The sequence below is a fragment of the Microbacterium thalli genome, from assembly GCF_028737325.1.
Lineage (GTDB): Bacteria > Actinomycetota > Actinomycetes > Actinomycetales > Microbacteriaceae > Microbacterium > Microbacterium thalli.
The window spans coordinates 57672-114098 of the sequence record NZ_JAQZCH010000002.1 but is presented as its reverse complement, the minus strand read 5'-3'; the positions used below and the strand labels follow the sequence as shown (position 1 = coordinate 114098).

Annotated in this window: 53 protein-coding genes, 2 tRNA genes and 1 pseudogene (2 of these 56 running past the window's edge); 20 read left to right on the top strand and 36 right to left on the bottom strand. The window is 70.9% G+C overall.

Annotated features, from left to right (window positions below; all coding sequences use genetic code 11):
* The 5 genes in view from PUW82_RS08375 to PUW82_RS08355 are tightly spaced (at most 29 nt apart) and all read left to right on the top strand, a layout consistent with a single transcriptional unit that may run on beyond the window.
* Positions 1-288, top strand: partial view of a DUF4245 family protein gene (locus tag PUW82_RS08375; RefSeq protein WP_274221853.1) — the 3' end only. Its footprint begins 354 nt before the window's first position; 288 of the gene's 642 nt are visible here — the last part of the coding sequence; its start codon lies off the left edge, out of view; its stop codon occupies positions 286-288.
* Positions 285-962, top strand: a complete 678-nt coding sequence (locus tag PUW82_RS08370) for a carbonic anhydrase (protein ID WP_274221852.1) — start codon at positions 285-287, stop codon at positions 960-962. Before PUW82_RS08375 ends, PUW82_RS08370 begins: the two co-directional genes overlap by 4 nt.
* A 29-nt stretch (positions 963-991) precedes the next feature.
* Positions 992-2386 (top strand): class II fumarate hydratase, encoded by a 1395-nt coding sequence (locus PUW82_RS08365; RefSeq protein ID WP_274221851.1) that lies wholly within the window; start codon positions 992-994, stop codon positions 2384-2386.
* A gap of 10 nt (positions 2387-2396) precedes the next feature.
* Positions 2397-3371: a sensor histidine kinase gene (locus tag PUW82_RS08360; RefSeq protein WP_274221850.1), complete on the top strand. Its 975-nt coding sequence runs from the start codon at positions 2397-2399 to the stop codon at positions 3369-3371.
* The gene (locus tag PUW82_RS08355; protein WP_274221849.1) at positions 3368-4024 is read left to right on the top strand and encodes a response regulator transcription factor; all 657 of its coding nucleotides are present in this window, start codon (positions 3368-3370) and stop codon (positions 4022-4024) included. Before PUW82_RS08360 ends, PUW82_RS08355 begins: the two co-directional genes overlap by 4 nt.
* A gap of 45 nt (positions 4025-4069) precedes the next feature.
* On the opposite strand, the gene phoH2 is transcribed toward PUW82_RS08355, so the two are convergent.
* Both phoH2 and PUW82_RS08345 read right to left on the bottom strand, forming a co-directional pair.
* Positions 4070-5425: an RNA 5'-3' helicase PhoH2 gene (gene phoH2 / locus PUW82_RS08350; protein ID WP_420792739.1), complete on the bottom strand. Its 1356-nt coding sequence runs from the start codon at positions 5423-5425 to the stop codon at positions 4070-4072.
* A gap of 176 nt (positions 5426-5601) precedes the next feature.
* The gene (locus PUW82_RS08345; protein ID WP_274221848.1) at positions 5602-6378 is read right to left on the bottom strand and encodes an isoprenyl transferase; all 777 of its coding nucleotides are present in this window, start codon (positions 6376-6378) and stop codon (positions 5602-5604) included.
* 96 nt (positions 6379-6474) lie between these two features.
* Between PUW82_RS08345 and trhA the strand changes: the two genes are divergently transcribed.
* Positions 6475-7167: a PAQR family membrane homeostasis protein TrhA gene (gene trhA, locus PUW82_RS08340; protein WP_274222931.1), complete on the top strand. Its 693-nt coding sequence runs from the start codon at positions 6475-6477 to the stop codon at positions 7165-7167.
* Here trhA and PUW82_RS08335 read toward each other — a convergent pair whose 3' ends face one another.
* Positions 7168-7413 (bottom strand): hypothetical protein, encoded by a 246-nt coding sequence (locus tag PUW82_RS08335; protein WP_274221847.1) that lies wholly within the window; start codon positions 7411-7413, stop codon positions 7168-7170.
* Between the two features lie 81 nt (positions 7414-7494).
* Between PUW82_RS08335 and PUW82_RS08330 the strand changes: the two genes are divergently transcribed.
* Together PUW82_RS08330 and greA are read left to right on the top strand one after the other, a co-directional pair.
* A complete protein-coding gene (locus PUW82_RS08330; RefSeq protein ID WP_274221846.1) occupies positions 7495-7890 on the top strand; it encodes a DUF4307 domain-containing protein in 396 nt (131 codons plus the stop codon).
* Positions 7891-7973: 83 nt separating this feature from the next.
* On the top strand, positions 7974-8465 hold the full coding sequence (gene greA, locus PUW82_RS08325; RefSeq protein WP_210004072.1) for a transcription elongation factor GreA: 492 nt from the start codon (positions 7974-7976) through the stop codon (positions 8463-8465).
* Positions 8466-8489: 24 nt separating this feature from the next.
* Here greA and ilvA read toward each other — a convergent pair whose 3' ends face one another.
* The 4 genes from ilvA to PUW82_RS08305 form a co-directional block, all read right to left on the bottom strand.
* Positions 8490-9716, bottom strand: coding sequence for a threonine ammonia-lyase (gene ilvA, locus PUW82_RS08320; RefSeq protein WP_274221845.1), 1227 nt, complete (start codon positions 9714-9716; stop codon positions 8490-8492).
* A complete protein-coding gene (locus PUW82_RS08315; protein ID WP_274221844.1) occupies positions 9713-10894 on the bottom strand; it encodes an AI-2E family transporter in 1182 nt (393 codons plus the stop codon). The genes ilvA and PUW82_RS08315 overlap by 4 nt, the downstream gene beginning before the upstream one ends.
* A 63-nt stretch (positions 10895-10957) precedes the next feature.
* Positions 10958-11524: a LemA family protein gene (locus PUW82_RS08310; protein ID WP_274221843.1), complete on the bottom strand. Its 567-nt coding sequence runs from the start codon at positions 11522-11524 to the stop codon at positions 10958-10960.
* A gap of 128 nt (positions 11525-11652) precedes the next feature.
* On the bottom strand, positions 11653-12156 hold the full coding sequence (locus tag PUW82_RS08305; protein ID WP_274221842.1) for a MarR family winged helix-turn-helix transcriptional regulator: 504 nt from the start codon (positions 12154-12156) through the stop codon (positions 11653-11655).
* 42 nt (positions 12157-12198) lie between these two features.
* Between PUW82_RS08305 and PUW82_RS08300 the strand changes: the two genes are divergently transcribed.
* Positions 12199-13107: an EamA family transporter gene (locus tag PUW82_RS08300; RefSeq protein WP_274221841.1), complete on the top strand. Its 909-nt coding sequence runs from the start codon at positions 12199-12201 to the stop codon at positions 13105-13107.
* Here the strand turns inward: PUW82_RS08300 and PUW82_RS08295 are convergent.
* From PUW82_RS08295 to PUW82_RS08250, 10 genes and pseudogenes are all read right to left on the bottom strand, one after another.
* A tRNA-Leu gene (locus PUW82_RS08295) sits at positions 13078-13150 on the bottom strand. The two genes, PUW82_RS08300 and PUW82_RS08295, sit on opposite strands and share 30 nt — an antisense overlap.
* A gap of 107 nt (positions 13151-13257) precedes the next feature.
* Complete coding sequence (locus PUW82_RS08290; RefSeq protein ID WP_274222930.1) at positions 13258-14697, bottom strand: NAD(P)/FAD-dependent oxidoreductase; 1440 nt, start codon at positions 14695-14697, stop codon at positions 13258-13260.
* A 42-nt stretch (positions 14698-14739) separates the two neighbouring features.
* Positions 14740-16008, bottom strand: coding sequence for a S8 family serine peptidase (locus PUW82_RS08285; protein WP_274221840.1), 1269 nt, complete (start codon positions 16006-16008; stop codon positions 14740-14742).
* Positions 16005-16475 carry a DUF501 domain-containing protein gene (locus PUW82_RS08280; RefSeq protein ID WP_274222929.1) on the bottom strand — a complete coding sequence of 157 codons (471 nt, stop codon included), beginning with the start codon at positions 16473-16475 and terminating at the stop codon, positions 16005-16007. The genes PUW82_RS08285 and PUW82_RS08280 overlap by 4 nt, the downstream gene beginning before the upstream one ends.
* Before the next feature lie 82 nt (positions 16476-16557).
* Positions 16558-17025 carry an FtsB family cell division protein gene (locus PUW82_RS08275; RefSeq protein WP_274221839.1) on the bottom strand — a complete coding sequence of 156 codons (468 nt, stop codon included), beginning with the start codon at positions 17023-17025 and terminating at the stop codon, positions 16558-16560.
* Positions 17026-17056: 31 nt separating this feature from the next.
* The gene (gene eno / locus PUW82_RS08270) at positions 17057-18337 is read right to left on the bottom strand and encodes a phosphopyruvate hydratase (protein ID WP_274221838.1); all 1281 of its coding nucleotides are present in this window, start codon (positions 18335-18337) and stop codon (positions 17057-17059) included.
* A gap of 98 nt (positions 18338-18435) precedes the next feature.
* Entirely contained in the window at positions 18436-19113 is a 678-nt protein-coding gene (locus tag PUW82_RS08265; RefSeq protein ID WP_274222928.1) for an O-methyltransferase, read from the bottom strand.
* A 96-nt stretch (positions 19114-19209) separates the two neighbouring features.
* Positions 19210-19749, bottom strand: a pseudogene (locus PUW82_RS08260) (SGNH/GDSL hydrolase family protein); the annotation flags it as partial.
* A 279-nt stretch (positions 19750-20028) separates the two neighbouring features.
* Positions 20029-21285 carry a histidine--tRNA ligase gene (gene hisS, locus PUW82_RS08255; protein ID WP_274222927.1) on the bottom strand — a complete coding sequence of 419 codons (1257 nt, stop codon included), beginning with the start codon at positions 21283-21285 and terminating at the stop codon, positions 20029-20031.
* 31 nt (positions 21286-21316) lie between these two features.
* Positions 21317-21973, bottom strand: a complete 657-nt coding sequence (locus tag PUW82_RS08250) for a nucleoside triphosphate pyrophosphohydrolase (RefSeq protein ID WP_274221837.1) — start codon at positions 21971-21973, stop codon at positions 21317-21319.
* A gap of 113 nt (positions 21974-22086) precedes the next feature.
* Here PUW82_RS08250 and PUW82_RS08245 point away from each other — a divergent pair, with 113 nt between their 5' ends.
* Together PUW82_RS08245 and PUW82_RS08240 are read left to right on the top strand one after the other, a co-directional pair.
* The gene (locus tag PUW82_RS08245; RefSeq protein ID WP_274221836.1) at positions 22087-24759 is read left to right on the top strand and encodes a phosphoenolpyruvate carboxylase; all 2673 of its coding nucleotides are present in this window, start codon (positions 22087-22089) and stop codon (positions 24757-24759) included.
* Between the two features lie 109 nt (positions 24760-24868).
* Entirely contained in the window at positions 24869-26260 is a 1392-nt protein-coding gene (locus tag PUW82_RS08240; protein ID WP_420792763.1) for a basic amino acid/polyamine antiporter, read from the top strand.
* Between the two features lie 52 nt (positions 26261-26312).
* Here the strand turns inward: PUW82_RS08240 and mfd are convergent, their stop codons facing one another.
* A complete protein-coding gene (gene mfd / locus PUW82_RS08235; RefSeq protein WP_274221834.1) occupies positions 26313-29936 on the bottom strand; it encodes a transcription-repair coupling factor in 3624 nt (1207 codons plus the stop codon).
* Positions 29937-30039: 103 nt separating this feature from the next.
* On the opposite strand from mfd, the gene PUW82_RS08230 reads away from it, so the two are divergent.
* Positions 30040-30492: a hypothetical protein gene (locus PUW82_RS08230; protein ID WP_274221833.1), complete on the top strand. Its 453-nt coding sequence runs from the start codon at positions 30040-30042 to the stop codon at positions 30490-30492.
* A 40-nt stretch (positions 30493-30532) separates the two neighbouring features.
* Here PUW82_RS08230 and pth read toward each other — a convergent pair whose 3' ends face one another.
* A complete protein-coding gene (gene pth, locus PUW82_RS08225; RefSeq protein ID WP_274221832.1) occupies positions 30533-31114 on the bottom strand; it encodes an aminoacyl-tRNA hydrolase in 582 nt (193 codons plus the stop codon).
* A gap of 67 nt (positions 31115-31181) precedes the next feature.
* Positions 31182-31820, bottom strand: coding sequence for a 50S ribosomal protein L25/general stress protein Ctc (locus PUW82_RS08220; RefSeq protein WP_274221831.1), 639 nt, complete (start codon positions 31818-31820; stop codon positions 31182-31184).
* A gap of 218 nt (positions 31821-32038) precedes the next feature.
* On the opposite strand from PUW82_RS08220, the gene PUW82_RS08215 reads away from it, so the two are divergent.
* Positions 32039-32161 carry a hypothetical protein gene (locus PUW82_RS08215; RefSeq protein ID WP_274221830.1) on the top strand — a complete coding sequence of 41 codons (123 nt, stop codon included), beginning with the start codon at positions 32039-32041 and terminating at the stop codon, positions 32159-32161.
* 15 nt (positions 32162-32176) lie between these two features.
* Here PUW82_RS08215 and PUW82_RS08210 read toward each other — a convergent pair whose 3' ends face one another.
* Positions 32177-32881, bottom strand: coding sequence for a FadR/GntR family transcriptional regulator (locus PUW82_RS08210; RefSeq protein WP_274221829.1), 705 nt, complete (start codon positions 32879-32881; stop codon positions 32177-32179).
* A gap of 127 nt (positions 32882-33008) precedes the next feature.
* Between PUW82_RS08210 and PUW82_RS08205 the strand changes: the two genes are divergently transcribed.
* The 3 genes from PUW82_RS08205 (at position 33009) to gnd (ending at position 36637) form a co-directional block, all read left to right on the top strand.
* Positions 33009-34412: a GntP family permease gene (locus PUW82_RS08205; RefSeq protein WP_274221828.1), complete on the top strand. Its 1404-nt coding sequence runs from the start codon at positions 33009-33011 to the stop codon at positions 34410-34412.
* 20 nt (positions 34413-34432) lie between these two features.
* Positions 34433-34951, top strand: a complete 519-nt coding sequence (locus PUW82_RS08200) for a gluconokinase (RefSeq protein WP_274221827.1) — start codon at positions 34433-34435, stop codon at positions 34949-34951.
* A gap of 93 nt (positions 34952-35044) precedes the next feature.
* Complete coding sequence (gnd, locus tag PUW82_RS08195) at positions 35045-36637, top strand: NADP-dependent phosphogluconate dehydrogenase (RefSeq protein WP_274221826.1); 1593 nt, start codon at positions 35045-35047, stop codon at positions 36635-36637.
* Between the two features lie 86 nt (positions 36638-36723).
* Here the strand turns inward: gnd and PUW82_RS08190 are convergent, their stop codons facing one another.
* Positions 36724-37731, bottom strand: a complete 1008-nt coding sequence (locus PUW82_RS08190) for a magnesium and cobalt transport protein CorA (protein ID WP_274221825.1) — start codon at positions 37729-37731, stop codon at positions 36724-36726.
* Between the two features lie 87 nt (positions 37732-37818).
* Here PUW82_RS08190 and PUW82_RS08185 point away from each other — a divergent pair, with 87 nt between their 5' ends.
* Positions 37819-38550: a response regulator transcription factor gene (locus PUW82_RS08185; RefSeq protein WP_274221824.1), complete on the top strand. Its 732-nt coding sequence runs from the start codon at positions 37819-37821 to the stop codon at positions 38548-38550.
* Positions 38547-40106 carry a sensor histidine kinase gene (locus PUW82_RS08180; protein WP_337994549.1) on the top strand — a complete coding sequence of 520 codons (1560 nt, stop codon included), beginning with the start codon at positions 38547-38549 and terminating at the stop codon, positions 40104-40106. Before PUW82_RS08185 ends, PUW82_RS08180 begins: the two co-directional genes overlap by 4 nt.
* Before the next feature lie 43 nt (positions 40107-40149).
* Here the strand turns inward: PUW82_RS08180 and PUW82_RS08175 are convergent, their stop codons facing one another.
* From PUW82_RS08175 to PUW82_RS08145, 7 genes are all read right to left on the bottom strand, one after another.
* Complete coding sequence (locus tag PUW82_RS08175; protein WP_274221823.1) at positions 40150-41697, bottom strand: FAD-dependent oxidoreductase; 1548 nt, start codon at positions 41695-41697, stop codon at positions 40150-40152.
* Positions 41694-42566, bottom strand: coding sequence for an FAD:protein FMN transferase (locus tag PUW82_RS08170; RefSeq protein WP_274221822.1), 873 nt, complete (start codon positions 42564-42566; stop codon positions 41694-41696). The genes PUW82_RS08175 and PUW82_RS08170 overlap by 4 nt, the downstream gene beginning before the upstream one ends.
* Positions 42563-43048 (bottom strand): FMN-binding protein, encoded by a 486-nt coding sequence (locus PUW82_RS08165; RefSeq protein ID WP_274221821.1) that lies wholly within the window; start codon positions 43046-43048, stop codon positions 42563-42565. The genes PUW82_RS08170 and PUW82_RS08165 overlap by 4 nt, the downstream gene beginning before the upstream one ends.
* A gap of 75 nt (positions 43049-43123) precedes the next feature.
* Complete coding sequence (locus PUW82_RS08160; RefSeq protein ID WP_274221820.1) at positions 43124-45835, bottom strand: cation-transporting P-type ATPase; 2712 nt, start codon at positions 45833-45835, stop codon at positions 43124-43126.
* Between the two features lie 81 nt (positions 45836-45916).
* A complete protein-coding gene (locus PUW82_RS08155) occupies positions 45917-46951 on the bottom strand; it encodes a ribose-phosphate diphosphokinase (RefSeq protein ID WP_274221819.1) in 1035 nt (344 codons plus the stop codon).
* Complete coding sequence (gene glmU, locus PUW82_RS08150) at positions 46926-48398, bottom strand: bifunctional UDP-N-acetylglucosamine diphosphorylase/glucosamine-1-phosphate N-acetyltransferase GlmU (RefSeq protein ID WP_274221818.1); 1473 nt, start codon at positions 48396-48398, stop codon at positions 46926-46928. The genes PUW82_RS08155 and glmU overlap by 26 nt, the downstream gene beginning before the upstream one ends.
* A 1-nt stretch (position 48399) precedes the next feature.
* Positions 48400-48471: transfer RNA gene (locus PUW82_RS08145), tRNA-Gln, on the bottom strand.
* Positions 48472-48559: 88 nt separating this feature from the next.
* Between PUW82_RS08145 and PUW82_RS08140 the strand changes: the two genes are divergently transcribed.
* Together PUW82_RS08140 and PUW82_RS08135 are read left to right on the top strand one after the other, a co-directional pair.
* On the top strand, positions 48560-49057 hold the full coding sequence (locus PUW82_RS08140) for a MarR family winged helix-turn-helix transcriptional regulator (protein ID WP_210004016.1): 498 nt from the start codon (positions 48560-48562) through the stop codon (positions 49055-49057).
* A 65-nt stretch (positions 49058-49122) separates the two neighbouring features.
* Positions 49123-50919 carry an ABC-F family ATP-binding cassette domain-containing protein gene (locus PUW82_RS08135; RefSeq protein ID WP_274221817.1) on the top strand — a complete coding sequence of 599 codons (1797 nt, stop codon included), beginning with the start codon at positions 49123-49125 and terminating at the stop codon, positions 50917-50919.
* Between the two features lie 118 nt (positions 50920-51037).
* Here PUW82_RS08135 and PUW82_RS08130 read toward each other — a convergent pair whose 3' ends face one another.
* The 7 genes from PUW82_RS08130 to PUW82_RS08100 all read right to left on the bottom strand — a co-directional run.
* Positions 51038-51955, bottom strand: coding sequence for an ABC transporter substrate-binding protein (locus tag PUW82_RS08130; protein ID WP_274221816.1), 918 nt, complete (start codon positions 51953-51955; stop codon positions 51038-51040).
* A 69-nt stretch (positions 51956-52024) separates the two neighbouring features.
* On the bottom strand, positions 52025-52738 hold the full coding sequence (locus tag PUW82_RS08125) for an ABC transporter permease (RefSeq protein ID WP_274221815.1): 714 nt from the start codon (positions 52736-52738) through the stop codon (positions 52025-52027).
* A complete protein-coding gene (locus PUW82_RS08120; RefSeq protein WP_274222925.1) occupies positions 52735-53418 on the bottom strand; it encodes an ABC transporter permease in 684 nt (227 codons plus the stop codon). The genes PUW82_RS08125 and PUW82_RS08120 overlap by 4 nt, the downstream gene beginning before the upstream one ends.
* A gap of 1 nt (position 53419) precedes the next feature.
* Positions 53420-54241 (bottom strand): ABC transporter ATP-binding protein, encoded by an 822-nt coding sequence (locus PUW82_RS08115; RefSeq protein WP_274221814.1) that lies wholly within the window; start codon positions 54239-54241, stop codon positions 53420-53422.
* A gap of 6 nt (positions 54242-54247) precedes the next feature.
* The gene (locus PUW82_RS08110) at positions 54248-54538 is read right to left on the bottom strand and encodes a DUF427 domain-containing protein (RefSeq protein ID WP_274221813.1); all 291 of its coding nucleotides are present in this window, start codon (positions 54536-54538) and stop codon (positions 54248-54250) included.
* Positions 54539-54653: 115 nt separating this feature from the next.
* Positions 54654-55964, bottom strand: a complete 1311-nt coding sequence (locus tag PUW82_RS08105) for a GNAT family N-acetyltransferase (protein WP_274221812.1) — start codon at positions 55962-55964, stop codon at positions 54654-54656.
* On the bottom strand, positions 55961-56427 hold the 3' end of the coding sequence (locus tag PUW82_RS08100) for a 4-(cytidine 5'-diphospho)-2-C-methyl-D-erythritol kinase (RefSeq protein ID WP_274221811.1). The gene runs 475 nt beyond the window's last position; the window shows 467 of its 942 coding nt (coding positions 476-942); the start codon falls outside the window, past its right edge — the gene reads right to left on this strand; the stop codon is at positions 55961-55963. Before PUW82_RS08100 ends, PUW82_RS08105 begins: the two co-directional genes overlap by 4 nt.

Genomic DNA, 56427 nt, shown 5'->3' with positions numbered 1-56427 from the left:
GGCTACGTCAACGTGCAGCAGGGCTTCGACGCCGACGCCGGGTGGGCATCGCGTCAGATCAGCGGCGCCCGGGCGACGACGGTCGAGCGGCTCGGCGACGTCGATTGGGACGTCTTCGAGATCACGGACCCCTCGCGGTACGGGAACATCTCGTACGCACTGTCGACGACCGCCGGAACCGACACGATCCTCGTGTATGGCGGCGGCGCCGTCGACGCCGACACCGTGCGCGAGGCAGCGCGCGGCCTCGCACCGCAGATAGCCGACCTGCAGAAGGAGACACGATGACCTCTACGGCCGACAGCACCGCGGTTCCCACTCCCCAGGAGGCGTGGGACGAGATGCGGGCGGGCAACACCCGCTTCGTCGACGGCAGCCCCCGGCACCCCCGCCAGGACGTCGAGCGCCGCCACGAGATCGCCGGTCTGCAGACTCCCCGCGCCGCCCTGTTCGGCTGCTCCGACTCGCGCCTGGCGGCGGAGATCATTTTCGACGAGGGTCTCGGCGACCTGTTCGTCATCCGCAACGCCGGTCAGGTGATCTCCGACTCCGTGGTCGGCAGCCTCGAATACGCCGTCGCGGTGCTCAACGTCCCGCTCATCGTCGTGCTGGGCCACGACGCGTGCGGCGCCGTCCGTGCCGCGATCGACAGCACCGGCGTCGACGCTCCCCCGCTCCCGCCGCTCATCTGGCGCCAGATCGCGCCCATCGTCCCTGCCGTGCGCCGCGTTCTCCGCGCCGGCGCCGCCGACGGGGTGACCGCCGAGACCGTCGACGCCGAGACCGTGGGACGCGAGCACCTGCGCGAGACGGTCGGGCAGCTCCTGCACGCTTCCGAGCTGATCAGCACCGCCGTCGCCGAGGGCCGCGTCGCGATCGTCGGCGCCAACTACCGGCTGGCCGAGGGCGCCGCGGTGCCCGACATCATCCTCGGCGACGTCCACGACGCCGCGGCATCCTGACCCCGAATAACCGAAAGAGGAACGACGACGTGACCGACATCGAGTACCGCATCGAACACGACACCATGGGAGAGGTTCGGGTCCCCAAGGACGCCCTCTACGCGGCGCAGACCCAGCGGGCCGTGGAGAACTTCCCGATCTCGGGCTCGGGTCTGGAATCGTCGCAGATCGCCGCGCTGGCGCGCATCAAGAAGGCCGCCGCCCTCGCGAACAAAGAGCTCGGCACGCTCGACGCCGGGATCGCCGACGCGATCGCCGCCGCGGCCGACGAGGTCGTCACGGGTCGCCACGACGCGCACTTCCCCGTCGACACCTACCAGACCGGCTCGGGCACGTCGTCGAACATGAACATGAACGAGGTGCTCGCGACCCTTGCGACGCGCACCCTCGGTTCCCCCGTGCACCCCAACGACCACGTCAACGCCTCGCAGTCGTCGAACGACGTCTTCCCGACGTCGGTGCACATCGCCGTGACCCAGGCCCTGATCGACGACCTCATCCCCTCCCTCGACCACCTCGCGGTGGCGTTCGAGGAGAAGGCGGAGCTGTGGAAGGACGTCGTGAAGTCCGGCCGCACACACCTCATGGATGCCACCCCCGTCACGCTGGGTCAGGAGTTCGGCGGCTACGCGCGGCAGATGCGCCTGGGCATCGAGCGCGTCCAGTCGGTGCTCCCCCGCGTCGGCGAGGTGCCCCTCGGCGGCACCGCCGTCGGCACCGGCATCAACACCCCGCAGGGCTTCCCGCAGAAGGTCATCGAGCTGCTCGCCGCCGAGACCGAGCTGCCGATCACCGAGGCGAAGGACCACTTCGAGGCGCAGGCGAACCGTGACGGCCTCGTCGAGGCATCCGGCGCGCTGCGCACCATCGCGGTGTCGCTGACCAAGATCAACAACGACATCCGCTGGATGGGCTCGGGACCGAACACCGGTCTCGGCGAGCTGCACATCCCCGACCTGCAGCCGGGATCCTCCATCATGCCGGGCAAGGTCAACCCGGTCGTCCCGGAGGCCGTGCTCATGGTGTCGGCGCGCGTCATCGGCAACGACGCGACCGTCGCGTGGGCGGGCGCGTCCGGCTCGTTCGAGCTCAACGTCGCGATCCCCGTGATGGGCACCGCGCTGCTCGAGTCGATCCGTCTGCTCTCCAACGCCGTGCGCGTCCTCGCTGACAAGACCGTCGCGGGTCTCGAAGCGAACGTCGAGCGCGCCGCAGCCTTCGCCGGGATGTCGCCGTCGATCGTCACGCCGCTGAACAAGCTGATCGGCTACGAGGCCGCGGCCAAGATCGCCAAGCACGCCGTCGCCCAGGGCGTCGCGGTGCGCGAGGCCGTCATCGCGCTCGGCTACGTCGAGCGCGGCGAACTCACCGAGGCGCAGCTGGACGAGAAGCTCGACCTGCTGTCGATGACGCACGCTGGCTGATAATCGGAGAGTGAGTCCGTCGCGGTCGGAGGCCCGGCGCGCACGCATCCTGGGATCGCTCCTGGCTGTCGTGTGCGCCGGCTTCGTCGTTGCCGCCATCGCGACGCTGCTCGTCTTCCTCGTCGTCGGCGCCACCCCGCCGTGGCCGGCCGTCCTCGTCTTCGCGGTCGCCGGCGCCGGAACGCTCGTCACCTTGTGGGCCGTGGGCTGGCCGTTGCTGGCGACGCCGCCGCGCGATGCCGCGGCGCAGGATGCGTCCGATTCCGCCGTCGAGGCGCAGCGCCGCCTGCTCGACGACGTCCGGCACGAGCTGAAGACGCCCATCGCGATCGTCCGCGGACACCTCGAGCTGATGGATGCCGCAGACAGCGGGGATGTCGAGACGGTGCGGCAGATCGCGACGGCGGAGCTCGACCGGATGACGCGCCTCATCGGCGACATCGATCTGCTCGCTTCGGTCGACGGGGCGCGGTTCACGAGCGACGACGTCGATCTCGAGACCCTGACCCAGCGGGTCGCCGACCTCGTCACGGTCATCCCCGGGCACGAGTGGGCGGTCGAGACCACCCAGCGCGCGGTCGTGACCGGCGACCCCGACCGTTTGCTGCAGGCCTGGCTCCAGCTCGCCGACAATGCCGCCAAGCACACCCCCGTCGGCACCGCGATCGAGCTCGGCAGCGGCGTCTACGCCGGATCGGCGCACCTGTGGGTGCGCGACCACGGTCCCGGTGTCCCGCCCGCGGCTCGCCATCGCATCTTCCGCCGGTTCGACCGCGGCGGTCGGCGGCGCTCGGCGGGCGGATCGGGCCTGGGGCTGGCGATCGTCGACGCGATCGCGAAGGGGCATGGCGGCTCCTGCCGCGTCGCGGAGACCCCCGGCGGCGGCGCCACCTTCACCATCGAGATCCCCCTTCGGTCGGCCCGGCGGCTTCCCGCCCCGGTCCGAGCCGACGACGTCGTCCTCCAACGCAAGGAGATCGGATGACCCGCATCCTGCTCGTCGATGACGAACCCCACATCATCACGCTGCTCGAACGCGCCATGCGTTCCGAGGGCTTCGACCCGGTTGCGGCGGAGGACGGCGAGACCGCGCTGCAGATCCTCGCGGGCGAGCAGATCGACCTCGTCGTGCTCGACGTCGGGCTGCCCGGCATCGACGGATTCGACGTTCTGCGGCAGATCCGGGCGGGCGGCTCCACGGTCCCGGTCGTGATGCTGACGGCGCGCAGCGGCACCAGCGACACCGTCGAGGCGCTCGATGCCGGCGCGAGCGACTACGTCCCGAAGCCGTTCGTCGTCGCGGAGCTGCTGGCCCGCATCCGCTCGCGCCTGCGCGAGAGCGGCGGTCCGGCGACCGTGCTTTCGCATGACGGCGTGAGTCTCGACATGCTCACCCGGCGCGCCAGCATCGACGGCCGCGAGATCGACCTGTCGGCCCGGGAGTTCGCCCTCGCCGAGCAGTTCCTGCGGCACGCCGGCGAAGTCCTCAGCCGGGAGGCGCTGCTGCGGCAGGTGTGGGCGCTCGACTTCGACCCCGGCTCGAACGTCGTCGACGTCTACGTGCGCTACCTCCGCGCCAAGGTGGGCGCGCGACGGATCGCGACCGTGCGCGGCGAAGGCTACCGCTGGGAGGCGTGAGCTCGGGGTCGGCGCTGTACCGCGGCAGCGCCGACCCCGCTCCCCTCAGCTGAGTTCGCCCGCCTCCAGGAGGTCGGTGACGAGGGCCGCGATCGCGGAACGCTCCGAGCGCGTGAGGGTCACGTGGGCGAAGAGCCCGTGCCCCTTCAAGCTCTCGATGACCGAGGCGATGCCATCGTGGCGACCGACGCGCAGGTTGTCGCGCTGCCCCACGTCGTGGGTGAGCACCACCCGCGAGTTCTGCCCGATGCGACTGAGCACCGTCAGCAGCACGTTGCGCTCGAGCGACTGCGCTTCGTCGACGATGACGAAGGCGTCGTGCAGCGAACGCCCTCGGATGTGCGTCAACGGCAGCACCTCGAGCAGGCCGCGCGCGACGATCTCTTCGACGACGTTGCTGGAGACGACCGAGCCCAGCGTGTCGAAGATCGCTTGACCCCAGGGGTTCATCTTCTCCTGCGCATCTCCGGGCAGGTAGCCGAGCTCCTGGCCGCCGACGGCGAAGAGCGGCCGGAAGACGATGATCTTCTTCTGCTGCTGCCGTTCGAGCACGGACTCCAGGGCGGCGCACAGTGCGAGTGCTGACTTGCCGGTACCCGCGCGGCCGCCCAGGGAGACGATGCCCACGTCCGGGTCGAGCAGGAGGTCGATCGCGATGCGCTGCTCCGCCGAGCGGCCGTGCAGACCGAAGACGTCGCGGTCGCCCCGCACGAGACGGAACGACCCTCCGCCGGTGACCCGCCCGAGCGCCGATCCGCGCTCGGAGTGGATGACGAGACCGGTGTTCACCGGCATCCCGACCACCTGGTCGCTCGCGCCGATCTCGGTCTCGTACAGGTCGCTCATGTCGTCGCCCGACAGGTCGACGTCGGCGATGCCTGTCCACCCCGAGTCCACCGCCTGCTCGGCGAGGTACTCCTCGGCCGAGATACCCAGCGACGCCGCCTTCACTCGCATCGGCAGGTCCTTCGACACGACGGTCACCGGTTGGCCCTCGTGGGCGAGATGCATCGCGACCGCGAGGATCCTCGTGTCGTTGTCGCCCAGGCGCATGCCCGCTGGCAGCACCGACGGGTCGGTGTTGGTGAGCTCTACGCGCAGCAGGCCGCCCTCGCCGACGGGCACCGGGAAGTCGAGACGACCGTGCTCGACCCGCAGGTCGTCGAGGTGGCGCAGCGCCTGCCGGGCGAAGTAGCCGATCTCGGGGTCGTGACGTTTGCCCTCGAGCTCCGTGACGACGACGACCGGGATGACGACGGAATGCTCGGCGAACCGGAACATCGCCCGGGGATCGCTCAGCAGCACGGACGTGTCCAGGACGTAGGTGCGCAGCTCCTGATCGGAGGCGTCACCTCCATCGTGGATGACGCGACGCTGCTGCTCAGTTGCTCGTGCGGCCACAACCCACTCCCCGCCTCGGGTGTCTCACCCGATTGCCCGAGTCGACCGTGGGTCACGAGTCGTGATCGGCCGACTCGAACGGGCACCGTGCCCGTTGCGATGACAGTACGACCGGGCGGCGTCCGGCGATCAAAGCGACACGCCGCCGATCGTTTCGTGCCGGTGAACTCTTCGGTTCAGCTGCCGTAGCGACGATCGCGCGAGGCGAAGTCGCGGATGGCGCGGAGGAAGTCCACCTCGCGCAGGTCGGGGCCGAGTGCCTCGACGAAGTAGAACTCGCTGTGCGCCGACTGCCAGAGCAGGAAGTCGCTCAGGCGCTGCTCGCCCGACGTGCGGATCACCAGATCCGGGTCGGCCTGGCCGCCGGTGTACAGATGCTCGCCGATCTGCTCGGGCGTCAGACTCTCGGCGAGCTCCTCCAGCGTGCCGCCCCGTTCGTGGTGCGCGGCGATGATGCTGCGGACGGCGTCGACGATCTCGCCGCGTCCGCCGTAGCCGACCGCCAGGTTGACGTGCAGACCGCTGTTCGCGGACGTGCTCTCCTGCGCCTTCGCCAGCACCCGCGCCAGGTCCTCGGGCAGCTGCGCCGCCCGCCCCACATGCTGCACACGCCACCCGGGCTCGCTCGCGAGCGTCTCGGCCAGCTCCGCGATGATCTCGAGCAGGTCGGCGAGCTCGCGCGAGTCGCGCTTGGCGAGGTTGTCGTGCGAGAGCAGGTAGAGCGAGACCACCCGGATGCCGAGCTCGTCGCACCACCGCAGGAACTCGTGCATCTTCGCCGCGCCCGCACGGTGGCCCTCTGCGGGCGTCGGGTATCCGGCTTGGCGCGCCCATCGACGGTTGCCGTCGATCATCATGGCGACGTGGTGCGGGACGACCTCGGGCGTCAGATGCCGGCGCAGCCGGGACGCATACAGTCGATAGAGGGGGCCTCTCCCCCGATTCGCAGCCACTCCCCTACGCTACCTCCCAGCCCCATGTGAACGTGGGCATACGGTCCGGCGTACGCTCGTTGTGTGAACCGACCCGCACCCGACGAGGGCGCCGAGATGCCCCAGCTGCCGCTCCTCGACGCCGCCGCCGTCAGCGCTCAGGTAGAGCTCCGCCCCACCTGGCGCGGCTGGATCCACGCGGCGACCTTCCCAGTCGCCATCGCCGCCGGCATCGTGCTCATCATGCTGGCCGAGGGGACGCCCGCGAAGTGGGCGAGCGCGGTGTTCATGACGACATCCCTCCTGCTCTTCGGCAATTCGGCCCTGTACCACCGCTTCGACTGGCAGCCGCGGACGAAGGCGATCCTCAAGCGCATCGACCACGCGAACATCCTGCTGCTGATCGCGGGGACGTACACGCCGCTCGCGGTGCTGGCCCTGCCGACGGACCAGTCCGTGCTGTTGCTCACCCTCGTCTGGGGTGGCGCGATCGCGGGCATCTTCTTCCGCGTGTTCTGGATCAACGCGCCGCGCTGGCTCTACGTCGCGCTGTACCTCGTGCTCGGCTGGGCCGCGGTGATGTACATGGTCCCGCTGTTCCAGGCGAACGCCGCGATGATGGTGCTCGTGGTCATCGGCGGCCTGCTGTACACCGGCGGCGCGATCGTCTACGCCCTCAAGAAGCCGAATCCGTGGCCGGGCCACTTCGGCTTCCACGAGATTTTCCATGTGTGCACGGTCCTGGCGTTCCTGTGCCACTGGACCGCCAGCCTGCTCATCGCGCTGGCGCCGGCCTACCACGGCGGCTGATCAGCGGGGCTCGTCGTCTCCGCGCCGGTCGGAGGCCAGCTCCTCCTCGTCGAGCTGCTCCCGCACCTCGGCGCGGTACCGACCGCGTCGGACGCGGCGGAGCATGTCGAGCAGAAGCAGGACGACGGCGATCGTCAGCACGACGATCGCGCCGAACCCCCACGGTCCCGGGGTGACCGAGGTCGGGTCGACCGTGATCTCGGGTATCGGAGTCGCCGCCGACGTGAGCCACAGGAGGGAGTGCATCAGTTCCTCGATCCGCGCCCGAAGCGCTTAGCCTGGAACCTCCAGCCTAATCCCGCGAATACCGTCCCGGAGACCGACGCCATGTCCACGCAGTCCAAGCTCGACCAGCGCTACGGTCGCACGCGGGAGCGACGGTCCCGACGCGTCGCGATCGCGATCGCGGGGGTCATCGGAGCCGGACTGCTCGCCTTGGTCGCGTGGACGACCGTCAGCGGCGCCCTCGGCTCGGTCGACACCGACGCGACCGGCTTCGAGGTCGTCGACGAGCACGAGGTCGTGGTGTCGTTCCAGGTCAGCGGTGCCGCCGACAAACCGCTCGCGTGCGCGCTCGAGGCACAGGACACCGAGCACGGCGTCGTCGGCTGGCGGGTCGTGGAGTACCCCGCCGACGCCGGGCTGCGACGCGCCTTCACCGAGACGATCCCCACGGTCGCCCTGGCGACCAACGGTTTGGTCACGTCCTGCTGGATCCCGTAGTCTGGGTCTTTCTTGTGCGCCCCGGCCCGATGCCGGGGCGTTCGCCATAGGCGGCCGATGCCGCGCCAGTGCAAGGAGACCCCATGTCGAATGACGCTCCCGTCACCTTCCTCACCCAGGATGCCTACGATCGTCTCGTCGCCGAGCTCGAGCACCTGTCGACGACCGGCCGCGAGGAGATCGCCAAGCGCATCGAGGCCGCTCGCGAAGAGGGCGACCTGAAGGAGAACGGCGGCTATCACGCGGCCAAGGACGAGCAGGGCAAGCAGGAGGCGCGCATCCGCACCCTGCAGCAGCTCCTGAAGGATGCCACCGTCGGCGAGGCCCCCGAATCGGACGGCACCGTTCTCTCGGGCACCGTCGTCACCGCGCTCGTGGCCGGCGGCGAAGAGGTCTTCCTGCTCGGCAGCCGCGAGATCGCGGCCGGCTCCGAGCTCGATGTCTACAGCGAGGCCTCGCCCCTGGGCGCGGCCATCCTCGGGCTCAAGGAGGGCGACAAGACCTCCTACACCGCCCCGAACGGTCGCGACATCAGCGTCGAGATCGTCAAGGTCGAGACCTACTCGGGTCAGTGAGCCCGCGCTTCGCGTCGACGGTCGTCAATCCGAGACGACGGTCGGCGCGAAGCCGGCATCCTCGAGGATCGTGATGACCTGCGCGCGGTGCTCCTGCCCGCGCGTCTCGACGCTCAGCTGGAGGATCACCTCGCTGATCTGCAGCCCCTGACCGTGACGTGTGTGCAGCACCTCGATCACGTTGGCGCCGGCGACCGACAACAGGTCGGAGACCCGCGCGAGCTGCCCGGGCCGATCCGGTAGCGGGATCTGCAGGGTCATGTATCGACCGGATGCCGCGAGCCCGTGCGCCACGACGCGCTGCAGCAGGAGCGGGTCGATGTTCCCGCCCGAGAGCACCGCGACGGTCGGCCCGCTCGCGTGCACCTTTCCGGCGACGATGGCCGCCACCCCGGCCGCCCCGGCCGGCTCGACGACCTGCTTGGCGCGCTCGAGCAGCACGAGCAGCGCCCGCGCGATGTCGTCGTCCGAGACCGTCACGACCTCGTCGACGAGCTCGCGGATGATCCGGAACGGCTCATCCCCGGGGCGTCCGACCGCGATGCCGTCCGCGATCGTCGGGGTCGTCACGACGGAGAGCGGCTCACCGGCCGCGAGCGACGAAGGGTAGGCCGCGGCGTTGGCCGCCTGGACGCCGATCACGCGGACGGTCCGCCCGGCGGCCGCCGCCCGGGTCTTGACGGCTGCGGCGACACCGGCGATGAGCCCGCCGCCACCGATGGGGATGACGAGCGTCTCGATATCCGGCACCTGGTCGACGACCTCCAGCCCGAGCGTGCCCTGGCCGGTGATGACGTCGGGGTGGTCGAACGGGTGGATGAGCACGGCGCCGGTGCGCTCGGCGAACTCCGCGGCGAGGCGCAGCGGCGTCTCCACCGTGGCTCCCTCGAGCACGACATCGGCGCCGTATCCGCGGGTCGCGAGCAGCTTCGGCACGGGCACCCCGAGAGGCATGAAGATGGTGGCCGGGATCCCGAGTTTCTGGGCGGCGAGGGCAACGCCCTGGGCGTGGTTTCCGGCGGACGCCGCCACCACGCCCCGCGCGCGCTCCTCGGCGGTCAGCCGCGACAGCCGGTACGTCGCGCCGCGGATCTTGAACGAACCGGTGCGCTGCAGGTTCTCGAGCTTGAGGTGCACGGGCACGCCGAGCAGGTCGGAGAGGTGCTCGGAGTACTCCATCGGCGTGCAGGTGACGACGCCGCGCAGGACCTCCGCGGCGTCCTCGAGGTCGGCCGGGGTGGGTCCGGTCATGCGTTCTTCCTCCGGTCTCGGGGCACGGTGCTCCAGATCATCTCGTCGGGCAGGGGCACCGCACCCGTCTCCCACGATCGTCGCGAGATGTAGAGCACGACGACGTTGACGAAGGCGGCGATCGGCACGGCGAACAGGGCACCGGGGATGCCGGCGATCATCGCACCGCCGGCGACGACGATGACGACGGCGAGGGGATGGACCTTGACGGCCGACCCCATGAGCAGCGGTTGCAGGATGTGTCCCTCGACCTGCTGCACACCGAGCACGACGATGAGCATCCACAGGGCGATCCACGGGCCGTTGTAGACCAGCGCGAGGAAGACGGCGAGAGCCCCGGTCACGACGGCGCCCACGAACGGGATGAACGCCCCGAGGAACACGAGCACGGCGATCGGTGCCGCGAGCGGCACCCCCAGGAACAGCGCCCCGAGGCCGATGCCCGTGGCGTCGATCGTCGCGACGAGCAGCTGCGTGCGCGCGTAGGTGACGACGGTGCGCCAGCCCGTGTGGCCGGCCCCGTCGACGGCGGGACGCGCCTGCCGCGGGAACAGCCGCACGACCCAGCGCCAGATCCGGCCGCCGTCGGCCAGCAGGCACAGGAGGATGAACAGCACCAGCAGGGCGCCGGTGACGACGTGTCCCACGGTCGACCCGATCGCGAGTGCTCCCGTCCACAGCAGGGAGGCCTGCTGCTCGAGGAACGACCAGCCCTGCACGAGCAGATCGTCGATCTCGGCCGAGGTCAGGTCGAGCGGACCGTCGATGAGGTACTGCCGGAGCTGCTCCACCGCCTCGATGGTCCGTTCACGCACCGACCCCGACTGCTGGGTGATCTGCCAGATCGCCAGCCCGAGCAGTCCCGAGATGACGGCGAGCGTCGCCAGGACGCTCACCACGATGGCCGCCCACCGCGGGAAGCGATGGTCGAGCATCCACTGGCAGGCGGGCCAGAGCAGCGCCGCGAGCAGGATGGCGATCAGCAGCGGGATGACCAGCAGCTTCAGCTGCATGACGATCCAGATGGCGACACCGACGGCCGCCGCCACGACCAGCAGCCGCCACGCGTAGGCCGTCGCCAGCCGCAGACCGCGCGGGATCCCGGTCGAAGTCTCGGTGGCAACGGTGCGTGTGCGAAGAGCGTCGAAGAACGATCGCCCCGCCTTGTCGTCGCTCATCCCGCCAGTCTAGAACCGCTCACCTGGGCGTCCGGTCCCGCGGGCCCGACGTCGAGGCGCCGCTCAGAACTGCACGCGCGGCGGCTCGGCGATGGCCGCTCCGCCCTCGACCTCGAAGAACTCGCGCTCGCTGAAGCCCAGGCTGCGAGCGAAGAGGTTATTGGGGAACACCTTGATCTTGGTGTTGAGTTCGCGCACCCCGCCGTTGTAGAAGCGGCGCGACGCCTGGATCTTGTCCTCGGTGTCGACGATGGCCTGCTGCAGTTGCAGGAAGTTCTGGCTCGCCTGCAGTTGCGGGTACGCCTCGGCGACGGCGAAGAGCGACTTCAGAGCCTGCTGCAGATGACCCTCGGCGACGCCCGCCTCGGCGGGGCTGGAGGCCGACAGCGTCTCGGCCCGGGCACGGGTGACGTTCTCGAACACGGCCTTCTCGTGCGCGGCGTACCCGCGCACGGTGTCGATGAGGTTGGGCAGCAGATCCGCGCGGCGCTTCAGCTGCACCGTGATGTCGCTCCACGCCTCATCCACCCGCACGTTCAGCGCGACGAGCGAGTTGTAGGTCGCCCACAGGTAGATGCCGACGACCGCGACGACGGCGACAACGACGATGACCGGGATCAGCCACTCCATAGCAAGTCCCCCTTCTCCGCGATCAGTCTAGTCGGCGCCTCGCGACGGCCCTGGAACACGGAACCGACTCGCAGCGCATCCCCATCGAGCGTCGGTCGAGCACGCCCGACTCTGTCGCGGACGTGCGGTCAGCGCAGCTCGCCGTCGACATCGGAGCGTCCGAGGACCAGACGCGACAGCAGCTCCGCGAGCACCGTGCGATCGTCGTCACCGAGCGGCGACAGCACCTCGCGCTCCGTCCTCAGGTGGTCCGGCAGGACGCGCTCGACGATCTCCCGTCCCGATGCCGACAGGCGCACGATCTTGCCCCGACCGTCTGCGGGATCGGGATGCCGACTGACGTAGCCCAGCGACTCGAGGCGATTGAGCCGCTGCGCCACGGCACTCGATGTGATCATCGCCTCCGACGCGAGCTGGGCCGGTGTCAACTCGTACGGACTCCCCTGCCGCGTCAGCGTCGCCAGGACGTCGAACGTCGCGGCATCGATACCGTGTTGCGTGAACGTCGCCGCCAGTCGGGCGTCCACGGATGCCGCCGCTCGTGCGAGCCGGCCGATCACCGCCATAGGGCTGACGTCGAGCTCGGGCTTCTCGCGCGCCCATTGCGCGAGGATGCGATCCACCGGGTCCATGCTCTCGATGCTACTCGCTAAGCACTTCGCTATACTCACTAAGTGCTTAGCAATACGAGAGCGCTCGTGCTCACCACCGCGCTGGCCCCCATCGCCTGGGGAACCACCTACCTGACCGCGACGACCTTCCTGCCTCCCGGCCACCCGCTCCTCACCGCCGCCGTACGCGCGCTGCCCGCCGGCCTCATGCTGCTCGCGCTCGCGCGCCGCCTGCCCTCGGGCCCGTGGTGGTGGCGATCCGGGCTCCTCGGCGCGTTGAACATCACGGTGTTCTTCGCGTGCCTGTTCATCGCCGCCGACCGCCTGCCCGGCGGGGTGGCGGCTGTCGTCGGCGGCATCCAACCGCTCGTCGTGACCGTTCTGGCCTCGCTCCTGCTCTCGGAGCGACTCACTCCCGTCGCGATCGGGGCCGGGGTCGCCGGCGCGCTCGGGGTCGCCCTGATCGTGGCTCCCGGGGGCGTCGACCTCGACCCGCTGGGCGTCACCGCGGCGCTCGTCGGCGCCCTGTCCATGGCCGTCGGGACCGTCTTGACGAAGCGATGGGGTGGAGGGGTGCCCCCGCTCGCACTCACCGCCTGGCAGCTGATGGCGGGCGGCATCCTGCTCGCTCTTCTCGCGGCGATCGTCGAGCCGGCGCCGACGGTTCCCCTGAACGCGACACACCTCGCGGCCTACGCGTACCTGTCGATGATCGGCACGGCGATCGCCTACGTCCTGTGGTTCCGCGGACTACGGTCGCTTCCCGCGCGGCTTCCGGCGTTCCTCGGCCTCCTGAGCCCGGTCGTCGCCGTCCTCCTCGGGCTCACCCTCGCTCGCGAAACCCTGACGCCCCTCCAGATCACCGGCATCGCCGTCGTCATCGGAAGTGTCGCGGCCGTCGTGGGCCATCGTGGCGTTCACGCGCGTCGCGCGGGCGGCGAGTGCCCCCGCTGGGACTCGAACCCAGACTGAAGCGATTTTAAGTCGCCTGCCTCTGCCATTGGGCTACGGGGGCCGCGCTCCACGTTACCGGCACCGATCCTGCACCCGAGCTCCTCGCACCCTCCCCCGGACACGACGAAGCCCCCGGTACCACGGCGCAGGGGCTTCGTCGTGACGGACTCAGCTGTTCGACGAGACCTTGTTGTCCTTCTCGGCCGGGGCGACCGCAGCAGGACCCTCGTCCTTCGCGACGCTCTTCGGGTCGATCGGGGGCTGCGGGTTGGCCTGCTCGGGCGCCGCCGGACGCGGACGGGCCGCGAACTGCTCGAACGTCGCACGCGGCGTCAGGCTCGCCTGCAGCGAGACGTTGTCGCGGCCGAGCCAGAAGTTCATCCACCAGTCGCCGACGACGCGCCACTTGCGCTCCCACGACGGCATCGCCAGGCCGTGGTAGCCACGGTGCGCGACCCAGGCCGGGAAGCCCTTGATCGCGATCTTGCCCGACTGGAAGACACCGCTGCCGAGCCCGAGGCCGGCAACGGCGCCGAGGTTCTTGTGCACGTACTCGCGAGGGGTCTCGCCGCGGAGGACCGCGACGAGGTTCTTCGCGAGGAGCTTCGCCTGGCGGACCGCGTGCTGGGCGTTCGGCACGCAATAGCCGCCGACGCCGCCGCCCGTGAGGTCGGGAACGGCCGAGATGTCGCCGGCCGCCCACGCGCCCTCGACGATCTCCTCGGGCGTACCGACGCGCAGGTCGGCACGGGTACGGATGCGACCGCGCTCCTCGACCGGCAGGTCGCTGCCCCGCACGACGGTGGGGTTGGCCATGACGCCGGCGGTCCAGATGATGACATCGCTGGGGATGACCTCACCCGTCGACAGGGCGACGTTGCCGCCCTCGGCACCCTGCACCTGCGTGTCGAGGTGCACGTTGGCACCCTTCTTCGCGAGCTCCTTCAGCACCCACTGGCTCGTCTCGAGCGAGACCTCCGGCATGATGCGGCCCATGGCCTCGATGAGGTGGAAGTGCGTGTCCTCGAACCGCAGCTGCGGGTAGTCCTTCAGCAGCGACGAGGCCATCGCGCGCAGCTCGGCGAACACCTCGATGCCGGCGAAGCCACCACCGACGACGACGACCGTGAGCAGACGGTCGCGCTCGGGTCCGGCGGGGAGGTTCGCGGCGCGGTCGAAGTTGGTGAGGATGCGGTCGCGGATCGCCATCGCCTCTTCGACCGTCTTCAGGCCGATCGCGTTGTCGGCGATGCCGGGGATCGGGAAGGTGCGCGAGACCGCGCCGGCCGTGACGACGATCTGGTCGTACCGGTGCTCCCACGGCGCACCGTCGGTCGGGGTGATCGTCGCCGTCTTGGTGGCGTGGTCGATCTTGGTGACCTTGGCGTTGACGACCGTGGTGCGCTTGAGGTGGCGGCGCAGTCCGACGACGACGTGGCGTCCCTCGATCTCACCCGCGGCGACCTCGGGCAGGAAGGGCTGGTACGTCATGTACGGCAGCGGGTCGACGATCGTCACCTCGGCCTCGCCCTTGCGCAGGTGCTTCTCGAGCTTCCACGCGGTGTAGAAGCCGGCGTAGCCGCCGCCGACGACGAGGATTTGGGGCACGGAAGTGGTCACGTCGGAAGAACTCCTTGATCAGGGGCTCGGCTAGCGCGAGGCGCGGGCCGATCGGATGCGCCGGACAGCTGCAGTGACGCCGAGCGCCACCAGTATAGCCACCACCGTGGCCCCCAAGAGCGGCACGGTGCCGTACACGAGCGTGTCGATGCTGGGCAGGAACGGCGGGGGCGGGCCGGACGGGGAATCGGCTGCCGGCAGCTCGGGCAGAGCGACCGGCGTGCTCGTGGGAGCCGGCGCCGGCTCCTGCTCCGCGCGGCGGTAGATGCGGATCCATTCCGCGAGGTCGCCCATCGGGTTCGCGGACACCGCGGGCACGGCCGCGGCCACCGCCGCAGCGGCATCCAGGAGTCCGTATCCGTACAGCGGGTCGGGCTTCGCGGTCACGCCCGGCACGGGACGAGCGGTCTGGATGATGCGGTTGATGACGTTGTTGGCGTCGAGCCCCGGATGCGCGGACCGGACGAGTGCGGCGACGCCCGCGACGATCGGGGCGGCCCCGCTCGTACCGTCCCACACGACGACCCGACCATCGGCCGAGACGCCGAGCAGTTCCTCACTCGGCGCCGAGATACCGATCGTGATGCCCTGCGTCGAGGCTTCCTGGCTGGCGACCCCCTGACGGTCGACGCCGCCGACGGTGAGCACACCCGGGATCGTCGCGGGCGCGCCCACGCGATCCGTGCCCGTCCCCCGGTTGCCCGCCGCCACGACGACGACGACGTCGTTCTCGTAGGCGTAGGTGAACGCCTCGTCCCACGAGGGATCCCATTCGAGCAGATTCGTGGTGAACGACAGGTTGATGACGTCGGCGCCGTGGTCGACCGCCCAGATCATGGCGTCGGCGACCTGCGTCGCGAACGGGATGTCGGACACCCCGCCGAAGCCGATCGACAGCGAGAGCAGGTTCGCCTCGGGGGCGACACCGATCATGCCGGCGTCGGGTCCCGTGCCGCGGCTCGCGGCCAACGAGGCGACCCAGCTGCCGTGGTTGCCGTCGTCGCCACCCACCGGTGTGCGCCCGTCGGCACTGCCCGCACCCGAGAAGTCGGCGCCGGCCGACACCGCTCCCTCGAACTCGGCGGGCCCGCGCCCGATGCCCGTGTCGATCACGGCGATGGTCGTGCCCGCGCCGCGCGTGGTCTGCCACGCCGTGCGGATGCCGTAGTCGTCCAGCCAGTACTCCGCTTGCCGCGCCGGATCCGGGGGCGGCGGGGCGACCGCGCCGGCCGACGCCGTCGCGATCACGAGTATGCCCACCACGACAGCGCGGACGAAGCGCAGACTGCGCCGCGTCACGCGGCCACCCGCGGGTTCGCGCAGGCGCACCGCTCGGGCGACCAGCTGGACCGCGCGAGCGCGAGGTCGCCGATCGGGTTGACCCCCGGTCCGGCCGCGAGCGCATGGCCGGCCAGCGCGTGCAGGCACTTCACGCGCGACGGCATCCCGCCGGCCGAGATCCCGGCGATCTCGTCGACCTCGCCGTAGGCGGCCCGGTCGGACAGGTAGGCCTCGTGCGCGGCACGGTAGGACGCCGCGATGTCTTCATCCGCCGCGAGGAGGTCGCTGAGCTCGCGCATCACGTGCGTGGCCTCGAGCACCGACATCGCGGCCGTGGCTGCCGGGTGAGTGAGGTAGTAGAACGTCGGGAACGGCGAGCCGTCGGGAAGCCGCGGCTCGGTGGCCACGACGGTCGGATTGCCGCAGACGCAGCGCGCAGCGACGCCGACGACGCCGCGCATGGGCCGCCCCAGCTGCTCCCGCATGACCTCGAGGTCGGCGTCGGTCGCGGGCGTCAGAGCGGCATTCACTCCCCCAGGCTACCGTCCGCGCCTCGCGCCCGCCCGGTCAGGGACCGGCGTCGGCCGTCCGGGCGCTGCCGCTGGTCACCAGCGATCGCACGAACTGCGACATCCAGTCGGTGCGGGTGCGTTCGACGTCGCCCGACACGGTCGCCGGGTCGTCGGGGATGGCGGCAGCGGGAAGATCGTCGTCGATGAGGTAGACGACTTCACCCGGCCGCACGTAGTACAGGCGCTCGCGCGCCTGGGTGGTGATGAAGGCGGGGTCGCGCCACTGCTCGCGCTCGGTCTCGAGCGCGGCGATGTCGTCGTGCCCGACCCGGACCGACTCCTCCAGCGCCGCGATCTGAGCTCGCTGGTCGAGATAGGTGCTCACCGACGGCACCAGCACGCAGGCGGCGAGGACGACGAGCCCGAGCATGATGAAGGCGAAACCCGACAGCCGGATGCCGCCGAGCCAGGCGCGCACGTCGACGCGCCGGGAACGAGGAGAGGGAGCCGTCGTCTTGACCACGGCTCCCCCTCTCGTCAGAATTCAGCGCAGATCAGCCCTGGAATCGCGGGAACGCGGCACGGCCGATGAACTCCGCGGCGTCACCCAGCTCTTCTTCGATGCGCAGAAGCTGATTGTACTTCGCGACGCGCTCCGAGCGAGCGGGCGCGCCGCTCTTGATCTGACCCGCGTTCACCGCGACGGCCAGGTCGGCGATCGTGGTGTCTTCGGTCTCGCCCGAACGGTGCGAGAGCATCGTGGTGTAGCCGGCGCGGTGCGCGACCGAGATCGCGTCGAGCGTCTCGGACAGCGTGCCGATCTGGTTCACCTTGACCAGGAGCGAGTTCGCAGCCTTGCGACGGATGCCGTCGGCCAGACGTGCCGGGTTGGTGACGAACAGGTCGTCGCCGACGAGCTGCACCTTGTCACCGAGCTTCTCGGTGAGGGCGGTCCAGTTCTCCCAGTCGTCCTCGGCGAGGGCGTCCTCGATCGTGACGATCGGGAAGTCGTTGACGAGCTGGACGTAGTAGTCGGTCAGCTGCTCGGCGTTCCAGTCCTTCTGGTCGAGGCGGTAGACCCCGTCGTTGAAGAACTCGGTCGCGGCGACGTCGAGGCCCAGGGCGATCTCGGAGCCGGGCGTGAAGCCGGCCTTCTCGATCGCCTTGACGAGGAACTCGAGGCCCTCGCGGTTGCTGGGGAGGTCGGGGGCGAAGCCGCCCTCGTCGCCGAGGCCGGTCGCGTAGCCGGCGGCCTTCAGCTCGCCCTTGAGGACGTGGTAGACCTCGGTGCCCCAGCGCAGCGACTCGCTGAAGCTCTCCGCTCCGATCGGCGCGAGGAAGAACTCCTGCATGTCGATGCCGTTGTCGGCGTGCTCGCCACCGTTGATGACGTTGAACAGCGGAACGGGCAGCAGGTGCGCGTTCGGGCCGCCGAGGTAGCGGAAAAGCGGCAGGTCGGCCGAGTCGGCCGCGGCCTTGGCGACGGCGAGCGAGACGCCGAGGATGGCGTTCGCGCCGGTGCGCGACTTGTTCTCGGTGCCGTCGGTCGCGATCAGGATCTCGTCGATGATGCGCTGCTCGCTCGCGTCGATGCCCTCGATCGCGGGGCCGAGCTCGTCGATGACGGCGTTGACGGCCTTCAGGACGCCCTTGCCGTTGTACCGGCTCTTGTCGCCGTCGCGGAGCTCGTACGCCTCGAAGGCGCCGGTGGATGCGCCGGAGGGGACGGCCGCGCGCTGGACGATGCCGTCGTCGAGGAGCACCTCCACTTCGACGGTCGGGTTGCCACGCGAATCCAGAATCTCGCGTGCGCCTACAGCCTCGATCAGTGCCACAGGGGAACTCCTTGCTTGTGGAGGGTGAGTCGTGGAGCGTCGTCGGTCCACTCTGAGTCTAGTGATGACGGCGGCTGCCGCCAGCGGTCGCGCCGGGTCTATCGCGTCTCGGGGTCGACACGGACCGCGATCGCGAGCCCGTCCCAGCCCTTCGCGTCGAGGGTCTGCAGCGCGGTCGCGTCGAAACGGGGGTCGCGCGCCAGCTTCTCGAGGCCGCGGCGGACGCCGGCGATCTGCTCGTCCTCCGTCGCCGGGTCGGCCACGCGGCCCGATCGCACGACGTTGTCGACGACGACGACCGCGCCGACGCGCGCGACACGCGCCGCATGCTCGAGGTAGAGCGTGTTCGATTCCTTGTCGGCGTCGATGAACACGAGATCGAAGGGGCCGTCGACGTCCGGCAGCACCTCGGCCGCCCGCCCGACCCTCACCTCGACGCGGTCGCCGACCCCCGCTCGCTCGATGTTGCGGCGCGCGACCTCGGCGTTGTCCTGCTCGGCCTCGATCGAGAGCAGGCGCCCGCCCGGCGGCAGCGCACGCGCCATCGCGATGGCGGAATAGCCGCCCAGTGTGCCGATCTCGAGCACGTTCGCCGCACCGCTGATGCGGATCAGCAGCTGCAGGAGCTTCGCGCTGAGGGGTGCCACCTCGATCGCCGGCAGGCCGGCGGCGTTCTGATCGGCCACCGCTGCCGCGAGCGCCTCGTCGGGTTCGACGAGGGTATGCGTCAAGTAGGAGTCGATGCGCCGCCAGGACTCGGGAGTGGGATCGGCCATGCCCCCACCCAACCGCACGGCGTCCGCTCGCGCCAGCATCCGAGCCGAGGTCGACTCGTCCACAGCGCCGAGCACGCTCGGCAGCAGCGCGTCCGCGGTGCGCCGATAGCCCAGCGGGCTCGGATGGAACCGGTCGAGGCTGAACATCTCGTCGGGGCGGTCGACGAAGACGGGCCCGACCGTCCTGCGCAGCGACACCACCCGCGCGCCGGCTGCACTCGCCGCTGACTCCTGCGCCGCAGCCAGCGCACGCGATGCCCGCGACGCGAAACTGCGTAACGGCTGCGGCACCGGTCGGAGCGCACCGAGGTCGGGACAGGTGCCGACGACGACCGCGCAGCCGTACGACCGCAGCATGGCGACAGCATCCCCCAGGCTGCGGGCGGCGCGGGCGGCCGGCACGCGGTGGGTCACGTCATTGCCGCCGACGACGATCACCGCGACGTCGGCGCGCGCGTCGTCGCCGAGCGACTCGATCTGCTGGCGGAGGGTCGCGGACTCGGCGCCGACCACCGCGCCGGTGCGCAACCGCACGGGGCGGTGCGTGCGGTGGGCGAGCCCTTTCGCGAGGCGGCCGCCGAGCGTGTCCTTGGGCCGTTCGGCACCCAGACCCGCGGCGAGGGAGTCTCCGAGCATGATCAGGCGGATCGGCTCGCCCTGGAAGGAGCGCCGCCACAAGCGGTCAGCGTCTACCGCCGCCTCGCCGAGCGGTTTGCCGATGCGGTCACGGGCGATCGCGGCCTGACGGCTGAGCACACTGTGCGAGGCGACCGCCACGGCCCCGAACGACAGCGCGACCCCGCCGACGGCGGCTGCGATCCGGCCGGTGGGCGTTGTCATGGCGCCAGCACAACACGCGTCGGTGAACAGCGTCCGACGTTCAGCCCACGGCCGGGCGAACGCGGTCGCCCGCCCTTACGAGCCGAGGGGACGGGGCTCGAGGGTCGGGACGTCCTCGCCCGCGCGCAGCGACACGAAGCCGGTGTAGCCGTCCGCCGCGGCGCGCTCGAGCATCGCCTTGACGTTCTTCGGCCGCTGCTCCAGCCTCACGCGAGCGCCGTCCGCCACGAGCCGGGCCTTCGCGGCGAGTAGTTCGGGCAGCGGCACGTCGCGGTCGTGCACGAGAACGACAGCATGCGCTCCCTGTGCCGCATCCTCGGCGAGCAGGTCGACCAGGCGCTCGAAGCCCAGGGAGAACCCGACCGCCGGCACGTCGGAGCCGAGGAACCGGCCGATCATCCCGTCGTAGCGACCGCCGCCCCCCAGCGAGTACGACACCGAGGGATGGGCCAGCTCGAAGATCGTCCCCGTGTAGTAGCCCATGCCACGCACGAGGAACGGGTCGAACACGAGCGGCGCCGCCGCATCACCCCGTGCAGTGCGCACGGCCTGCCCGATGCCCACGAGGTGGTCGACGACCTCGTCGGCAACGCCCTCGGGCAACCGCGCCCGGATGCCGTCGGCGTCGAACCCGGCGGTACCCGTCACGGGGCGCCGCAGGAATGCCGCGAATGCATCCGCCGCCTCGGTCGAAGCACCGCGGTCTCGCAGCTCGGCGATGACCCCGTCGGGTCCGAGCTTGTCGAGCTTGTCGATCGTGATGAGCACGCCCGGGCGCTCGGACTCCGCGAAGCCGAAGGCCGCGAGCATCGCGTCGAGGACCCGACGGTCGTTGATCCGGATGGAGCCGCCGGTCAGGCCGAGCGCGTCCAGCGCGTCGAGGCTCGCGGTCATCAGTTCGGCCTCGGCGCGAGCGCTGGAGTCGCCGATGATGTCGATGTCGCACTGCACGAACTGCCGATAACGGCCCTTCTGCGGTCGCTCCGCCCGCCACACGGGCGCGATCTGAATGGCACGGAAGACCGTCGGCAGCTCGGCACGGTGCGATGCGTAGAACCGGGCGAGCGGCACGGTCAGGTCGTAGCGCAGGCCGAGGTCGGTGAGGGCGGACGGGTCCTCCGCCGCCGCACGGATGCCGTCGGCGTCGAGGCCGCGCGCGAGCACGTTGTAGGCGAGCTTCTCGTTGTCGCCGCCGATCCCGGCGTGCAGCCGGCCGTACTCCTCCATCACCGGCGTCTCGATCTCGTCGAAGCCGTGCGCGCGGTAGCGCTCGCGGATGACGGAGAGCACGCGCTCGCGGCGGGCCTTGTCGGCGGGGAGGAAGTCGCGCATGCCGCGCGGCGGGTTCACGGTGGCCACCGACCTATTCTTCCAGGTCGCCGGACTCCGCTTCGGCACGTCGGACGTCGGCAGCGACGGCACGCACCCGCTCGCGCAGTGCCCGCTCCGCGTCCCACCCTCGCTCACCCGCCAGCGCCACGAGCGCGAGCAGCGCATCGCCCAGGTCGGCCTCGGACCGGATGTCGCCGCCGACGGGCGCCGGCACGACGGGGCCGACACCGACGCGCCGGGCACGACCGAGCACCTTCTGCGCGTGAGCGAGCGGCGGCATGTGCGCAGACACGCCGTCGAGCACGCTCCGGCGCTCCCGCTTCTCCGCGGCCTTCGCCGCATTCCACAGGACGAGGACCTCGTCGGGGGTCTCCGCGGTCTCGCCCGCGAACACGTGCGGGTGGCGACGGACCATCTTCTCGGTCAGCCCCCGCGCGACGTCGTCGATGTCGAACGGCTCGTCGCTGGACCGCGAGGCGATCTCGGCATGGAACAGCACCTGCCACAACAGATCGCCGAGCTCCTCGCGGAGATCGGCCGCCGTGCCGGCCTCGACGGCATCGACGACCTCGGCCGACTCCTCGACGAGGTAGGGCACCAGCTCGCGGTGCGTCATCTGAGCGGTCCAGACGCAGCCGTCGCGCACGGCGCGCATCGTCTCGGCGGCCTCGCGCAGCGGGTCGGACATGCGGACTCCTTCGGACGGGCGGTCCCAGGCTAGTCGCCCTCGCGTGCGTGGTCGGAGGCATCGTGTGACAGGCCGTGTCGAGGGGGCGGCTCCGGTGCCATTACTTTGGAGGCATGCGCGAGCTGACCCGAACCGAAGCGATCGATCTCGTCGGCCGATACGAGGCCGAGCAGGAGATCCCCGAGGCGATGCGCGCCGACGTACGCATGCTCGGCTCGATGCTGGGCCAAGTGCTGCGCGAGAGCGGCTCGCCCGGCCTTTTCGATGACGTCGAGCGTCTGCGCGGCGCGACGATCCAGGCCTACACCGACGACTCACCGGAGGCGTTCGAGCGGGCCGCCGCGATCGCCGAGTCCTTCACGGTGTCGCGAGCCGATGAGGTCGCGCGGGCCTTCACCGTGTACTTCCACCTCGTCAACCTCGCCGAGGAGCACCAGCGGGTGCGCCTGCTGCGCGAGCGCGCCGGCATCTCCGGTCAGGACAGCGCGGGCGATTCGATCCCCGCGGCGTACGCTCAGCTCGCCGCGGAGGTCGGCGAGGACGAGGCGACGCGGCGTCTGCGCGAGATGCGCTTCCACCCCGTGTTCACCGCGCACCCGACCGAGGCCCGCCGCCGTGCCGTCTCGGAGAGCATCCGCCGGCTCGTGACGCTGCTCGAGACTCTCGAGAGCGCGATCGCCGGGGGCGCCGAGCACCGTCGCGCTCGCCGCCGGATGCTCGAGGAGATCGACACGCTGTGGCGGACGTCCCCGCTGCGCGCGGAGAAGCCGACCCCCACCGACGAGGTGCGTGCGGTCATGGCGGTGTTCGACGACACGCTCTACACGACCGTCCCGCTCGTCTACCGACGCCTCGACGACGCGCTGCAGGGGGATGCGGCCGGCAGCCGTGCACCCGTCGTCGCGCCCTTCGTTCGACTCGGGACGTGGGTCGGCGGCGATCGCGACGGCAACCCGTTCGTCACCGCGTCCGTGACGAAGAAGGCGGCCGCGATCGCCTCGGAGCACGTCCTGCTCGGCCTCGAGCGCGGCACCGAGCGCGTCGGCCGCGGCCTCACGCTCTCGGGCGAGACCACTCCCCCCAGCGCCGCGCTGCGTTCGCTCTGGGACCGCCTCGCCGCGGCGGACGAGGACGGTGCCGCGAACGCCGTCAAGCGCGCTCCGGGCGAGCACCACAAACGCGTCATGATGCTGCTCTCGCGACGGGTGCGCGCGACCCGCCTGCGCGACGCCGACCTGGCGTACGCGGATCCCGAGGAGTTCCTCGCGGATCTGCGCGTCGTGCAGCAGTCCCTCGAACTCGCTGGCGCGGCACGCCAGGCCTTCGGCGCGCTGCAGCAGCTCGTGTGGGCCGTCGAGACGTTCGGTTTCCATCTCGCCGAGCTCGAGGTCCGCCAGCACTCCGCCGTCCACGCGAAGGTGCTCGCCGAGTGCGAGGCCGGCGGTGAGCTCAGCGAGCTCGCCACCGAGGTGCTCGAGGTCTTCCGCACCATCTCGCAGATCCAGAAGCGCTTCGGCCCGCGTGCGGCGGGACGCTACATCGTCTCGTTCACCCGTTCCGCCGACGACCTCGCCACGGTACACGCGCTCGCGCGGCACGCGGTCGGCCCCGAGGGCACACCGCCCGTCCTCGACGTCATCCCGCTGTTCGAGACGTTCGCCGACCTGCAGGCGGCTCCCGAGATCCTCGCCGAGATCGTCGAGCACCCGGCTTTCGCGGCCCGGCTCGAGGCGACCGATCGGCGTCTCGAAGTGATGCTCGGCTACTCCGACTCGTCGAAGGACGTCGGGCCGGTCGCGGCGAACCTCGCGCTGTACGAGGCGCAGGCGCGCATCGCCGCCTGGGCGCAGGAGCAGCGGATCGAGCTCACGCTCTTCCACGGTCGTGGCGGCGCGCTGGGCCGCGGCGGCGGGCCCGCGAACTCCGCGATCCTCGCGCAGCCGCCGCACTCGGTCGACGGCCGCTTCAAGCTCACCGAACAGGGCGAGGTCATCTTCGCCCGCTACGGCGACCCCGACATCGCCCTGCGTCACATCGACCAGGTCGCCGCGGCGGTGCTGCTGGCCTCGGCCCCCTCGATCGAGGAGCGCAACAGCCGCGCCGCCGAGCGCTACGCGGATGTCGCCGCGACGATGGACACCGCCTCGCGCGAACGCTTCTTCTCGCTCGTCAAGGCGCCCGGATTCGCGCCCTGGTTCGCCGCCGTGACCCCGATGGAGGAGATCGGCCTGCTCGCGCTCGGCTCCCGCCCGGCACGCCGTGGCCTGTCGGTCGAATCGCTCGAGGACCTGCGCGCGATCCCCTGGGTGTTCGCCTGGACGCAGGCCCGCATCAACCTCGCCGGCTGGTTCGGCCTCGGCACCGCGCTCGAAGCCGTCGGCGACGAGGCTCTGCTGCGCGAGGCCTATGAGCAATGGCCGCTGCTGCGCACCGTGATCGACAATGTCGCGATGAGCCTCGCGAAGGCCGATCCCCGAATGGCCCGGCGACACCTCGCCCTGGCGGATCGCTCGGATCTCGCCGACCTCGTGCTCGACGAGATGCTGCTCACGCGCGACTGGGTGGTGCGGATCGCCGGTGGCGACGGGCTGCTCGCGAACAAGCCGGTGCTCCAGCGCGCGGTGAAGATGCGCAGCCCCTACGTCGACGCGCTGTCGCTGCTCCAGCTGCGGGCGCTGCGCGTGCTGCGCTCCACCGCACCCGACGCCGAGACGCCGCCCGAATGGCAGCGTCTGCTGCTGCTCACCGTCAACGGCGTCGCGGCGGGGCTCCAGAACACCGGGTGACCCGAGCCGGGATCGGCGGTGCGGCGGTGCCGGGCTAGGCTTGCACCCCGTGCCTACCGATCCCGTGACGCCCTCGGTCCCCGTCGCCCACCGTCCCGCAACGGTGTCGATGCTCACGCTCTCGACGTTCGTCGTGGGCTCGATGGTCGGCGCCGGGGTGTTCTCGCTGCCGGCGGGCTTCGCGGCCGAGACGGGTGTCGCCGGGACGCTCATCGCCTGGGCGATCGCTGGCGGTGGCATGCTGACGCTGGCGTTCGCGTTTCAGCTGCTCGCCAACCGCCGACCCGACCTCGACGCCGGCGTGTACAGCTACGCGCGCGCCGGGTTCGGACGGTACCTGGGGTACTTCTCCGCGTTCGGCTATTGGGCGAGCGCGTGCGCCGGCAACGTCTTCTACTGGGTGTTCATCACCTCGACGCTGGGCGCCGTCTTCCCGGCGCTGGGCGCGGGCGACACGATCGCCGCCGTGGCGTTGTCGTCCGCCGGGCTCTGGCTGTTCTTCATCCTCATCCGCCGCGGCGTCCGTGCGGCCGCCGCCGTGAACCGCGTGGTGAGCATCGCGAAGACGTTGCCGATCGTGCTGTTCGTCGTCCTGTGTCTGACCGTGTTCGACCCGGCCGTGTTCGTCGAGAACTGGACGGGGCCCGCGGGCGCGCCGCTGTGGGACCAGGTGCGAGCCACGATGCTCGTGACGGTGTTCGTGTTCATCGGGATCGAGGGCGCGAGCGTGAACTCGCGCCACGCCCGCTCGCGCCGCGACGTCGGACGGGCGACCCTGCTCGGGTTCCTGAGCGTGCTCGCGGTGTTCGCGTCCGTGACGATCGTGTCGTACGGCGTCCTGCCGCGGGAGCAGATCGCCGCGCTGCCCGAGCCCTCGCTCGGCGGCGTGCTGGAGACCATCATCGGTCCGGTCGGGGCGGTCGTCATCGGGGTGTCGCTCATCGTCGCGGTGCTCGGCGCCTACCTGACGTGGACGCTCATGGCGGCGGAGGTGCTTCTCGAAGCGGCTCGCTCGGGCGATCTTCCCCGCTTCCTCGCGCGCACGAACGACGAGGACACCCCCGTGGGCGCCCTCATGCTCTCGACCGTGCTCGTGCAGGTGCTCCTCGTGGTCGTCCTCTTCGCCGAGAACGCCTTCTCGGTGGCCCTCGACCTCACGAGCGTGCTGGTGCTGATCCCCTTCGTCCTCTCGGCGGCCTACGCCCTCAAGCTCACGGCGACCGGCGAGACGTACGGACGGCGCGACCCGGCGCGGATCCGCGACCTGATCGTCGCCGCCGTGGCGACGGCGTACACGGCCTTCCTCCTCGTGGCCGCGGGCACGCACTACCTGCTGCTGTCGCTGCTGATCATCGTCCCCGGTACGGCGCTCTACGCCTTTGCGCGCCGACGCGCACGCGAGCGCGTGTTCACCCCGGTCGAGTGGGGGGTCTTCGCCCTCGCGGTCGCCGGTGCGGTCGCGGCGATCGTCCTGCTCGCGACGGGCGAGATCACGCTGTAGCGACCGCGGTCCGCGCGGGCCGGCAGCGTCCGCGCGCCGACCCGCGCGCGGCTCACCCCGCGGATGCCGCCGTCGCGGTGGTGCCGGCCGAGGCGGCTCCCGCAGCCGGGATCGGGAAGAGCTGCTCGAGGAGCTGCCCCGTCCACGCGATCAGGTCGGCATCGTTCAGCGGCGCGCCGCCCGCGGTCGGCAGCGGAACGACCAGTGCCTCGCCTCCGGCAAGCAGCTTCGCCTTGGGGTACAGCCGCTGCAAGCGGATGCGCATCGACTCGGGCAGCCGTGCCGGTGCGACGCGGAGGTTCGTTCCCATCGCGACGACGTCGGTCAAACCGGCCTGCGCGGCGCGGCGGCGCAGGCGGGCGACGGTGAGCAGGCCCTCGACCTCCGCCGGGGGCCGGCCGTACCGGTCGGTCAGCTCGTCGATGACGAGGTCGACCGCGTCGTCCTTCGCGCTGACGGCCGCAGCCGCGGAGAGCTTCTGATACGCCTCGAGCCGCAGACGTTCGCTGTCGATGTAGTCCTCCGGGATCCGCGCGGCGACCGGCAGCTCGAGCCGCAGCTCGGCGGGGCCGTCGACCTCTTCGCCGCGGAACGTCGAGACCGCCTCGCCGATCATCCGCAGGTACAGGTCGAACCCGACGCCGGCGATGTGTCCCGCCTGCTCGGCGCCGAGCAGGTTGCCCGCGCCGCGCAGCTCGAGGTCCTTCAACGCCACCTGCATGCCCGAGCCCAGGTCGTTGTTGACCGCGATCGTCTCGAGCCGGTCGGCCGCCGTCTCGCTGAGCGGCTTGTTCTCGTCGTACAGGAAGTACGCGTACGCGCGCTCCCGGGCGCGACCGACGCGGCCGCGCAGCTGGTGCAGCTGGCTGAGCCCGTACTTGTCGGCGCGATCGATGATGATCGTGTTCGCGTTCGAGATGTCGAGGCCGGTCTCGACGATCGTCGTGCACACGAGGACGTCGGCGCGTCTCTCCCAGAAGTCGTCGACGACCTGCTCGAGCTGGTGCTCCCCCATCTGTCCGTGCGCCACGGCGACGCGGGCCTCGGGCACGAGCTCGCCGATCTGGGCGGCGACGCGCTGGATGGACTGGACGCGGTTGTGCACGAAGAACACCTGCCCCTCGCGCAGCAGCTCGCGACGGATCGCCGCCGCGATCTGCTTGTCGCTGCGCGGCCCCACGTACGTGAGGATCGGATGCCGCTCCTCCGGCGGTGTCGCGAGCGTCGACATCTCGCGGATGCCGGTCACCGCCATCTCGAGCGTGCGCGGGATCGGGGTCGCACTCATCGCGAGGATGTCGACGCCGGTCTTGAGCTTCTTGAGCGCGTCCTTGTGCTCGACGCCGAAGCGCTGCTCCTCGTCGATGATCATCAGCCCGAGGTCCTTGAACATGACCTGCTCGGTGAGGATCCGGTGCGTGCCGATCACCATGTCGACCGTGCCGTCTGCGAGGCCGTCGAGAGTCTCCCGTGCCTGCTTCGCCGTCTGGAACCGCGACAGGGGACGCACCTTCACCGGGAAGCCGGCGAACCGCTCGCTGAAGGTCTCGAGGTGCTGCTTGGCCAGCAGTGTGGTCGGCACGAGCATGGCGACCTGCTTGCCCTCCTGGATCGCCTTGAATGCCGCACGCACCGCGACCTCGGTCTTACCGAACCCGACGTCGCCCGAGAGCAGCCGGTCCATCGGGATCGGCTTCTCCATGTCGGCCTTGATCTCGTCGATCGTCTGCAGCTGGTCGGGAGTCTCGGCGAACGGGAACGCCTCTTCGAGCTCGCGCTGCCAGGGCGTGTCGGGCCCGAAGGCATGGCCCTTCGACGCCATGCGCGCCGAGTAGAGCTTCACGAGCTCGACCGCGATGTCGCGGACGGCCTTGCGCGCCTTCCCCTTGGCCGCGGCCCAGTCGCTGCCGCCCATCTTCGACAGGACGGGCGCCTCGCCGCCGACGTAGCGCGACAGCTGGTCGAGCTGGTCGGTCGGCACGAACAGCTTGTCGCCGGGGTACCCGCGCTTGGCCGGGGCGTACTCCAGCACGAGGTACTCCCGCTGCGTCTTGACGGCGTTCCGACCGCCGCTCGAGACCTCGCGCTGCACGAGCTCGACGAACTTGCCGATGCCGTGGGTGGCATGGACGACGACGTCGCCCGGCTTCAACTGCAGCGGGTCGACGACGTTCCGACGGCGCGAGGCGAGCTTCTTCACGACGCGCCCGTCCCCGCCGATGGTGCGCCCGTAGAACTCGCTCTCGGTCAGGACGGCGAGGCGCGCCTCGGCGGATTCGAACCCGCGCTCCAGCGAAGCCACGACGCAGATGGCGACCGGCTCGTCGCCGATCTCGCCGACATCGTCGCTCGTGCGCGCTGCGATGCCCCGCTCGGCCAGCACGTCGCGTGCCCGGTCGACGAGACCCGTGCCGCTGGCGCAGACGAGCACGCGCCACCCGTCGGCGAGCAACCGACCGATGTGGGCCGTCGCACCCTCGACATTGCCCTGGAACGACGGGACGGGGGTTCCGGTGATCCGCAGGTCGGAACCGTCGGAGTCGGCGAGTCCTTCCTCCGCGGCATCCGCGGCGCCGGAGTCGAACGCGCTCAGGCCCCACCAGACGCCGTCGCGCTCGCGGACGGCGTCGCGCAGGGCCGGCAGGGTCAGGAAGTCGCCGGCTCCGAGATCGACGGGGCTGTCGGCCCCGGCGGTGGCGGCACTCCACGCCGCCTCGAGGAACTCGCGGTTCGTGTCGCCGAGCGTCGCCGCGCGCGTGCGGGAGCGCTCGGGATCGACGAGCGCGACAGCCGCTCCGCGCGGGAGGTAATCGACCAGCGGGACGACACCCTCGGCGAGCGTCGGCAGCAGGGACTCCATTCCTTCGACGGGGATACCCTGCGACATCTTCTCGAGCATGCCGGTCAGGCTCGGGAACCTCGTCGCCATCCCCGCCGCCCGTTCCCGGACCGCGGGGGTCAGCAGCAGCTCGCGGGCCGGCAGCAGAACGGCCTCGCCGACCTCGCCCGGCAAGGAACGCTGGTCGGCGATCGAGAAGGCGCGAATCTGATCGACCTCGTCACCGAAGAAGTCGATGCGCAGCGGGTGATCCGCTGCGGCCGGGAACACGTCGAGGATGCCGCCGCGTACCGCGAACTCACCACGCCGCGAGACCATGTCGACGCGGTGGTAGGCGAGCTCGACGAGGCGGCGGACGACACGCTCGAGGTCGACGCCGCGACTGCCGACAGCCAAGGCGACCGGCTCGGCGTCGGTGAGGCCGGCGGCGAGCGGCTGAAGGGCCGCCCGCACGGAGGACGTCACGATCAGCGGGTGCGAGCCGTCATGAGACTCGATCCGGCGCAGCACGTCGAGCCGGCGCCCGACCGTCTCGGGGCTCGGGCTCAGTCGCTCGTGCGGCAGCGTCTCCCAGGCCGGGAAGTGCAGCACCGCGGCCTCGGGCACCAAGCACTGCAGCGCTGCTCCGAGTGTCTCGGCGCGGCGCCCGGTCGGCGTGATGGCGAGCACGACGGGCGGGCGCCGGTTCCGGCCGCGTTCGGCGAGGAGCGCTGCGAGCAGCGGAGCGTCGAGCCCGTCGACGAGCGCGTAGTCGACGCTGCCGACGGCGCCGGAAGTCACCCCCGCCCGGAAGGAGTCAGCCTGCGAAAGGGCGCGCACGATCCCGGCAACTGTCACCACAGAAGCCTACCGCCGCGTACCAACACGGAGTCCGGCACACAGTCCCGCACCGAGCTCGCCGGCGCCCGCGCGCGCCGGACCCTGTTCCTACAATGGCGGGATGACCTCGCCGACTTCCTCGTCTTCGGGCGCGACCCCGTTCGCCGCGCCCTATGTCGTCTCGGCGCCGGGGCGTCTGCCCGATCAGCCGGCGCGTCGGCCGAGCCGGGCCGTCGGCATCGCCGCTCTTCTGCTCGCGTCGGCGGCCGCCGTCGCCGGGGTCGTCGTGGCGGCAATGGTCGCGGCACAACTGGGGACCACGGGCGCATTCGTCGGCTGGCTCGACGGCGAGGGCGACCTCAGCGCGCTCACCCCCGTGCGCGGGTGGGTACTCGTGGGCGAGATCACCGCGTGGACGTGCGCCGTCGCGGGTCTGACTGCTCTCGTGCTCGGGCTCGTCGCGATCGTTCGCCGCACCGGACGCGGGTTCGGCATCGGCGCCGTGGCCGTCGCCCTCGGCGCGCCGGTCGCCGCCGTCGCCGTCGCGTCCGCGACTCTCTTCGCCACGAGCTGACACCCGCACGCGGCGCCGGCCGGCCGGCCGTGGGACGGGATCAGCGCGGAGCGTGGTAGCGCTGCTGCGCGGCGAGGAGGCCGTCGTCGACGACGGTCTCGACGGCGTCGGCGGCATCCGAGATGAGAATGCCGAGCGTCTTGCGCTCGGCGGACGAGAACGGGTCGAGCACCCAGTCGGCCGGATCCTGCGATCCCGGCGGCCGGCCGATCCCGACCCGCACCCGAGCGAACTCGGGGGTGCCGAGCGCCTTCGCGATGTCACGGACGCCGTTGTGGCCGCCGTGTCCCCCGCCGGTCTTGAGCTTGATGGTGTCGAACGGGATGTCGAGCTCGTCGTGGACGACGATCACGTGTCCCGGCTCCACGCCGTAGAAGCCGGCCAACGCCGCGGCGGGGCCGCCCGAGACGTTCATGAAGGTCTTCGGCTTGGCCAGGACCAGCTTGGCCGCACCGGGACGCAGCCACGTCTCGGCGGCCCAGGCGTTCGCCTTGTGCGAGCGCAGCGTGTCGCCGCGTCGTCGGGCGAGCTCGTCGATGACCATCTGCCCGATGTTGTGGCGTGTCGCCGCGTAGCGCGGCCCGGGATTGCCGAGCCCCACGATCAGCCAGGTGTCTGCCATAGCGTCCCTCTCGAACGACGGAGCCCGCCCCCACCGCGGTGAGAACGGGCTCCGGGAGTCGAATGCCTTACTCGGACTTCTCGTCGCCCTCGGCCTCGTCGGCCTGCTCAGCGGCGGTCGCCTCGTCGGCGGCCTCGATCTCGTCGACAGCGGCCAGGGTCGCGGCGGGGACCGACACGGCGACGACGAGCGTCTCGGGGTCGGTGACCAGCGCGGCTCCGCGCGGCAGGGTCAGGTCGGCGGCGGTGATGCGCGCGCCGTCCTCGAGGCCCTCGACGTCGACCTCGACGTTGCTGGGGATGTGGGTCGCCTCGACCTCGAGCGACACCGACGACGCGTCCTGCGTCGCGATGGTGCCTGCGAAGGGCGCGCCGGTGACGACGACGGGAACGTCGACCTGGACCTTCTCGCCCTTCTTCACGACGAGGAGGTCGATGTGCTCGATGATCTGGCGCACCGGGTCGCGCTGGACGTCCTTGACGAGCACGAGCTGGCTCGCGCCGTCGATCGACAGCTCGATGACCGCGTTCGCGCGGCGCACGAGCAGCAGCATCTGGTGGCCCGGAAGGGCGACGTGCACGGGGTCGGTGCCGTGGCCGTAGATGACGGCGGGGATCTTGCCGGCGGCACGCAGACGGCGGGCGAAGCCCTTGCCGAAGTTGGTGCGCGTCTCGGCGACGACCTGGGTGTCGGTCTCGGTGGACATGCTTCTCTCCTTGTGGGCCTTCGCGGCCCTGCTAGCGGTATGCGGGTTCGACGCGATCGCGAGCGCGTGGAGAGGAAACGTCCTGCACACACCCTCGTCGATCACGGATCCCGGTCCCCGCCGAAGCGCAGGCACGCGGCATCCCTCGCCGAAGTACGGCACCACTCTACCAGCGCTGGGTAGGCTGGACGAGTCGTCGACTCACGCCCGGAGGAAAAATGGAATACGGCTGGTTCTCGCACGTGCTCGTCTGGGTCATCGGTCTGATGACCGCCGGGTCGATCGTCTCGGTCTCGCTCGCGCTCTTCTCGATGGGGCGCCAGGGCTACCGCAAGGGCTGATCGCCGAGCGGCGGGTCAGTGGCCCGCCGCTTCGCGCATCGCATCGTCGGCCTCGGCCACGATGAGCCCCATCGCCGCCGCCGCTTCGCTGGGCCGCCCGCCCGCGATCGCGAAAGCGACGTCCTGGTGCCAGCGCACCGCGAGCGGGTTCGCGTCGTGCGGCATGAGGTGGTGCTGCGTCCGGCCGGCGAGCACGGCTTCGACGACCGATCCGAGCGCAGCGAACATCGTGTTGCCCGATGCCGCGAGCAGGGTCCGGTGGAAGCGGATGTCGGCCGACAGATAGACCGCCCCGTTGGCATCGTGCTCGGTCCGCGCCATGTCCATCACCGCATCGACGAGGTCGCGCCGCTGATCGTCGTTCGCATGGACGGCGGCCAGGCGCGCCGCGAGCGGCTCGATGCCGCCGCGCAGCTGGCTGAGCTCCCGCAGTTGGGCGTCGCGCCCGGGGCCGGCCAGTCGCCACCGGATCACCTCGGGTGCGTGCACGTTCCACGCGGACTCCGGCTGCACCTCGACGCCCGTCTTCCGCCGCGCCCGCACGAGCCCGAGCGATTCGAGCACGCGGACCGCCTCACGGCCGGCGCCGCGCGACGACCCCTCGGCGAGTTCGGCGGTGACGAGGCGGGAGCCCGCGGTATACCGGCCGTGCACGATCGCCGCGCCCACGCGCTCGACGAGCGCGTCGTGGACCGAGGCGGGCGCGGGTCGCTGCGTCATGCTCCGATTATGCCCGGCGGACGGCGGTCATCTCCGGCTGATGTCGTGCATGACCGACGCGAATGTGCTTTCATGTACGACAAATAGACCCGCGGCTCGGATGCCGCCCGCCAGACCAAGGATGCTCATGGCCCTCCTCCCCCCGCCGTCCTCGCTCGTCATCGCTGCAGCCGAGTCCGCCTCCCCCGCCCCGGCCGGTCAGCTCATCGGCGCTGCCCTCATCGGTGTCGCGCTCATCGTCGTCCTCATCACCTGGGCGAAGCTCCATCCGTTCCTCGCGCTGACCATCGGCGCCCTGACGACGGGCCTGATCGCGGGCCTCGCGATCGCCGACACGGTCTCGAGCTTCACCGGCGGCTTCGGCTCCACCATGGGCGGTGTCGGCATCCTCGTCGCACTCGGCGCGATCTACGGCAAGCTGCTGGCCGACTCCGGTGGGGCGGACCGCATCGTCGACACCCTGGTCGCCCGCGCGACGCCCCGCAGCCTGCCGTGGGTGATGGGCCTCATCGGCGCGATCATCGGCCTGCCGATGTTCTTCGAGGTCGGCCTCGTGCTGCTCGTCCCCGTCATCATCCTGGTGGCCCGCCGGTCGGGCGTCGCGCTCATGAAGATCGCGATCCCCACGCTCGCCGGCCTGTCGGCCATGCACGGCCTCGTACCCCCGCACCCCGGGCCGCTCGCAGCCATCGACGCGCTCGGCGCCAACCTCGGCATCACGCTCGCCTTCGGCGTCATCGTGGCTATCCCCGCCGTGATCATCGCCGGTCCGCTCTTCGCACCGATCGCCGCGCGCTGGGCGCCCGTGCCGGTGCCCGACCTGTTCGTCTCAGCCGAGGAGAAGGGCGACGAACCGGCCCGCCGACCCTCGTTCGCCGCGACGCTCGGCAGCATCCTTCTGCCCGTCATCCTCATGCTCCTGAAGGCCGTCGCCGACATCGTCGCGCCCGGATCGACCGCCGCGTGGAAGGTAGTGCTCGACTTCCTCGGCATGCCGGTCATCGCACTGCTGCTCGCCGTCCTCGTCGGCTTCGTCGTCCTCGGCCGGGGCGCCGGCTTCGACCGCGACCGGCTCACCGCCGTCGTGGGCTCGTCGCTCGGCCCGATCGCCGGCATCCTCCTCATCGTCGGCGCCGGCGGCGGGTTCAAGCAGGTGCTCGTCGACACCGGGATCGGGCAGGTCATCGCCGATCTCGTCGCCGGGTCGTCCATCTCGGTGCTCGTGCTCGCCTGGGTCGTCGCCGTGGTGATCCGCATCGCCACCGGCTCGGCCACGGTGGCCACCATCACCGCGGCGGGCATCCTGCAGCCGCTCACCGAGACCCTCGACGGACCGATGACCGCCCTGCTGGTGCTCGCCATCGGCGCGGGCTCGGTGTTCCTCAGCCACGTCAACGACGCCGGGTTCTGGCTCATCAAGGAGTACTTCGGCCTCGACATCCCCCAGACGCTGAAAACATGGACGGTGCTCGAGTGCACCATCTCGGTGACCGGTCTCGCCGGTGTCCTCGTGATCAGCGCATTCGTCTGAACGGACCAGGAAGGCTCGACATGACCGCATCCGCTCCCCCCGTCCTCGTCTTCATGGGTCCCTCCGGAACCGGGAAGTCCACCGTCGCGGCGATGCTCGCCGGGCGCCTCAACTGGGCGTTCCAGGAGGGCGATGACCTCCACCCCGCTGCGAACGTGGCCAAGATGGCCGCCGGTCATGCCCTGAACGACGAGGATCGGCGCCCCTGGCTCGACGTCGTGGCGTCCTGGATCGACGAGACGACCGCCGCCGGACGCCCCGGTGTCATCACCTGCTCGGCGCTGCGCCGCCGGTACCGCGACGTGCTCCGCCGCGACAACGTCACGTTCGTGCTCCTCGACGGGGATGCCGCGACGGTGCGCCAACGCCTCATGCGGCGCCAGGGGCACTTCATGCCGCCCGCCCTGCTGGACTCGCAGTTCGCGACCCTCGAGACGCCAGGCCCCGACGAGAACGCGATCGCCGTCGCGCTGGACCAGACACCGCAGGAGCAGGTCGCCGACGTCATCCGTCGCCTCGACCTGCAACCGACGGCCTGAGCCGATCCGCAGCCGATAAAGTTGCCCATGGTGCACGGACTCCGGCCCCGCACCCGCAGAACCTCCCACCCGCACGCGAACCTGGAGCTACGTATGGCGTCGACCCCCTCACCGACAGGACCCTCGACCGATCAGGATCAGGCGCCGCACGAAGCGGCGACCGCCCACGAGGGCGCACCGCGTCCCGAGGATGTCGACCGCCCGACTCCCGCCGAGAGCTCGACCGCGAGCGAGGCGGCCTCGGGCGCCGCCAACATCGGCGTCGTGGGCCTCGCCGTGATGGGGTCGAACCTGGCCCGCAACCTCGCCAGCCGCGAGGGCAACACCGTCGCGGTGTTCAACCGCTCGCGCGCCAAGACCGACGAGCTGGTCCAGACGCACCCCGAAGCGGGCTTCCTGCCGGCCTTCTCGTACGAGGAGTTCGCGGCGAACCTGCAGAAGCCGCGCACGGCGATCATCATGGTGAAGGCCGGCCGGCCGACCGATGCGGTCATCGATGAGCTCATGCGTGTCTTCGAGCCGGGCGACATCATCGTTGACGGCGGCAACTCGCTGTTCACAGACACCATCCGCCGCGAGAAGGCGGTCCGCGAGGCCGGCTTCAACTTCGTCGGCATGGGCGTCTCGGGCGGTGAGGAGGGAGCCCTCCTCGGCCCCTCGCTGATGCCCGGCGGCCCGGACGAGTCGTGGGTCACCCTCGGCCCGATCCTGAAGTCGATCGCCGCCGTCGCCGAGGGAGAGCCGTGCGTCACGCACGTCGGCCACGACGGCGCCGGTCACTTCGTCAAGATGGTGCACAACGGCATCGAGTACGCCGACATGCAGCTCATCGCCGAGGCGTACGACCTCATCCGTCGCGGCACGGGCAAGTCGCCCGCCGAGATCGCCGACATCTTCGCCGAGTGGAACCGCGGCGAGCTCGAGTCGTACCTCATCGAGATCACCGCCGAGGTGCTGCGCCAGACGGATGCCGCGACGGGTCAGCCGCTCGTCGACGTCATCGTCGACCAGGCCGGCGCCAAGGGCACGGGTGCCTGGACGGTGCAGACCGCGCTCGACCTCGGCGTCCCGGTGTCGGGCATCGCCGAGGCCGTGTTCGCACGCTCGCTCTCGAGCCACCGCGAGCAGCGCGACGTCTCGGGCTCACTGCCCGGCCCCGACGACGCCGCGTTCACCGTCGAGGACGCCGACGCGTTCATCGAGCAGGTGCGCCTGGCGCTGTACGCGTCGAAGATCGTCGCCTACTCGCAGGGATTCGACGAGATCCGCGCCGGAGCCGCCCAGTACGGCTGGAACATCGACCTCGGCGCCGTGTCGAAGATCTGGCGCGGCGGCTGCATCATCCGCGCCCAGTTCCTCAACCGGATCGCCGACGCGTACGCCGCCGAGGCCGAGCTGCCGGTCCTGCTGACGGCGCCATACTTCGTCGAGGCGCTGGGCCGCGCCCAGGACGCCTGGCGCCACATCGTGCAGGTCGCCGCCGGCGCCGGCATCCCGGCTCCCGCGTTCAGCTCGTCGCTGTCGTACTACGACGGCCTGCGTGCCGAGCGCCTCCCCGCGGCCCTCATCCAGGGGCAGCGCGACTTCTTCGGCGCGCACACCTACAAGCGGATCGACAAGGACGGCACCTTCCACACGCTGTGGTCGGGCGACCGCTCCGAGGTCGAGGCCGAAGACACGCACTGACCCCGACCTCCGGGTCGACGAAGGCCCCGGCGAGCATGTCCGCTCGACGGGGCCTTCGTCGTGCGAGGCCGGTCGGTTCCTCGACGTCAGAGCCAGTCGTTGCGCTTGAAGATCCCGAAGAGCCCGGCGCTGAGGAGCGCCATGAGGGCGAGCGCCATCGGGTAGCCCCACGGCTGATCGAGCTCGGGCATGAAGCGGAAGTTCATGCCGTACAGGCTCGCGACGAAGGTGGGGGCGAACCCGATGGCCGCCCACGACGAGATCTTCTTCACCTGATCGTTCTGACGCACCTGGACGACGGTGAGATCGGCCATCTTCTCGTCGAGCCGCTGGTTCACGAGCGTGGCGTGGATCGTCAGCGCATTGTCGAGGGTGTGGCGCATGGACTGGACGCGATCCGCGACATACTGCGCCCTGCCACGAGCGCTCTCCCACACCCCGGACACCTTCTCGTCGCCCGCGGTCGCGTCGTCCAGCCGCGACAGCACGTCCGGCAGGGGCGTCGTCGCGTGAGCGAGGTCGATGACCTCGCGCTGCAGATCGAAGATGCGACGAGGCACGCCCGGGTCGTCGCCGAAGAGCTGGTCCTCGATCTCGTCGATGTCGTTCTCCACACCGTCGAGCACGGCGCGGTACCCGGTGATCACGCACTCGAACAGCACCCACAGCACCGCCGTCGTGCCGTGGCGAGCGAGGTCGGGGTGCGCCTCGACCCGCTGCCGGACGTCGCCGAGGTCGATCCGGTCGGTCCGGGTCACCGTCACGATGAGATCGCGGGAGGCGATCACGTCGATCTCGTCGCAGCGCACGGTCTCGGCGGCGTCGTCATAGCGTGCGGGCTGGAGGACGACGAAGAGGTCGTCGCCGTACCGCTCGAACAGCGAACGCTGGTGCGAGCGCAGGCTCTCGCGCGAAGCGATCGGATGCAGACCGAGGTCGCTCATGATGCGACCGACGAGCTCGTCCTCGGCGTCGACCAGCGAGATCCAGGCGAAGCCGCCTCGCCCCCGCGCGCGCTCGAGAGCCCGAACGGGATCGAGATCCGTCTCGACCGGTTCGCCCGCGACGTAGACCGAGGCCTGCACGACTGTCATCCCGTCACTGTAGGCGGTGCCGCCGCTCACAGCCGGGGCATAGCCGTGTCCATAGCTTCTCCATAGCTGACACCTCACAATGGGGTCATGACCACCCCCGCACCCGCACCTCTCCAGCGTCCCGACGGTTCTCCGCTGCGCGTGCTCGTCGTCGATGACGAGCAGATGCTCACCGACCTGCTGTCGATGGCGCTGAAGATGGAGGGTTGGGAGGTCCGCACTGCCTCGTCCGGCTTCGAGGCGCTGTCCGAGGCCCGCGAGTTCGGACCGGACGCGATGGTGCTCGACATCATGATGCCCGACCTCGACGGGATGGCGGTGCTGCAGCGCCTCCGCCAGTCCGGCGACGACGTCCCCGTCCTGTTCCTCACCGCGAAGGATGCCGTCGCCGACCGTGTGGCGGGCCTCACCGCCGGCGGTGACGACTACGTCACCAAGCCCTTCAGCCTCGAGGAGGTCGTGGCACGGCTGCGCGGGCTGATGCGTCGCGCGGGCACCGCCACGGCGGGGGGTGTCGACCCCGTCCTGCGGGTGGGCGACCTCTCGCTCAACGAGGACTCGCACGAGATCGAGCGCGGCGGGACACCGATCGAGCTCACGGCGACGGAATTCGAGCTGCTGCGCTACCTCATGCGCAATCAGCGCCGCGTGGTCTCGAAGGCGCAGATCCTCGACCGCGTCTGGAACTACGACTTCGGCGGACGCTCGTCGGTCGTCGAGCTGTACATCTCGTATCTGCGCAAGAAGATCGACGCCGGCCGCGAGCCCCTCATCCACACGGTGCGAGGCGTCGGCTACATGATCAAAGCGCCGCAATGACCCCGACCGCCCCGGTCGGCGACGCAGCGGTCGACGCCGATCCCCGCGGCGGCGACCGTCGCCCGCTGCACGGCCTGTGGCGACGGTGGAGTCTGCAGACGCGCCTCATGCTCACCGTCGTCAGCATCGTCGCCCTCACCCTCGTCGCGAGCGCGGTCGGACTGTCGACAACGATCGGCACCGTCCTCATCGGCACCGTCGAGTCGAACGTGCGGACCCTGACCGTCGGTCTGCAGCTGTTCGACAACAACAGCTACGTGCTGCGCGCGCGCACCGCCGACGAGGCGATCCTGGGCACGGGCGGCCTTCCCCACGGCTACACCCTGCTCGTGCAGAGCCCCACCGGGCAGACGACGGCGGCGACCTACGACGAAGACGGTATCCGCGGCCTGTCGCCGCGCCAGTTCTCGCAGCTCGCGTCGGTCGACCCGAACATGGCTCCGACCACCGTCGAACTCCCCGGCCTCGGCGCCTACCGGGTGGTGTCGTTCTCAGCCGGTGATGTGTCGGGACTCGCGGGCCTGCCCCTCGCCGAGGTGGACTCGACGGTCGCCCGTCTGGTCACCACCATCACCGTGGTGACCACGGGCGGCCTGCTGCTGCTGAGCGCGGCCATCGCGGTGGTCATCCAACGCTCGCTGCGTCCCCTGCGCGTGGTCGCCGATACGGCCTCGCGGGTCGCGGCGCTCCCCCTCGCCCAAGGAGCCGTGTCGATCACCGAACGCGTCCCCGCCGAAGAGGCCGACGATCACGACGAGATCGGCCGCGTCGGGGCCGCGCTGAACACCCTGCTCAACCACGTCGACTCCTCGCTGGTCGCACGCCAGCGCAACGAGGAGCGCATGCGCTCGTTCGTCGCCGACGCGAGCCACGAACTCCGCACCCCGCTCGCGTCCATCCGCGGGTACTCGGAGCTCTCGCTGCGCGCGATGCGCCAGGGCGTCCCCGGCGTCGAAGAGACCACCACCTCGGCGCTCGAGCGGATCCAGGCGCAGTCGCTGCGGATGACGAGGCTCGTTGAGGACCTGCTGCTCCTCGCCCGCCTCGACGAGGGCCAGGAGCTCGTCTACGGGACCATCGATCTCACGGCCCTCGCAGTCGACTGCGTCGCCGACGCCCGCGCGGCAGGTCAGGACCACGAGTGGCGGCTCGAGGTCGGCGATGAACCGGTCGTCGTCGCCGGCGATGCCACCCGCATCGCCCAAGTCGTGGCCAACCTGCTCGCGAACGCGCGCGTGCACACCCCGGCCGGCACGACCGTGACCACCTCGGTGCGGCTCGACGACGGCAACGCCGTGCTCACGGTGCACGACGACGGCCCGGGCATCGACCCCGCCCTCGCCGACGATATCTTCGAGCGCTTCTCGCGCGCCGACCGGTCGCGCGCCCGTCAAACCGGCGGCACGGGCCTCGGCCTCTCGATCGCTCGCGCGATCGTCGCAGCGCACGGCGGCTCGCTCACGGTGCACAGCGAGCCGGGTTCGACAGCCTTCGAGCTGCGCCTAACGGCGCGACCGGCCGACCCGGCGCCGGGCACCGAGCCGGCGGTTCCGTGATCCGGCGGGCTCGGTAGCCCGCCGGATCAGTCACCCGCGGGGCTCAGTAGCCCGCGAAGGCGTCGGTCGTGAGCGAACGCGCCCGCGCCAGCGCCGGGGCGAGCTCGGCGATCAGCCGCGGCGGTCCCGAGATGTAGGCGTGACGCTCGGCCAGGTCGGGAACGAGGTCGACCAGCCCCGCCGCATCCAGGCGGGCTCCCCCGGACCACCGCCAGCCGCTCGGAAGATCGTGCGGCTCGTCGCGGGTGACGACCAGCACCGGGATGCCCGCGGCGACGATGTCGTCGCGGAACGCCAACTCCTCCGCGGCCGAGGCCACGTAGACCATCACGATGTCGCGGTGCTCGCCGGCCAGGCGCGCCTGACGCAGCTGCGAGACGAACGGCGTCACGCCGATGCCCGCGGCCACGAGCAGCACCTTCGCGTCGGTCCGCGCCGGGAGGACGAAGTCGCCCCAGACACCGGTGACCGGCAGCGCCTGGCCGGGCTCGACCCGCGCGAGCGCTTGCTTGTAGCTCGACTGCGATCCTTCGCGTAGGGCGATCCGCACCTCGGGCAGCTCGGCGGGCGCCGAGACGATGGAGAACTCCCGTCGGGTGCCGCGCGCGTCGGGGCGCCGGTGCGGTACCTCGAGCTCGAGGTACTGACCGGGCCGGAACCGGAACCCCCGGTGCGCACGGAACGACAGTTCGCGCACGGACGGCGTCAGCGCACGTCGTTCGACGAAGGTCAGCCGGACGGCCGCGCGCCACGCGAAGAAGAACGCGAGCAGGTTGCCCACGAGCAGCGCGCGCTCCTGACCCAGGCTGATCTCGCCGATGAGGATCGGCCAGCCGGCGAGGGCACCGACGAGCGCCGCGACCAGATACTGCTGCGATCGGCGCGGGGGCAGCGTGAGCGGCTCGGACAGCATGAACGCGCCGAGGAACAGGAACGGCGACGACAACAGCACCTGTCCGAGGATCTGCGCGTCGACGGGGATGTCGGCCCCGCCGTACTGCACGAACGTGCGCACGAGGGCGACACCGACCGCGACGACGAGGAACACCGCCACCACCCGGACCTTCTCGGTGCGGACGAGCACGATACCGCCCAGGACGAGCACCGGCAGCGCGAGCAGGGGTGTGCCCACCCACCAGGCCGAGGCGCCCAGGTCGGGGAACGGGATGCTCAGCACGGTCAGAGCCGTCGCGCCCGCGGCGGCCGGGTTGAAGATGTGGCGGCCGCGCCAGGCCAGCGCGTACTTGGATGCGGATGCCACGGCACCGGCGATCGCGATGCCCACGAGCCCGGCGGGGTCGAGTGTCGGTCGCAGCACGAAGAGCAGGATGAGCGCCGTGATCACCGCCGACTCGATGCGCCACGCTCGACCGAGCAGGCGCTGCGCCCCGACGTCGACGAGCGCGATCGCCCCGACGAGGACGGCGAGGGAGACAGGCAAGGCCAGCGGATCGCCCGCGAGCTCGCCGACGAGGGTGAGCGCGAAGGCGATGACGGCGAGCACCGCCAGCGCCAGCAGCACGAGCCGGTACATCGAGACGCGTCCGAGGGCGCCGACGGCGCGGTTCCGGGCGGCGGTGAGAGAGGTCATGAGAACAGCTCCGCTTCGCAGTCAGGGGACCATTCGACCGTGCCCTCGGTGCGCATCCGCACCCACGACGCGTCGCGGCCCGCGGCGAATCGCGGACCACCATCGAAGAACAGGGCGGTGGCGACGGCATCGGCCGTCAAGGCATCCGCGGCGACCGCCCACGTCGCGGCATAGGCGCGCACCGGCTGGCCGGTGCGGGCGTCGAGCACATGATGAAGTCCGTCGCCCCATGTCCGGCGGTTCACCGCCGAGGCGCACAGGGCCGCGTCGGCGATCGACCAGATCCCGATCGCTCGCGTCGCGTCGAACGGGTGCTCGAGCGCGATGCGCTGCCGGATGCCGCGAACGGCGAGGTCGCCGCTCGCGTCGACCACGAGCCAGCCGCGCACGCGGGCCTGCAGTACCGCGACGACGAGGTCGACGAGCCGGCCTTTGCCCACCGCGCCGATGTCGATCGTGGCCGGGCGGCGGAGCGTGAGCCGCCCGTTCGCGGCATCCAGGATCTCCCGCCAGTCGGTCGGCGCGGACTCGGCCCCGCGGTCGCGCAGCGAGTAGTCCGCGTCGTAGCCGCGCCGCGCGAGCGCGTCGCCGACGAGCGGATTGACCGCTCCGGCCGTCGCCTCGTCGAGCGCGGCGTACATCGCGAGCAGGTCGCCGGCGTCGTCCGGGGCGGCGGCGGATCCCCCGGACGCGATGCGGCGGACGACCGAGTCGGCGCGGAAGCGCGACCACGCGCGATCGAAGGCGTCGATGACGGCGCTGACCGCGACACGATCGCCTTCGCCGAGCGGGGTCGCGCTGTCGATGCGCCAGGTCGTGCCGATCGCCTCGAAGTCCCAGCGCTGCGCCGGGACGGCGTCGGCGGTCATGCCGCTGCGTCGGTGCGGATCTCCTCGACCGCCGCGTTGAACCCGCCGCTGGTCAGCGACGATCCGGCGACGCGGTCGACCTCGATGTCATCGAGGCTCTTGCCGACGACCAGGTCGTCGATACCGCCGATGAACTCCTCCTGGTACTGCTTGCTCTCGCGACGCGTCGGTTCGCCGACGACCTCGACGTCGGTGACCGCGTCCGACGCGATCGTGAGCGTCACCGTGATCGTCTCCGGGCCTTCGGGCGTCTGATAGCTGCCCTCGGCGGTGTACGAGCCGTCGGTGTAGGTCCCGCCGCCCGCGGAGCCGGTGCTTCCGCCCGCTACGGGCGTGGTGGCGGACGAGGGCTGGTCGGCGCCGGCGGCGGGCTCTTCCGCATCGGACGCGCCCGCACAACCCGCCAGCAGGGCGAGGCCGGCGACGGATGCCGCAGCGGCGGTGACGCGCAACGGACGGGGAACGGCAGTGGTGCGGATCATGGCGGGTCCTCCTGTGTCGTGCCCTCCGGGGAGATGGGCTGCTCTCACGCTAGCGGCCCCCTCCCCGCCCACTCATCAGGAAACCTTATGCGTTTGCATCGGATCCCCGATGGGCCGCAGCGCCTTCAGACCCTCGACCGCGAAGAAGATGACGATGGCGAACGCGATCGGCAGCAACCAGCCCTGGGGGGCGAGCGGACGCGACTCGAACAGCGCGTTCATGAACGGCACGTAGGTGTAGAGCAGCTGCAGCAGGATCAGCGCGCCGGCCGACCACCAGATGACGGGGTTTCCGCGCAGCACGTCCATCGTCAGGCTCGACCGGCGCAGGAACCGGCAGTTCAACAGGAAGGCCAGCTGGCCCAGCGCGAGCACCGAGACCGCGACGGTGCGCGCGCCCTCCAGGTCGGTGCCCATCGCGCGCACGATGGAGAAGGACGCCAGCGTCGCGCCGCCGATCAGCAGCGACACGATCAGGACGAAGCCGAGTTCGCGTCCCGAGATGATCGACCCGCCATTGGCGCGCGGCGGACGATCCATGATCCCGCGCTCGGCCGGCTCGTAGGCGAGCGCGAGCGAGAGTGTGACGGCCGTGACCATGTTGACCCACAGCACCTGGACCGGCGTGAGGGGCAGCGCGAGCCCGAAGACGATCGCCACGAGGATGACGAGTGACTGGGCCCCGTTGGTCGGAAGCAGGAAGACGACCGACTTGCGCAGGTTGTCGTAGATGCGCCGGCCCTCGTGGATGGCGGAGCGGATCGTCGCGAAGTTGTCGTCGGCGAGCACGATCTCGGCGGCTTCCTTCGTCGCCTCGGTGCCCTTGATGCCCATCGCGACACCGACGTCGGCGCGCGTGAGCGCGGGAGCGTCGTTCACGCCGTCGCCGGTCATCGCCACGACTTCGCCGTGCGACTGCAGCGCGCGGACGATCCGGATCTTGTGCTCCGGGCTCGTGCGGGCGTAGACGTCGACATCGCGGACGACGTCCTTCAGCTTGTCCTGGCTCAGCGCCTCGAGCTCGGCGCCCGTCAGCACCCGCGGCTCGCCCTCGCCCACGAGACCCATTTCACGACTGATCGCCACGGCCGTGCCGGCGTGGTCGCCCGTGATCATCTTCACCCGGATGCCGGCGCGGTGGCAGTCCGCGATCGCCTCGATCGCCTCGGGACGCGGCGGGTCGAGGATGCCCCACAGCCCGAGGAACTCGAGGTCGTCGACGTCGTCGATCGAGACGGCGTCGAGCTGCGACGGCTTGCGGGCGGCGGCGAGCACGCGCAGGCCCTCCGCGCTCAGCTCGGCGACGGCCGCCTCCCAGAACTCGCGATTGAGCGCCACGGCGCCGTCGGCGCCTCGCTGCCGGGTCGAACGCTCGAGCAGCCGGTCGGGTGCTCCCTTCACGAGCAGGGCGCGCGACCCATCGGCGCCCTGGTTGAGGGTCGCCATGAACTTGTTCTCGGAGTCGAAGGGCAGGACGTCGATGCGAGCGACGCCGTCGTCCTCACCGGCGTGACCGCCCTTCATCGCCACGACGCGCAGCGCGCCCTCCGTGGGCTCGCCGACGAGCTTCCAGCCGTCGTCCCCTGAGACGAGGTTCGCGTCGTTGCACAGATCGGCCACGGCCAGCAAGGCCGCCAGGTCGCGTCCCGACGCGCCGCCGTCCACGCGCTCGATGTCGCCCGTCGGCTCGTAGCCGAGGCCCGAGACCTCGTATCGCGCGACGGGGGTCACCATCCCGCGCACGGTCATCTCGTTCTTGGTCAGCGTGCCGGTCTTGTCGGAGCACACGGTGGTGACCGACCCGAGCGTCTCGACGGCGGGGAGCTTGCGCGTGATGGCGCGGCGCCGTGCCATCTGCTGCACCCCGATCGCGAGGGTGATGGTGACGAGGGCGGGCAGGCCCTCGGGGATGGCGGCCACGGCGAAGCCGATCGTGGCCGAGATGAGCTCGCCGAACGGCATCCCGTGCGCGAAACGCCCGATGAGCATCATGGCCGCAGCCATGCCGAGGATGACGAGGGTGAGCACCTTGCCGAAAGAGTCCAGCTGTCGGGTCAGGGGCGTCGTGAGCGTTCCCGCTCCTCCGACGAGTTCCTGGATCTTGCCGATCTCGGTGCGGGCGCCCGTGCCGGTGACGATCCCCCGCCCCTGTCCGGCCGAGACGATCGTGCCCGAGAAGGCCATGGACGACCGGTCGCCCACGCCCGCCTCGGCGTCGACCGGCGCCGTCGACTTCGACGCGGGCACCGACTCGCCCGTCAGCGCCGCTTCTTCGATCCGCAGCTGGCTCGCCTGGGTCAGCCGCAGGTCGGCCGGCACCTTGTCGCCGGGCGCGAGCCGCACGACGTCGCCGGGCACGAGCTCGGCGGCGGGGATGCGGCTCCAGGAGCCGTCGCGGCGCACGCTCGCCTCGGACGACAGCATGCCCCGGATGCCGGCCAAGGCCTTCTCGGCCCGACCTTCCTGGGCGAAGCCGATGACGGCGTTGATGATCGCGACGGCGAGGATGACCCAGACGTCGAGCCAATCGGCCATCACGGCCTTGATCGCCGCAGCGCCGAGCAGGATGTAGATCAGGGTGTCGTTGAAGTGCGACAGGAAGCGCAGCCACGCGGGCGTCCGCTTCGCCTCGGGGAGGACGTTGGGTCCGACGGTATCGAGGCGGCCGGCGGCCTCATCCGAGCTCAGACCGTCCTCGCCGGTGCGAAGGGCCGCAGCCACCTCATCGACGTCGTGCGCATAGGGACGAGGCGACGAGAGATCCGCCTCGGAAACAGGGGCAGGCATGCCCCGATCCTACGGGCCGGACCTTTGCCCCGCCTGTGGCGTGGCCGTTTCTTGCGGGTCCGGCATCTGGGTCGGCCGACCTCAGGCGGCGCCGTCGAACATGCTCGTGACGGAGCCGTCCTCGAAGACCTCCTTGATCGCGCGCGCCAGCAGCGGGGCGATCGGCAGGATCGTCAGGCCCGGGAAGCGCTTGTCCTCGCCCAGCGGGATGGTGTCGGTGACGACGACCTCGTCGATGGCGGGGTCCTGCAGCCGGTCGACCGCCGGGTGGCTGAAGACCGCGTGGGTGGCGGCGACGATCACGCGCTCGGCGCCGCTGCTCTTCAGCGCCTGCGCGGCCTTCACGATGGTCCCGCCGGTGTCGATCATGTCGTCGACCAGCAGACACACGCGTCCGCGCACGTCACCGACGATCTCGTTCACCGTCACCTGGTTCGCCACGTTCGGGTCACGGCGCTTGTGGATGATCGCGAGCGGTGCGCCCAGGCTGTCGGACCAGGTGTCGGCCACGCGGACGCGGCCGGTGTCGGGCGACACGACCGTCAGCTTCGCCCGGTCATCGGCGCTCAGGGTGCGCTCGAAGTGCTCCAGCAGCACCGGCTTGGCGAAGAGATGGTCGACGGGGCCGTCGAAGAAGCCCTGGATCTGCGCGGCGTGCAGGTCGACGCTCATCACGCGGTCGGCGCCGGCGGTCTTGAACAGGTCGGCGACGAGGCGTGCGCTGATCGGCTCGCGACCGCGACCCTTCTTGTCCTGACGCGAGTACGGGTAGTACGGCGCGACGACGGTGATGCGCTTCGCGGATGCGCGCTTGGCGGCATCCAGCATGATGAGGGTCTCCATGAGCCACTCGTTGACCGGCGGGCCGAACGACTGCACGAGGAAGAAGTCGCACCCGCGGATCGACACCTCGAAGCGCGTCAGGATCTCGCCCGAGGCGAAGGTGCGGTGCTCGGTGGGGACGAGCTCGGTGCCGAGCGCGCTCGCCACATCGACCGACAGCGCGGGGTGCGAGCCACCTGATGCGACGACGAGGCGCTTCTTGGTCTTGGCGACCAGTCCCGGGGCGATGCCCCGCGAGACGTCGAGGTCAACCGTGTTCTTCTTGCGAGCCATCGTCCGCTTCCTGTGAAGACCGTACGCGCGCCGCTGCTGCGGCGGCGCCAGTACCGGGTCTGTTCTTCTCGACCCACCCCTCGACATTTCGCTGGGGGGCGACGCTGAGGGCGAGAGCACCGGCCGGGACGTCCTTGCGGATGACCGCTCCGGCGCCCGTCTTGGCGCCCTCACCGATCTTAACGGGCGCGACGAACACGTTGTGCGAGCCGGCGTGGACCTCGTCGCCGATCACGGTGCGGTGCTTCGCCAGGTCGTCGTAGTTCGCGGTGATCGCGCCGGCGCCGAGGTTGACGCCTCGACCGATCTCGGCATCGCCGACGTACGACAGGTGCGGCACCTTGCTGCCGTCGCCGATCACCGAGTTCTTGGTCTCGACGAAGGTGCCGATCTTCCCGCCCGCGCCCAACTGGGTACCGGGACGCAGGTACGAGAACGGGCCCACGGTCGCGGCGGCGCCGATGACGGCGAGGGTCGCGTCGCTGCGGGTGACGGTGGCGCCCTCCCCCACCTCGCAATCGTTCAGCGTCGTATCGGGGCCGATCGTCGCGCCCGCGGCGACCGTCGTCGCGCGCAGGATGTGCGTGTTCGGCAAGAGCGTGACGTCGGGCGAGAGGGCGGCGGTGACGTCGATCCACGTCGTGGCGGGGTCCTGCACCGTGACGCCCGCGAGCTGCCACCGCCGGATCGTCCGGGCGTTGAGCAGGCGCCCGGCCTCCGCCAGCTGCACGCGGTCGTTCACGCCGACGATCAGCGAGGGATCGGTCACGAGCTGCGCGGCGACGCCCAGCTCGTCCGAGCGCAGCATGCCGACGACGTCGGTGAGGTACTTCTCGGCCTGGGCGTTGGCGGTACTGATGCGGCCGAGCCGGTCGCGCAGCGGCTCGGCACGGAACGCGTACACGCCGGCGTTGATCTCGTCGACCGCGCGCTCGGCGTCCGTGGCGTCCTTGTGCTCGACGATGCGGTCGACACCACCGGCGCTGTCGCGGATGACGCGTCCGTACCCGGTCGGATCGCTCAGGCGCGCGCTGAGCAGCGTCGCCGCCGCACCCGAGGCACGGTGCACCGCGAGCAGATCGCCGAGCGCGACGTCGTCGAGCAGTGGGACGTCGGCGCTCAGGACGAGCACATCGCCGGTGAAGTCCGGCAACCGGTCGAGCGCGACCTCGACGGCGCGGCCCGTTCCGGGCACCTCGTCCTGGTCGACGACGACGACCTCGGGCGAGACGCCGAGAACGGCCTCGGCGACGCGGTCGCGTTCGTGACGCACGACGACCAGCACGTGGGCCGGGGCGAGATCCCGCGCTGTGTCGAGCACGTGCCCCACGAGCGGGCGCCCGCCGATGCGGTGCAGCACCTTCGGCAGCGAGGACTTCATGCGCGTCCCCTGGCCGGCGGCGAGGATGACGACGGCGAGGTCGGGATCGAGAGAGGTGTCGCTCATGCTCCGCCGCCAGGACTCGAACCTAGACCTCACAGCTCCAAAGGCTGTCGTGCTGCCATTACACCACGGCGGACCGCCGCACCGGGGTGCAGCCCGTCAAGTCTGCCAGAGCCTGCGGCGCCGTGCCCGCGCACGCGCTCCCGCCCCGCGATAATGAGGCCATGGCACACGAGACCGACGAGGTGGACCGCATCGTCGGGGCGTGGTCGTTGCAGCGACCGGACCTCGACTTCTCACCCCTCGAGGTGCTCTCCCGCGTCGACCGCCTCTCGCGCCACCTCGACCGGGCTCGGCGCGAGGCCTTCCGGCGCAGCGACCTCGAGCCGTGGGAGTGGGACGTGCTGTCGGCGCTCCGCCGCGCCGGCGAGCCCTACCAGTTGAGCCCGAAGCAGCTTCTGCAGCAGACGCTGGTCTCGAGCGGGACGATGACCAACCGCATCGACCGGCTGGTGGGTCGGCGGCTCGTGCGCCGCGAGTCCGACCCGGGCGACGGCCGCAGCATCCTGGTGACGCTCACCGACGACGGGCGGGTGCGGGTGGATGCCGCCATCACGCGGCTCGTCGACGCTGAAGCGCTGCTGCTCGCGGGCCTGTCGAAGGGCGACCGCGACCGCCTGGCCGCGCTCCTGCGCAAGCTGTCGCTGGGGTTCGGCGACTGAACGCGCTCACGCGGTCGCGGCACGGTGACCGCTGCCCGAGCGGGCTGGCCTAGCCTGGAGGCAATATGGCTCATCTTCTGGGGGGCGAGGCCCTGCGCCTCGAGTATCCGACCAAGGTCGTCTTCGACGGCGTCTCCATCGGCGTCGACGAGGGCGACCGCATCGGCATCGTCGGCCGTAACGGCGACGGCAAGTCGAGCCTGTTGCGCATGCTCGCCGGGCTCGTCGAGCCCGACTCCGGACGCGTGACGGTCCGCGGCGGCATCCGTGTCGGCGTGCTCTCGCAAGCAGACGACCTCGACGACGACCTGCGCGTGCGCGACGCGGTCGTCGGCGACCAGGCCGAGCACGAGTGGGCGGGTGATGCCCGCGTACGCGACGTCATCGCTGGCCTGCTCGGTGACCTCGACTGGGAAGGCCCCATCCGCGGCCTATCCGGCGGTCAGCGCCGACGGGTCTCGCTGGCCGCGCTGCTCGCGGGCGACTGGGACGTCGTCTTCCTCGACGAGCCCACCAACCACCTCGACGTCGAGGGGATCGCCTGGCTCGCGGAGCACCTGAAGCGGCGCTGGCCGGCGGGGTCGGGTGCCCTGCTCGTCGTCACCCACGATCGCTGGTTCCTCGATGAGATCTGCACCGCGACGTGGGAAGTGCACGACCGGATCGTCGAACCCTTCGAGGGCGGCTACGCCGCCTACATCCTGCAGCGGGTCGAGCGCGATCGGCAGGCGGCGTCCATCGAAGCGCGACGTCAGAACCTCGCGCGCAAAGAGCTCGCCTGGCTGCGCCGAGGCGCGCCTGCCCGCACGTCGAAGCCGAAGTTCCGCATCGATGCGGCGAACGAGCTCATCGCCGACGTGCCCGAGATCCGTGATCGCGTGGCCCTCCAGTCCCTCGCCGTCTCGCGGCTGGGCAAGGACGTCGTCGACGTTCTCGACGCCGGCGTCGCCTACGGCGACCGCGTCGTGCTCGAAAAGGTCGAGTGGCGCATCGCGCCGGGCGAGCGCACCGGCATCCTCGGTGTCAACGGCGCCGGCAAGTCGACCCTGCTCGGCCTCATCTCGGGCACCGTCGAGCCGACCTCGGGACGGATCAAGCAGGGCAAGACCGTGAAGGTCGCGACGTTGTCACAGCGGATGACCGAGCTCGACGAGCACCTGGCCGATCCGGTGCGGGTCGTGATCTCCCAGCTGCGCACGAGCTACACGATCGGGTCGGGGTCGAAGGTGCAGGATCTCACGCCGGGTCAGTTGCTCGAGCGGATGGGATTCAGTTCGGCGCAGCTGTCGACAGCCGTGAAAGATCTCTCCGGCGGTCAGAAGCGCCGCCTGCAGCTGCTGCTGATCCTGCTCGATCAGCCCAACGTGCTGATCCTCGACGAACCGACGAACGATCTCGACACCGACATGCTCGCCGCGGTGGAGGACCTACTGGACTCGTGGGCGGGCACCCTCATCGTCGTCTCGCACGACCGGTACTTCCTCGAGCGCGTCACCGATCAGCAGTACGCGATCCTCGGCGGGCGCCTGCGGCACCTTCCCGGCGGTGTCGACGAGTACCTGCGGCTGCGTCGCGAGCAGCCGGAGCTCACGCGCGCCGCCGGCGCAACGGCGACACCGGCGGCTGACGCCGCCGCCCTCTCGGGGTCGGATCGGCGGGCGGCCCAAAAGGAGGTCTCCGCCATCGATCGCCGTCTCGAGAAGCTGCAGCGCGAGATCGCCGACGTCGACGCCCAGCTCGCCGATGCCCACGACGACTTCGAGCGCCTGCTCGGGCTGCAGCGGCGCCGCGACGAGCTCGTCGGCGAGACGACGACGCTCGAGGAGCGCTGGCTCGAGCTCGGCGAGGCTCTGGACGCCTGACGCCTGACGCCTGACGCCTGACGCTGCCGGCGGCGGCGGGTGTGCTTCGGATCGCAGCCCGGACGCACGAGACCCCCGGAGCGCATCGCTCCGGGGGTCTCGTCGGTCGGGAAGAGGGTCAGACGAGACCGTTCTCCTCGAGCCACTGCGTCGCGATCTCTGCGGGCTCGAGCTTGTCGACGGTGCTCTGCACGTTCAGCGCCACGAGCGCCTCGGGAGTCAGCTTGGCGCTGACCGCGTTGATCGTGTCGGCGATCTCGTCGGCGACGTCGACGTTCACGACGGGCACCACGTTGGACGCGAGGAAGAGGCCCTCGGGGTCCTCGAGCACGACCAGGTCCTCGGTCTGGATGCGCGGGTCGGCGGTGAAGACGTTCGCGACGTTGACCGTGCCGGCGACGAGGTCGTCGACGGTGGTCTCACCGGTCGCCTGGAAACCGACCTCGACGCCGTACGTCTCGGTCAAGCCCGACGGGCCGTACGGGCGCTGCTCGAGCTCGGCGGGGCCGCCGAGGGTGAGCGGCTCGGTGACGTTCGCGAGGTCGGCGATCGTCGTCAGGTCCCACTGCTCCGCGAACGCGGCGGTCACGGTGTAGGAGTCCTGGTCGCTCGCGGTGGCCTGGTCGAGCACCGTGAGGTTCTCGGGCAGCGCGTCGGTGAGCGCTGCATACACGTCGTCGGACGTGCGCGCCTCGGTCTCGGGCTCGAAGTACTGCAGCAAGTTGCCGGTGTACTCGGGGAAGAGCGTGAGGGCACCGCTCTCGAGCTCGGGCAGGTAGGCCTCACGCTGGCCGGTCGTGAACTGGCGGTCGACGGTCTTGCCCGCGCCCTCGAGCGCCTGGGCGTAGATCTCGGCGACGATCTCGTTCGAGTAGTAGTCCTGCGAGCCGATGACGATGGTTCCGTCCGCGGGAGCCGCGGACTCCCCGCCGCTCTCGGCGAGCGGGTCCGAGCCGGCGCACCCGGCGAGCAGGGTGGTGGCGGCGAGCACGCCGACGCCGGCCGTCAGCAGACGGCGCGTGGTGAAGCGAGACATGGGTTTCCTCTTTCTGGTGGTGCGGAAGGTTCGAGCTGTGAACGGGACGGAGGAGGGGCGGAAGCTGCTTCAGGCGGTCGCCGCAACGGGACGGCGGCGCTCGGGGGCGGCGGAGGCGACGCGGATGCCGCGCGGAGCGGTCCACCGCTGCAGGAGCGCGAGGAGCGCGTCGAGCACGAGCGCGAGTAGCGCCAGCACGAGGGCAGCCCCGAGCACTTGATCGATGGCGCGCAGGTCGATGCCCTGGATGATGCGGAAGCCGAGCCCGCCGAGGTCCGTGTATCCGGCGATCGTGACCGTCGCGACGACCTGCAGGACGGCGGAGCGCAGCCCTCCGACGAGGAGCGGCAGCCCCAGGGGAACCTCGACGCGCCAGAGGATCTGCCACTCGGTCATACCGACGGCGCGGGCGGCGTCGATGGTACGGCCGTCGATCGCCTGCAGCCCGCTGTACGCGCCGGCCAGCAGCGGCGGGATCGCGAGGACGACGAAGGTCACGAAGGCCGCTTCGGTCTTCCGGGTGACCCCCAGCAGCAGGATCAGCAGGATGAGCAGCCCGAAGGAGGGAATCGCTCGCGCGGCGCCCGAGATCGCCACCGCGAACTCGCGCCCGCGACCGGTGTGACCGATGGCCCAGCCGATCGGCAGCGCGATGAGGGCAGCGATCAGAACCGAGATGAACGTGTAGTACAACTGCTGGCCGATGAGGACCGGCACCGAGTTCGTGCCGGTGTACTGGGCGGGATCGAGCAGCCACGCGATCGCGTCGACGAAGACGTTCATGCCGTCGCCTCCGCTCGCCGGCGCACCCGGCGCGACCCCTGCCGCGCGGGTGTGCGCGCCCACGGCATGAGCACGCGCCCGAGCAGCACGAGGAGTGCGTCGATGATCAGCGCGATGAGCGCCACGGCGACGATCCCGGCGAAGACCTCTTCGAGCAGGCGGCGCTGGATGCCGTTGGTGAAGAGGTAGCCGAGGTTGGTCACGCCCACGAGGATGCCGACGGTCGCGAGCGAGACGGTCGACACCGACATCACCCGCAGGCCGGCGAGGATGACCGGCCCCGATAGCGGCAGGTCCACCGCCCAGAACCGGCGGAAGCCTCCGTACCCCATCGCCGTCGCGGCCTGACGAACGCCCGGATCGACCGCGTCGAACCCGTCGGCGACGGATCGCGTCTGAATGGCGATCGCATAGATCGTCAGCCCCACGATCAGGTTGGTCTCGGTGCGGATGCCGTAGCCGAGGACGCTCGGCAGCAGGACGAGCAGGGCGAGGGAGGGGATCGTGTAGAGCAGACCGGTCACTGTGATGACCCAGCCGCGCAGCAACCGGTACCGCCACGCCACCCAGCCGAGCGGCACCGACAGCACGAGGCCGAGGACGATCGCGATGACGCTCTGGCGCACGTGGTCGAGCGAGAGCGAGAGAATGAGGTCGAGGTTCGACCAGATCCACGACACCTCAGGAGCCACCCTCGATCAGCGTCCCCTGCGTGCGTCCCTCGGTGTCGACGAGGACGGCGCCGCGTTCGGTGCGCTCCACGCGCAGCGCCCGCTTGCCGCGATCGGCTCCGATGAAGCTCGCGACGAAGTCGTCGGCGGGGTCGCGGATGATCTCGCTGGGCGAACCGACCTGCAGCTTGCGGGCACCGGCGGCCAGGATGACGACCTGGTCGCCCAGCAGGAACGCCTCGTCGATGTCGTGCGTGACGAACACCACCGTCTTGCCGAGCTCGCGCTGCAGCCGCAGCAGCTCCTGCTGCAGCTCGGTACGGACGATGGGGTCGACGGCGCCGAACGGCTCGTCCATCAGAAGAATGTTGGGGTCTGCCGCGAGCCCGCGAGCCACGCCTACGCGCTGCTGCTGTCCCCCCGAGAGCTGGCTCGGGTAGCGATCGGCCATGCGGGTGTCGAGCCCGACGGTGGCCATGAGCTCGAGCGCGCGGCGTCGTCCGTCGCGACGGCTCGTGCCCGTCAGGACCGGCACCGTCGCGATGTTCTCGGCGACGGTGAAGTGCGGCAGCAGTCCGGAGTTCTGCATGACGTAGCCGATGCGGCGGCGCAGCTGCACCGGCGAGCCGGTGGATACGTCTTCGCCGTCGATCTCGATCGACCCCGCACTGGGCTCGACCATGCGATTGATCATGCGCAGCAGGGTGGTCTTGCCGCACCCGGACGAGCCGACGAAGACGGTGGTCTTGTGCGACGGGATGACGAGGGAGAACTCCTGGACCGCGCGGGTGCCGTCGGGGAACTGCTTGCCGACCTCGCGGAACTCGATCACGCCCGGTCAGCTCTCGATGGCGACCGCGCGGTCGAAGGCGACGTAGCCGGAGAAGTCGGTGCCGACGCGCTCGATGGCGGTGGCGTGCGGCGTCGGATACGACCAGGCCTTGTCGGCCGACCCCGCGACGTCGAAGTACTGGGCGTCGCCCTTCCAGGGGCAGGTGTACGCGGTGTCGCTCTCCGCGAGCACACCCGGCGCGATGCTCCGGGGCGGGAAGTACCAGTTCCCCTCGATCCGGACGAGGTCGGCCTCGTCCGCTTCAGCGATGATCGTGTCGCCCAGTCGTGCACGCATGGCGCCGCCCTCCGTTGTGGATTCTCACGCTAGTGGGCGGTCACGACACCCGGGGTCGTGTTGCGTCATGTCGCGAAATGGACTATCGCCGCCGATCCCGTACCGGCGCCGCGCCTCAGTACCAGAGCCCGAGTCGCGGCGTCACGGGCGACCGGAACATCCGTCCGATCGCTTCGGGGTCCGCGCAGGTGATGCGCCCGGCCCGCGCGAGCGCGACCGGTGACACGCCGCCGAGGTAGAGGGCCGCGAGTTCCACGACCGAGAGCTCGAGGGTCGTCGCCGCTGCAGCATCCGAGGAACCGGTGGTCACGCTCGCGACTCCGGCGTCGTCGACCGTGAGGAGGTACTCCCCCGCCGCGAGACCCAGGGGGTCGCTCACGCGCAGCATCACCGTGCCGGCGGCGCTGTACCGGCGGGCGGCGAGGGCGGTGGGAACGTCGAGCACCCGCACGTACTGGTGGTCGAAGACCGACACGGCCGCGGCGCGGCGGTCGCCGATCATCCACAGCACCGGCTCGTCGGTCGAGCACAGTTCCGCGTGCACGTGCGCCACGAGGTCGAGCTCGAGCAGGAACCGCCAGAGCGCCGCATAGGCCTCGTCGGTCTCGGCGAGGAGGATCGTGACCTTCGCCGTCCCGTGGACGATGTCGCGCTCGTGCGGCGTCAGCGTGTAGGTCAGCACGCCGCGGACGACGCCCTCGGCGTCGCGGTACTGCACGCATCGGATGTTCCCGCCGTCCTTGGCGTCGGGGTCGGTGCCGGTGTAGCGGTCGGCGTGCCCCGGCGGCAGGGCGACGTCGCCGGGCGTCCGGCCGCGTGTGCGCTCGTGCAGGTCGACGACCGCGTCGCGCGCCGTCTCCCGGCCGACGAAGTCGATGCGCCCACTCGGGGTCGGGCCGCTCCAGCGGACCCGGCGCGTGTCGATATCGATGATCGCGGCGTCCGCGGCCGAGGCGAAGCCGTACCGGCCGTAGAGGGTGGACTCGGTGACGGTGAGCATCGCCAGCGGCATCCCGGCTGCCGCGATGCTCCGCAACTCGCCCTCCAGCAGCGCACGCGCGATGCCGCGCCGGCGATGCGTCTGCGCGACCGTCACGGCGCTGATGGCGCCGGCAGCGACCGTGGCGCCGGGAACGGTTAGCTCCGATGCCCACGAGGCGATGGTGCCGACGGCGAGATCCGGCGACGGACCGCTCTCGTCGAAGACACCGGTGAGGCGGCGACCGGCGTTTCGCGTGCCGGCGGCGGCCACCTGTTCGGCGGACCGCTCGCCGTCCTGGAACCCGCGGGCGACCGCCTGGATCCAGCCCGCGAAGGCATCGGAGTCGGCGGCCACAGTGCGGTAGCTCAGGTCGTGCGCCGCCAGCCGCGTGCGCGACTGCTCGTCCACCTCGGTCTGCTGCCAGGAATCGTGCGTGCCGGTCATCGGGTCACCACTTTCGCGCCCGTCACGGGGCCATGGACATGGCGGGCGCGACGGCCCGCGGCGGACAGGGTCTGTTGGAGGCGACGTGCGCTCTCGTCTCCGGCGGCCAGGAAGGCGACGGTCGGGCCCGAGCCCGATACGAGGCCTGCGACGGCCCCGGCCGATGCACCCTGATCGAGCAGGTCGGCGAGGTCGGGACGCAAGGCGCACGCGGCATCCTGCAGATCGTTTCGCAGTGCGCCCGCGAGCACGTCGGGCGAGCCGGAACGCAGGGCCTGCAGGATCACGGGGTCGACGGCGGGCGCTTGCTGCGCCGGCTCGATGTCGGGCCGCGCGGCCGATCGCAGGCGGTCGAGCTCGGCATAGACGGCCGGTGTCGACAGCCCGCCCTCGTCGGTCACGATGACCCAGTCGAACCGGGCGCGCGCGAGCGCGGGACTGAGGCGATCGCCCCGACCGGTGC

Coding starts and splice junctions, on each gene's coding strand:
- PUW82_RS08370 (WP_274221852.1), top strand. CDS start 285: ATGACCTCTACGGCCGACAGCACCGCGGTTCCCACTCCCCAGGAGGCG.
- PUW82_RS08355 (WP_274221849.1), top strand. CDS start 3,368: ATGACCCGCATCCTGCTCGTCGATGACGAACCCCACATCATCACGCTG.
- trhA (WP_274222931.1), top strand. CDS start 6,475: ATGCCCCAGCTGCCGCTCCTCGACGCCGCCGCCGTCAGCGCTCAGGTA.
- PUW82_RS08335 (WP_274221847.1), bottom strand. CDS start 7,413: ATGCACTCCCTCCTGTGGCTCACGTCGGCGGCGACTCCGATACCCGAG.
- PUW82_RS08330 (WP_274221846.1), top strand. CDS start 7,495: ATGTCCACGCAGTCCAAGCTCGACCAGCGCTACGGTCGCACGCGGGAG.
- greA (WP_210004072.1), top strand. CDS start 7,974: ATGTCGAATGACGCTCCCGTCACCTTCCTCACCCAGGATGCCTACGAT.
- ilvA (WP_274221845.1), bottom strand. CDS start 9,716: ATGACCGGACCCACCCCGGCCGACCTCGAGGACGCCGCGGAGGTCCTG.
- PUW82_RS08315 (WP_274221844.1), bottom strand. CDS start 10,894: ATGAGCGACGACAAGGCGGGGCGATCGTTCTTCGACGCTCTTCGCACA.
- PUW82_RS08310 (WP_274221843.1), bottom strand. CDS start 11,524: ATGGAGTGGCTGATCCCGGTCATCGTCGTTGTCGCCGTCGTCGCGGTC.
- PUW82_RS08305 (WP_274221842.1), bottom strand. CDS start 12,156: ATGGACCCGGTGGATCGCATCCTCGCGCAATGGGCGCGCGAGAAGCCC.
- PUW82_RS08280 (WP_274222929.1), bottom strand. CDS start 16,475: ATGCGGGAGCAGCTGGGGCGGCCCATGCGCGGCGTCGTCGGCGTCGCT.
- PUW82_RS08265 (WP_274222928.1), bottom strand. CDS start 19,113: ATGGCCGATCCCACTCCCGAGTCCTGGCGGCGCATCGACTCCTACTTG.
- hisS (WP_274222927.1), bottom strand. CDS start 21,285: ATGCGCGACTTCCTCCCCGCCGACAAGGCCCGCCGCGAGCGCGTGCTC.
- PUW82_RS08250 (WP_274221837.1), bottom strand. CDS start 21,973: ATGTCCGACCCGCTGCGCGAGGCCGCCGAGACGATGCGCGCCGTGCGC.
- PUW82_RS08245 (WP_274221836.1), top strand. CDS start 22,087: ATGCGCGAGCTGACCCGAACCGAAGCGATCGATCTCGTCGGCCGATAC.
- PUW82_RS08240 (WP_420792763.1), top strand. CDS start 24,869: ATGCTCACGCTCTCGACGTTCGTCGTGGGCTCGATGGTCGGCGCCGGG.
- PUW82_RS08230 (WP_274221833.1), top strand. CDS start 30,040: ATGACCTCGCCGACTTCCTCGTCTTCGGGCGCGACCCCGTTCGCCGCG.
- pth (WP_274221832.1), bottom strand. CDS start 31,114: ATGGCAGACACCTGGCTGATCGTGGGGCTCGGCAATCCCGGGCCGCGC.
- PUW82_RS08220 (WP_274221831.1), bottom strand. CDS start 31,820: ATGTCCACCGAGACCGACACCCAGGTCGTCGCCGAGACGCGCACCAAC.
- PUW82_RS08215 (WP_274221830.1), top strand. CDS start 32,039: ATGGAATACGGCTGGTTCTCGCACGTGCTCGTCTGGGTCATCGGTCTG.
- PUW82_RS08210 (WP_274221829.1), bottom strand. CDS start 32,881: ATGACGCAGCGACCCGCGCCCGCCTCGGTCCACGACGCGCTCGTCGAG.
- PUW82_RS08205 (WP_274221828.1), top strand. CDS start 33,009: ATGGCCCTCCTCCCCCCGCCGTCCTCGCTCGTCATCGCTGCAGCCGAG.
- PUW82_RS08200 (WP_274221827.1), top strand. CDS start 34,433: ATGACCGCATCCGCTCCCCCCGTCCTCGTCTTCATGGGTCCCTCCGGA.
- gnd (WP_274221826.1), top strand. CDS start 35,045: ATGGCGTCGACCCCCTCACCGACAGGACCCTCGACCGATCAGGATCAG.
- PUW82_RS08190 (WP_274221825.1), bottom strand. CDS start 37,731: ATGACAGTCGTGCAGGCCTCGGTCTACGTCGCGGGCGAACCGGTCGAG.
- PUW82_RS08185 (WP_274221824.1), top strand. CDS start 37,819: ATGACCACCCCCGCACCCGCACCTCTCCAGCGTCCCGACGGTTCTCCG.
- PUW82_RS08180 (WP_337994549.1), top strand. CDS start 38,547: ATGACCCCGACCGCCCCGGTCGGCGACGCAGCGGTCGACGCCGATCCC.
- PUW82_RS08175 (WP_274221823.1), bottom strand. CDS start 41,697: ATGACCTCTCTCACCGCCGCCCGGAACCGCGCCGTCGGCGCCCTCGGA.
- PUW82_RS08170 (WP_274221822.1), bottom strand. CDS start 42,566: ATGACCGCCGACGCCGTCCCGGCGCAGCGCTGGGACTTCGAGGCGATC.
- PUW82_RS08165 (WP_274221821.1), bottom strand. CDS start 43,048: ATGATCCGCACCACTGCCGTTCCCCGTCCGTTGCGCGTCACCGCCGCT.
- PUW82_RS08160 (WP_274221820.1), bottom strand. CDS start 45,835: ATGCCTGCCCCTGTTTCCGAGGCGGATCTCTCGTCGCCTCGTCCCTAT.
- PUW82_RS08155 (WP_274221819.1), bottom strand. CDS start 46,951: ATGGCTCGCAAGAAGAACACGGTTGACCTCGACGTCTCGCGGGGCATC.
- glmU (WP_274221818.1), bottom strand. CDS start 48,398: ATGAGCGACACCTCTCTCGATCCCGACCTCGCCGTCGTCATCCTCGCC.
- PUW82_RS08140 (WP_210004016.1), top strand. CDS start 48,560: ATGGCACACGAGACCGACGAGGTGGACCGCATCGTCGGGGCGTGGTCG.
- PUW82_RS08135 (WP_274221817.1), top strand. CDS start 49,123: ATGGCTCATCTTCTGGGGGGCGAGGCCCTGCGCCTCGAGTATCCGACC.
- PUW82_RS08130 (WP_274221816.1), bottom strand. CDS start 51,955: ATGTCTCGCTTCACCACGCGCCGTCTGCTGACGGCCGGCGTCGGCGTG.
- PUW82_RS08125 (WP_274221815.1), bottom strand. CDS start 52,738: ATGAACGTCTTCGTCGACGCGATCGCGTGGCTGCTCGATCCCGCCCAG.
- PUW82_RS08110 (WP_274221813.1), bottom strand. CDS start 54,538: ATGCGTGCACGACTGGGCGACACGATCATCGCTGAAGCGGACGAGGCC.
- PUW82_RS08105 (WP_274221812.1), bottom strand. CDS start 55,964: ATGACCGGCACGCACGATTCCTGGCAGCAGACCGAGGTGGACGAGCAG.